Raw genomic sequence first — 57,671 nt, forward strand, 5'->3', positions numbered from 1 at the left:
TTTAAAATTAAGATATTAATACAATTTAACATATATATAAAATACATTTTAAGATTATACCAGTTTTCCAACGCCATCTTTACCGATGGTGTTTTTTTATGTGTGATATTTAAAAAATGAGATTGATTTCTTGCGGGAATCATCCGATAAAATACAGCCGTAGTATCGTTGGGTAAAAGAGAAAAATGATGAAAGATTTTCAGGCAGATACATATATTGTCGATGAAAATATTGCAGACACGATGTCGTGGTTATTACAGCATCAGGATTGTTTTGATGAATTACATTTTGATGTACAACAGCAAGAACTGACTGTGACGCATGTCGCAGGTGTTGATCAGATTCGTGTAGGCATGTATTTAACTGCCAAATATGGCATTTTAGTGACTTCCTGAGAAGTGAAAAAAAGGTGATTTATATGTATAAATCACCTTTTTTAATTAGTTTTGGATTTTAAGCTGATTCAGCCATTGCATCGACTGAAAGTTCAGCCGCAGTAAGTTTTGGTTTTTCCGCAACTAAACCTAGTTTACTGAACAAGACCTTGTCACGACCTTCGCCTGCATTTGGTGTGGTCAGTAGTTTGTCACCAGAGAACAGTGAGTTTGCACCTGCCATAAATGCCATTGCTTGGTCAGTGTCAGACAGTGATTCACGACCTGCTGATAGACGAATGTAACTTTTTGGCATGATAATGCGTGCAACTGCAATGGTACGAATCCATTCAGTCACTTCAAGTTTTTCCACTTCTTCAAGTGGTGTGCCTTCAATTGGGACAAGCATGTTGATTGGCACAGATTCAGGGTGAATTGGCAGGGTTGCTAATTCATGCAGCAAACCAATACGGTCTTGTTTTTGTTCGCCTAGACCAACGATACCACCACTACATACTTTTAAACCTGCATTACGTACGTGGTCTAAGGTGTTGAGACGGTCATCAAAGGTACGTGTACTGATGATGTTGCTATAATATTCGCGAGATGTGTCTAGGTTGTGGTTATAGTAGTCTAAACCTGCATCTCTTAAGCGTTCAGCTTGTGACTGGTTGAGCATACCTAAAGTCATACATGTTTCCATGCCAAGCGCTTTAACTTCTTTAACCATTTCTAACACATAAGGCATGTCACGTTCATGCGGGTTACGCCATGCTGCGCCCATACAAAAACGTGAAGAACCTGATTCTTTAGCTTCTTTGGCTTCAGCAATCACTTTATCAACAGCAATACGTTTTTCGGCTTCTAATTTAGAATCATAATGTGCAGACTGAGAGCAGTATTTACAGTCTTCAGGGCATTTCCCTGTTTTTATTGAAAGTAAAGTGCTGACTTGAATAGTATTGGCAGAAAAATTCTCGCGGTGAACACGCTGAGCTTCAAACACCAAGTCTAGAAAAGGTTGTTCATATAGCTTTTGGATTTCTTCACGAGTCCAATCGTTTCTCACGTGCATAATCGCCCTGTTGTGCATCAAGTTAATAGCATGATATTAACTCGTTCATATAAAAACAACAGGGCAAAACTTTCCAAAATTTGTTAAAAAATTTGATTGCTTATCTTTTGTGAATTTAAAGCCATTGATTGCAAGATCATTGCAAAAACCTCGAATTTACCTGTTGGATTTTTTATTTTGATGAAAAATGATTCAATCTGAAATGAAGAAGTTTATCCATCTTATATTTTGTTATTTAAGAAAATGCGTTGAAGTGGCTTTTTTAAGCTGTTGCTGAATTGCCCAGTCGATATGTACATTGACAATTTCATCATGCAGGGTTTTACCTTGTTCTAGGACTTTAATAATTTCAGAATGATAAGGTGCATTACCTAAACCAATCGCCACATTGCGTTTAAAACTTTGGAATCCTGTCCGCCGAATAGGGCTGCCTTCTGTACATTGTAAAAATGTGGTTTCATCCCATGCCCAAAGGTCAAGTAAGGATGCCTGATCAAGCCCATGCCGTGGGTGAAAGTCCTCAATTGGAGTGATTTTGGCAAAACTGTTCCACGGGCAAATGAGTTGGCAGTCATCGCAACCAAAAATACGATTGCCAATGCCTTCACGAAATTCTTCAGGAATAATCCCTTTATACTCAATGGTTAAATAAGCGATACAACGGCGCGCATCAAGCATATATGGCTCAACAATCGCTTGCGTTGGGCAAATGTCGATGCAGGCTGAACATGAACCGCAATGCGCCGTTGTTGGTGGGTCGGCAGGTAAGTCGAGCGATGTAAATAATTCACCCAACACAAAAAAAGACCCTGATTTTTTTTGAATGAGGAGTGTATGTTTTCCTGTCCAGCCCATACCTGCACTTTCATGAATAGCTTTTTCAAAAATAGGGGCCGAGTCGGCAAAAGGTCGGGCTTCAAAGTCACCGACACGATCACGGATTTTTTGTGTCAAGGTTTTGAGTCGCCCACGCATGACTTTATGATAGTCGCGTCCACGTGCATAGCGAGCAATAATTGCACTGTTAGGAGCGAATGGTACATAGCGAGGTTTTGGGGTTTCAACCAAATAATTCATGCGTACACAAATAATGCTTTGCGTACCAGGTACCAATAAGGTCGGGTCGGCGCGTTTATCTAAATTGTCGTTTAAATAGTGCATATCCCCATGATAACCACGCTCCAGATACTCTAAAAACCGTGGCATTTCTTTGTCTTGGCGAGTGGGTTTAGCAATCACACAGTCAGCAAAGCCAAGTGCTAAAGCTTCAGCTTTAATCCATGCTTTTAATTCTTGTGGATCAAATTGTTGAAGTGGTATGGTGGATGACATAACAACAAGGGGAATAAACATGCAGCAGCAAGTGTACCATAGCCGTGAAATTCAAGCATGGGAGCAACGTTGGTTTGCTCAGAATAATAGCGCATTGGGCTTGATGGAACAGGTTGCATGGCAGAGTCATTTGCACTTGCTGGGGTATTTTGCACAGCAGTCCAAGATGATAAAACGTATCGCAGTCTGGTGCGGTACAGGCAATAATGCAGGAGATGGTTATTTTATTGCCGCTTACTTGGCGGAGCAGGGATATCAGGTCGATATTTATGCGGCTGAACGTGGAGACTCTCCAGCATTGCAACAGGCATTTTTGTATGCACAAGATAAAGTTGAAAACTTATATACACATTTTAATGTCGCAGATCATTATGATGCACATATCGATGCTTTGTTTGGTATTGGATTAAATCGTGAGCTGAATCAGGACTGGCAGCAGGTTATTCAGCGGTTTAATCATCATGCCGGGCTAAAAGTCAGTGTAGATATTCCGAGTGGTTTGCATGCCAATACAGGGCAGCCTTTACCTTGTGCCATTAAAGCCGATCTGACCTTGACGGCTTTAGGTTATAAAATTGGATTGTTTACGGGGCAGGGCAAAGAATTTTCAGGGCAGGTAGAATTACTCTCCCTGATTCCACCCGATTCACAGTTAAATGCTTTAGCGCAGTTATCACCAACAATCATTGATTTACCTCCGCGACAGGCTTTTGGGCATAAAGGCAGTTATGGGCATGCTTTAGTGATTGGCGGGCATGCAGATATGGGCGGCGCAGTCATTATGGCAGCTGAAGCTGCTTTTGCAGTAGGTGCAGGCAAGGTCACTGTGGTTTGTCATCACCGACATCATTCAGCCATACTGGCACGTACTCCAAATGTAATGGTGCGAGATATTGAAGCTTTTGCTGCTGAGAAAATTAATGAAATTTTACAAGCAGTTGATGCCGTTTGTTTTGGTATGGGGCTTGGGCGAGATGATTGGTCAAGGCAGATATTTCAGGCATGGTTTAAACCTTTGCGACAACATACGCATTTAGAAGTGGTTTTGGATGCAGATGCTTTATGGTTCTTGGCCGAACAGCCGATGCAACTGTCTGAACAGATGTATCTGACCCCACATTCTGGTGAGGCTGCGCGTTTGTTGGGTTGTAGCAGTGCAGAGGTCGAACAAGATCGGGTGGCTGCAATTCAAGCATTGGCTGCCAAATTTTCAGGGCAATGGTTACTCAAAGGTTCAGGAAGTTTGGTGTTGGAAAAACAGCAGCTTTGGGTGTGTACTGCGGGCAATGCAGGTATGGGTACAGGCGGGATGGGTGATACGTTAGCAGGCATGATAGCAGGGTTAAAAGCACAGTTGCATGAGCAGGTTGCTTTACATCAAGTGGTGACTTTGCATGCGCAGGCGGGAGATCTACTTGCAAAACAGGGCATGCGAGGGATTCAGGCATCTCACATGCCACAAGCCGTATATCAAGTTGTTAATGCTGCCCAATAGGCTTAACGGCGGCGAGAGCTATAACGACTACGTCCACGAGCCATACCGCCTAAAGCATTCAGTACTGCAAGTTTGCTCATGCTACCTGAAGCATGGGCATGGCAAATCGCTGCGGCAAGTGCATCGGCAGCATCCGCTTGAGGTTTGATTTCGAGTTTTAAAAGCTTCATGACCATCATTTGCACTTGTTCTTTGTCCGCAGCGCCATAACCAACCACAGACTGTTTGATTTGGCGGGCAGTATATTCTGCGACTTGCAAATCAAGATTGACGAGAGCAGCGATCGCTGCGCCACGTGCTTGTCCAAGTTTGAGTGCCGAGTCAGGGTTTTGTGCCATAAACACTTGTTCAACAGCAGCTTCGGTTGGGCCATGAAATTTTACAATACGTTCAACCCCTGCAAAAATTCTTTTTAGGCGTTCGGGCATTTCTTGAGTTTCTGTGCGAATCGTCCCTGCATCGACAAATTTTAGCTGACTACCCTGATGCTCGATAATTCCATAACCAGTCAGGCGAGAACCAGGGTCGATACCAATAATTAATGACATTCTATTCACTGTGTTATACAAACATTTTTTATTATAGGGTTTCAGGATTATTTATGCAGTTGAATCTGTTGAAAACCGTAGTAATTTGTAGTTCTATGATATTCAGGATTTAGATAAGTAACAAAATAATACTGATTATTATGAGTAAATGTTACATCATATAAAAATGAAATATCAAAAGGTTTGGGAAATGAAACAAATACTTTTAGGTTTAGGCGTGCTATTCACTTTGTCTTTATCTGCCTGCGCTGTATATACACCAGCGGGAAGTGTTGTGGTTGATCCTGGTCATGCTTCCTATGGCGGTTATGATGACGGAGATAGAGGTGGTTTCTGTCCTCCAGGACAAGCGAAAAAAGGTCGTTGCTAGATTAAGAGACAAGCTTTTACTTGAATTCCCCCAAATGGGTGGATAAGTATTAGAACAAGAATAGAGAGCAATTCATGACTTTTGACTGGATTGCTCTTTATTCTTGTGCAAATTTTAAAAGACCATATTTTGTATGCTTTTGGGCAAAAATAAATAATTCTAAATCGATAGGGCTTTAAAAATAAAAGAATGCCCATATTGTTAAAGGATAGCTTGAAAAAAGCAGTATATCTGATTTATTTTGAAAGGATTAACTTAAATTTCATGAACTTAATACTAGCTGTGCTAATTGGTGCAATACTTGAAATTGCGGTATGGATTGGTGTGGCACATTTCATTAGTGGATGGTATGTGTTTTTCTGGTTCATCATTGCATTTGTCATAGGTTTTAAGTTGTTGCGCTCAAGTGCAGCTACCATTATGCCGCAATTACAGCAATTACAAATGACAGGGCAGCTTGCGACAGACCCTGTTGTGACACGTAAAATTGCCGTTGCGGTTGCAGGCATCTTGTTGATGATTCCTGGATTAATCACTGATGTGATTGCTGTTTTGGTATTATTACCTCCTGTGCAAAAACTGTTGGTCAATGCTCTAATGTCAGCAATGGCAAAACGTCAACAAGCCATGATGAACAAGATGATGGGAGGAATGATGGGTGGTGAACAGAACGCTCAAAATCCTTTTGCAGATTTAATGCGTCAAATGCAAGGCATGCAAAATCACCAAGGTGGTCAGTATGATTCAAGTGTTATTGATGGTGAAGCGCGTGAAGTGAGCCCAGATCGTCAAAAAATTGAAATGAAAGATGTAAAGAAAAACTAAAATATTGTGTGATTGAGCAAAAAACCGAATCTTGAGGATTCGGTTTTTTATTGTTCAGATTTTGTCTCTGATTCAGTCGTTTGAGTCTTGTTTGGGGTAGCAGGTGCTTGATCAGTTGCCGTATAGCGATGCGGTTGCAGGGTGGTTTGTTGATTTTCCGAATTTTGATATTTACGCTGGCGATTGGCGCGTTCACGAAAGCCGCCTTTGAGAATAAGTTTTTCCATAAGCTAGAGTTGTTTGGATTGCGATAAAGACACTATTTTAAACTGAGAATACATCGAACTCTATAGATAATAGCTTTGAATAATTTACGCGAATAAATTCATAAAAATACCTTGAAGCAAGTTTATTCTGTGACTATGATCAAAAAATGGCTTGAACATAATCGCTTCATCTGAATTAAAGGGGGGAGGTAATGTATCAATATCGCTGTGCCTGTTGTAATCAGGTTGTTCGCGCAACGGATAACACCTGTCCAAATTGTGGCTCTCACAATATTCGCAGCCCTTTTGGCTTCTGGTTCTTTTGTTGTGTTGCTGGAGTGGTGATTGCGCTGGGAGTTACACTAGGCAAACTTTATTTTAATAGTCATCCCGTTGAGCCTGAGTCAAAGACGATTACAGATTTGTTAAATTCAGAGAAAAAACAATAAATTAAAGCGGGCATAAAAATAGCCCGCCGAGAGCGAGCTATTTTTGAGCTGAACTGTATTTACATTTACGCTTACAGACCAGCAGCTTGACGAAGTGCTTCAGCCTTGTCAGTTTTTTCCCATGTAAATGCAGTATCAGAGCCTTGGCGACCAAAGTGACCATATGCTGCTGTTTGCTTGTACATTGGCTGGATCAAGTTCAACATGCGAGTAATACCGTATGGACGTAAATCGAAGTGTTCACGAACCAAAGCAATAATTACTTCGTCATCTACTTTTGCAGTATTAAATGTGTTGATTGAGATCGAAGTTGGTTCTGCAACACCAATCGCATAACTCACTTGAATTTCACATTTGTCAGCCAAACCTGCCGCAACAATATTTTTTGCAACATAACGACCTGCATATGCAGCAGAACGGTCAACTTTAGATGGATCTTTACCAGAGAAAGCACCGCCACCATGACGTGCCATACCGCCGTAGGTATCGACAATAATCTTACGACCTGTCAAACCACAGTCACCTACAGGGCCACCAATCACAAACATACCTGTTGGGTTGATGTGGAATTTGGTGCCTGCATGGAACATTTCAGCAGGAATGATTTTTTTCACGATTTCTTCAATGACAGCTTCTTTTAAGTTCGCTTGTGAAATCTCAGGATCGTGTTGAGTTGAAAGAACCACTGCATCAAGGCGAACAGGTTTGCCATTTTCATAAGCAAATGTTACTTGGCTTTTCGCATCTGGGCGTAACCAAGGTAAGACACCTGAGCGGCGTAATTCTGCTTGGCGTTCCATTAAACGGTGAGCATATGAAATAGGCGCTGGCATTAACACGTCAGTTTCACGGCTTGCATAACCGAACATTAAGCCTTGGTCGCCTGCACCTTGATCTTCAGGTTTTTGGCGGTCAACACCTTGTGCAATTTCAGGAGACTGCTTACCAATCATGTTAATAACAGCACATGTTGAGCCATCAAAACCAAGATCTGAATGATGGTAACCGATACCATTCACTGTTTTACGCACAATCGCTTCAACATCGACATTGGCAGTGGTTGTGATTTCACCCGCAAGTACAACCGCACCCGTTTTTACTAATGTTTCACAAGCCACCCGTGCATATGGGTCTTCTCTTAAAATTGCATCCAAAATAGCATCACTGATTTGATCGGCCATTTTATCTGGATGACCTTCGCTTACAGATTCCGAAGTAAAAACAGCGTACTCGCGCATGAAAGTCCTATCACAGTAAATTTAAAGACGCAATATGTTACCTCGACTAGCACGATACGACTAGAGAAACCTGAATAAATTGAATAAATTTCTTGCAAAAGAGGTTTCTTTTTACTGATATTCAGCATTCGCAAAACTGATAAGTTATTTGAAATATTTAAGAAATTGTGATTCTAGAATAAAAACAGATTGTTATAGTTGCTAAGTGAATAAGCTGGATTTTTGGCAGATTGTATGTAATCTGAGTGAATTGCTAAAGAATTTCATGGGATTTGTTGAATTCATCAGCAATAGGCTTTACCCACCTCCATTTTTTTAAGACAATAGTCGGGTCTTGAATATTTAATTCACTTATTTCTCTTTAAACATTCAATTTTTGGATTCTGACCTATGACAACCCCTTTAAACGAACGTCGTATTGCAAATGCAATTCGTGTACTTGCGATGGATGCAGTGCAACAAGCTAATTCAGGGCATCCTGGTGCGCCAATGGGGATGGCAGATATCGCCGATGTGGTTTGGCGTGAATTTTTACAACATAACCCGACCAACCCACAATGGGCAAACCGTGACCGCTTTGTATTGTCAAATGGTCATGGCTCTATGTTGCATTATGCTTTGCTTCATTTAACAGGCTATGACCTTTCAATTGAAGATTTGAAACAATTTCGTCAGTTACATTCTAAAACTCCAGGTCATCCAGAATATGGTTATGCGCCAGGCGTTGAAACGACCACAGGTCCTTTAGGTCAAGGGATTGCAAATGCGGTTGGTTTTGCCTTAGCTGAAAAAACCTTGGCTGCTCAATTTAACAAAGATGATTTAACCGTTGTTGATCACTTCACTTACTGTTTCTTGGGTGATGGCTGCTTAATGGAAGGTATTTCACACGAAGTATGTTCTTTGGCAGGTACACTGCAACTTGGTAAATTGATTGCGTATTACGATGACAACGGCATTTCAATTGATGGTGAAGTGGAAGGCTGGTTTAGTGATGACACAGAACAGCGTTTCAAAGCGTATGGCTGGCAAGTTCTACGTGTAGATGGTCATGATGCTGCTGCAATCCGTCAGGCAACTGTTGAAGCGAAAGCTGAAACCAATAAACCAACGCTGATTATCTGTAAAACTATTATTGGTTTAGGTTCACCAAATAAACAAGGCAAAGAAGATTGCCACGGTGCTCCGCTCGGTAATGATGAAATTGCATTAACTCGTCAAGCTTTAGGCTGGACTGAAGCTGCGTTTGAAATTCCTGCTGATATTTATGCAGCATGGGATGCTAAAGCGAAGGGTGCTCAAGCAGAAGCGGCTTGGAATACTGTATTTGCAGCATACCAAGCAAAATACCCAACTGAAGCAGCAGAATTACTTCGTCGTATTGAAGGTGATTTGCCTGCTGAATTTGTAGCTCAAGCGGATGCCTTCATTGCTCAAACCAATGAAAAAGCAGAAACCATTGCAACACGTAAAGCAAGCCAAAATACTTTACAAGCCTTTGGCCCATTATTACCTGAGCTTCTAGGTGGTTCTGCGGACTTGGCAGGTTCTAACCTGACACTTTGGAAAGGTTGCCAAGGCGTGCAAGACAATGCTGCGGGTAACTACGTGCATTATGGTGTACGCGAGTTCGGTATGACTGCAATTGCCAATGGTGTTGCATTGCATGGCGGTTTCATTCCTTACGTAGCGACATTCCTGATGTTTATGGAATATGCACGTAATGCTGTGCGTATGTCTGCACTCATGAAGCAACGTGTAATTCATGTGTATACACATGACTCTATTGGTCTTGGTGAAGATGGCCCAACACACCAGCCAATCGAACAAATTGCTTCTTTACGTGGTACACCAAACCTAAATACATGGCGTCCTGCAGATACGATTGAAACTGCGATTGCTTGGAAATCTGCTTTGGTTCGTAAAGATGGCCCAACAGCGTTGATCCTTTCTCGTCAAAACTTGCCATTCCAAAGCCGTACTGCTGAGCAAATTGCAAATGCAGCGAAAGGTGGTTACGTTCTTGCTCAAGAAAAAGGTGAGTTAAAAGCAATCATCATTGCAACAGGTTCAGAAGTTGCTTTGGCAATGGAGGCTTATGCACAACTTGAAGGTGTGCGTGTGGTGTCTATGCCATGTGCTGAAGAATTCATGAAGCAAGATGCTGCTTATCGTGAAGCTGTACTTCCTGCTGCCGTGCGCGCACGTGTTGCGGTTGAAGCTGCACATGTCGACTACTGGTGGAAGTTTGTTGGTTTAGACGGCAAAGTGATTGGTATGACGACTTATGGCGAGTCTGCACCTGCTAAAGATTTGTTTAAATTCTTCGGAATTACAACCGATGCTGTTGTGGCTGCTGTGAATGAATTGACTGCATAATCTATCGTATATCTGAAAGAAGCCCTGAATCATTCAGGGCTTTTTTTGTTTGGTTAAAAACGCCAACTCAAATCAAAACAACTCATGCTAAAATAGCTGCCCCATACTCAACTCGCCTTGGTAAATCGCTGTTTTGCAGCATGTGACCACAATGAAAATTTTCCCTTCTTCTGAATATAAGCAAATTATTCGATATTCACTGTATTGGTTGGTTGCATCGACAGTAATCGGGCTAATTTCGGGTTTGGCATCTACGCTCATTTTTACCTGTTTTGATTTGGCAACCCAAGTTCGGACAGCGTATCCTTGGTTAATTTTTTTCTTACCTTTTGTCGGTTTGGGAATTGGTTTTTTATTTTATCGCTATGGCACGCCCATTGAACGGGGTACGCATTTACTGATTGATGAAATTCATGAGCCTCGCTCTTTTATTCCCAAACGTATGAGCCCACTGATTTTCTTTACTGCGATTTTAACCCAGTTTTTTGGTGGTTCTGCAGGGCGGGAAGCACCTGCGGTTCAGCTTTCAGGAGCATTGACTGATCATATTGCCCAATTGCTTAGAGTATCTAAAGATAACCGCAAGATTTTTCTGATTTCCAGTATTGGTTCTGGGTTTTCGGCCATTTTTGGTTTGCCATTGGCAGGTGCGATTTATGGTCTGGAGATTACGGCATTAGGCAGTTTGCGTTATTCTGCGGTATTTCCTTGTTTTGTTTCTTCTATTGTTGCGGCAAGTGTACCTGAGTTTTTTCACATCTTGCATCCGCATCGTTTTTATAAAATTGCCAGCTTTCCTGAGTTTAATTTATCTGTCATTTTAAGCTTAATTGTTGCAGGTTTGATCTTTGGCTTGGTGACACGTTTCTTTATCGTAGCGATTCATACCGTCGGTGATTTATTTGCCAAGTATGTCACTTTTATGCCATTTCGTCCGATGCTTGGCGGTATCATCATTATGTTGCTGACTTTGTTGGCAGGTCATCAGCATTATAATGGGTTAGGTATTCCAACAATTATTGCATCATTTCAAATGCCATTGCCGATGACTGATTTTATTAACAAAACAGTCTTTACTGCGATTACTTTGGGTTCAGGTTTTAAAGGTGGAGAAATTACGCCATTATTTTTTGTGGGAACAACATTGGGTAATGGTTTGAGTCAATTTTTACCTTTGCCACTGTCTTTGTTGGCAGGCTTGGGCTTGGTGAGTTTGTTCTCTGGTGCGAGTAAAGCGCCGTTGACCTCGATTGTCTTGGCGATAGAATTATTTGGAACCTCTATCTCTATTTATGCGGTCATTACCTGTTTATTAGCTTATTTGTTTTCAGGGAATTGTGGTTTATATCGTATTCATAAACCTGATTATTCTGAATATAAATAGAGCTAGGCTTAGCATTGTACAAAGCATAAAAAAGTGCCTAAGCGAACTTAGACACTTGATATTATTGTTTTTTATTATTATGCAGCAAGTTCTTCACGAACCTGTTTTGCCATGTCCACAAGCTGTTTTAATGCAGCACGAGTTTCTTCCCAGTTACGTGTTTTTAGGCCGCAGTCTGGATTGACCCATAGACGTTCAGCAGGAATGGTTTGTAATGCGCCATTAATGACTGTACGCATGTTGTCAGCGCTTGGTGTGCGAGGGCTGTGAATGTCGTATACACCCGGTCCAATCGCGTTTGGATAACCTTGCTGATGGAACATTTCAAGTAACTGCAAGCCAGAGCGTGAAGTTTCAATGGTAATAACATCGGCATCCATTTCAGTGATTTGAGGTAAGCAGTCTTTAAAGTCTGAATAACACATATGAGTATGAATCTGTGTACCCACATTGGCGCTGCTTGAGCAGTGTTTAAATGATTTAACTGCCCAATCCCAATATGCAGCTTGGTCTGCTTTACGAAGTGGTAAACCTTCACGGAATGCAGCTTCGTCGATCTGGATAATTTCAATCCCCGCATTTTGCAGGTCTGCAACCTCTAGACGAATTGCTTCGGCCAACTGTAAGCAGACTTCACGACGTGTACGGTGTGCTGGTGGGAAAGACCAATTCAAAATCGTGACAGGGCCAGTGAGCATGCCTTTGACGATTTTATTCGTCAATGAATTGGCGTATTCGATCCATTTTACAGTCATTGCATTTGGACGAGTGATATCACCCACGATGATAGGCGGACGTACACAGCGGCTACCATACGATTGAACCCAACCAAACTTAGATAACCAGAAACCGTCTAACAAACCTGCAAAATATTCAACCATGTCGGTACGTTCAGCTTCGCCGTGGACAAGTACGTCAAGATCAAGTTGTTCCTGCTGCTCAATCGCATAGGCGATTTCTTTTTTCATGGCTGCTTCATAGTCGGCATTGGACAAATTGCCCTTGTTCCATGCGGCACGCGCTGCACGAATCTCTTGAGTCTGCGGGAATGAACCAATGGTTGTAGTTGGAATCAACGGTAACTTGAATTTCTCTTGCTGAACTTTGAAACGTACTGCAAAAGGTTCTGGGCGAGATTGACCAACTAACTCAAATGCGGATTGAGCTGTTTTGTTGAGTTTTTCATTGGCATAAATGTTGCCAGTCGCCAAAGCCACCAGTTCATCGAGTTTTTGACGTGCAAATGCCAATTTACCCTCAATTGCAGCAGGTACTTGTTCAGAGTTTAAATCGACAGGAACGTGTAGTAATGAACAACCCGTTGACAACCATAGACGATCACCAAGCGCTTTCTTTGCAGTTTCAACCACTTCATTCAGTGCAGGTAGGTCACTTGCCCAAACGCTACGACCATTGATCAAACCCAAAGACAGGATTTTGTGGGTTGGCAGTTGGTCAATTACTTTCTTCCAGAAAAATTCGCCTACTTTTTCACGGGTAATGTCGATGTGCAAGCCTGCAACAGGAAGATTGACTGCCAGATTCAGGTTCGTACCTAAAGTTTCAAAGTACGTGGTGACAATCAGTTTTAAGCCGTCGCGACGTTGTAACAGGTTATATACGCGCTCAAATGCGGCTTGCCATTCAGATGCCAAGTCCAGAACTAAAATCGGTTCATCAATTTGAACATGCTCTACGCCACGCGCTTTTAGTTCGTCAAACAGTTGTGCATAAACAGGAATTAAAGCATCTACAAATTGTAAAGTTGCTTTGTCTGCGGCAATGTCTTTGTGCTCTGAACCACAACCACATACATGAGTTTCTTTTATTTTTTGCTGATCATCTACGATACGAGACAAATACAGGAAGGTGAGCAGGCCAGGAACAACCACTTTTAATGGTGTGTTGAATGCTTTTGCACGGTCAATTTGAGCAAACAAGTCAGAAAAGTCAGCTGTAAATGTTTGGTTGACTGTAAATTCAGGCACCAAGTAGTGGTAATTAGTGTCAAACCATTTGGTCATTTCCAGTGCTGCAACGTCTGTACAAGCAGGTGCACGCCCACGCGCCAAATAAAACTGTTGATCGACTGGATTGAGTTTGGCTGCTTCATCAAAACGTGGCGGGATTATACCTAAGCGTACAGCATGGGTTAAAATACTGTCATAAAATACAAAGTCACCCACAGTCAATAAAGATAAGCCCGCATCGACTTGCGCTTGCCAGTTACTTGCTTCAATGGCTTGCGCTTTACTTAAAAATTCAGCTTGGGTACTTTCACCTTTCCAATACGCTTCTTCGGCAAATTTAAGTTCGCGTTTTGCCCCAATGCGAGGGTAGCCTAAAATATGAGTTTGAATGGTCATGGAAGATTACCTAAAACTAAATATTAGTAGAATTCATTTGATGAAATAATAGTGGAATAGAATTCATGTTGAGGCAAACTAATTAATTTCATGTTATAGTGAATTAAATTCAATTTAAGATTGCTGTATGTTAGAAATTCGACATTTAAAAACTTTAATTGCTTTAAGAGAGCATGGCTCACTGGTCGCTGCTGCCAATGATCTGTGCCTGACACCTTCTGCGATTTCGCATCAGTTGAAAGAGTTAGATTTATGGTATGGCGTAGAAGTGGTTAATCGCCGTAGCCGCCCTGTACAATTTTCCAATGTCGGACAGCGTTTATTAAAACTTGCTGATGATATTTTGCCGCAAATTCAGATTACCCAAAGTGACATTACCCGTATCGTGCATGGGCAAACGGGGCGGATTATTTTTTCTTCGGAGTGCCATAGTTGTTTTGACTGGCTCATGCCACTGCTCAATCAGTATCGTCAGCAATATCCTGATGTTGACTTGGACTTTGCTTCAGCGTTTGAATCAAATCCGCATGAATTACTACAAAGCGGGGAGTTTGATTTGCTGATTACCGCAGATCCAATCGCGCTTAAAGGCATTGAATACTTTCCAATTTTTGAATACGAATCCCGTCTGGTTTTGTCAAATACCCATCCTCTGGTAAGAGCGGATCGTATTACCGTGCAAGAGCTGGCAGAAGAAACCCTGATTACTTATCCAGTCGATAAACACCGCTTAGATATCATGTCGCACCTGTTTATTCCTGCCAACATTCAGCCTAAAAACATTCGTACGACCGATCTCACCCAAATGTTGATTCAACTGGTGGCAAGTGGACGGGGGATTGCTGCATTGCCAGATTGGGTGGTGAATGAATACGAGCAAAAAGGCTGGGTGACCAGTCGTCGTTTAGACTGCGTTTCTCCACAAGGTTTACGCCGTACTTTATATGCGGGGTTTCGTACCGAAGAGAAAGAGAAAAATTATTTTGAAGGATTTTTAAAACAGTTAGATAAATTTTCTCAAAAAAGAACGAGTTATTATTCTTCTTAAAAAAAGATGCATTCTGATGGATTCACTTTATGCTCTCTTTGGAGAGCATAAAATTTAAATGATTTCACGAGTGGTTAATCAGTAGAGACAACATACCCGCTGCAATCAATGGACCTACAGGGACACCACGCAGTAAAGCCACCCCAGCCACAGTTCCGATGAGTAAGCCTGCAACAACATCGGGTTGATTACTCATGAGTTTAACGCCACGACCACCGAGCCAGGCGACCAATAAACCAATCACAATAGCTAAAATAGATTTATAACTCATAAATGATTTTAAAATCATTTCTCCTGGAATCTTGCCACTGGCGATCGGTGTCAGTACACCAATGGTTAAAATGGTGATGCCTAGGCTGAGTGCATGGGTCTGTAAGAATGGAAAATATTGATCAAGCGGGGAGATGCGAACCACGATCAGTATGGCACTGGCAATGGTCACTGAAGAATTGTGACTCAGAATACCGCAAGCAAGAAGCACAATTAACGCAATTAAGTTTAAATCCAAAGATGAGGTCATGTGCAATTCTCAGTTGTTCTAATCACCGAGTATTCTAACTGAAACAGTCGGAATTTCATAAATCGAGATTATTTCCTAAAAACTGCGTAAAATACCCCAAGTTAAAAATATCGAGATCATCTAGTGCTGTTGGAAAAAATTTTGCAATCTCAAGGCTTTGGTTCACGTAAAAAATGCCAGAACCTGATTCAGCGAGGTCTGGTTAAAGTCAATGGCGAGCTTTGTGATCAACTCAAAATCCAATTTGATCCGCAAAACTTAGAGTTGCAAGTTGGAGAGCAAGTATGCCGTTATCGTGAACAGGTCTATATTGCGTTAAATAAACCACAAGGTTATGAATGTTCACATCAAGCACAATATCATTTTAGCGTTTTCGAGCTATTTCCCGAATATTTGCGCGAACGTGGTATTCAGACGGTCGGGCGATTGGATCAGGACACGACGGGTTTAATTTTGCTGACGGATGATGGTAAATTTTTACAGGCATTAACGCATCCTAAAAGACATGTCGATAAAGAATATTGGCTGGCCACTGCCGATCCGATTACGCCAGAACAAATACAGGCTTTGGAACAAGGCGTTGAACTACGCAATGAAAAAGGAATTTTTCAAGCCACACAGCTTCAACAAACATCTGAGTATGAATTGCGTATGACTATTCATCAGGGGGTTTATCATCAGGTTAAGCGTATGTTGGCTGCAGTTGGCAATAAAGTCATTGAATTACATCGCCATCGGGTAGGGCAATTTGCATTGCCAGAAGAACTTAAACATGGTGAATGGATTTATCTCACGCCTGAACAGGTTGAGTTAGCAACAGTGCGTACAAAAGATTAGATTACTTTAAAAAACAGTGAAAGGTCTGAAATTCCTGATCTTTCACAAAACCCATTTTTTCGTAGAGCTTATGGGAGATGATATTGGTTTTTTGGGTTTCAAGTGTAATGCGCAGAGCATTTTCATAGCGGGCAAAGTGAATCGCGGTATCAATCAGTTGTTGTGCAGAGCCTTGGCGCCGATAGCTGGGGGTGACATAAACATCATCTAAAATGTAGTAGGTTGAACAGGTTACAGAAGAAAAACCTAAATAGAGCAAAATAAACCCGGTAAAAACATTATCTTTGATATGAATAAAAATAACACTTTCTTTATTATCAAAGCGTTGTTTTAGAAAATTGAGTGATTCTTCAATATGAGAAGATGCACCATAAAATTGTCTATATTCATCAAATAGCACCGCGAGTTGTGGTAGATCTTCAGCAGTTGCACGTCTTACAATCATTGCATACTCCATTGCTGTGTTTGATTTATTATTTCTGAGAATAGCAAAAAAAAACTCAAAGAATGATGCGTATTGTAGAAAAATGTAATGCCATTAACTCTGTGAATTTTCGTTTAAGATGGCATCAAGCTCATCAAAAATATCTTGATGATCAGCTTCCTCTGACTCAACAACTGACGGTGATGCAGAAAGCTGATATTTTTTTAGTTTGAGGAGTTGATCCAAATCAATATTTTGATTTTCTATAGAAAAAGGAATCGATCTGGTCAGAACAACCTGTTTAAAAAATAAACGAACAGCCTGTGCAGGCGTAATCCCCAATTGCTTAAATACTGCAAAAGCCTGTTTTTTTTCTTGTGAGTCTAAACGTACTTGATAGACTTCTGTTTTTCTCATGGCTAAAACCAGAATAAAAATAAGTATTGATCCATTTTAATCAAATCATAACGAAATTCAATGCATATGTTATGGTTGTGTCATTACAAAAATAAGTCATTTTGTGATGTAAATCTCAATTCTTGCTTGATAATTGGATCATAAAAGTGAAGTGCTTTAGCAAGAAGCTGAAGTGGCTGAGAAAAATCATCGTCTGCTTTATGCGCAACAACAGGATAAAATGGGTCATTGCGAATTGGAATTTGCAATGCATTTAAGTGCACTCGTAACTGATGTTGCTTCCCTGTTTTTGGGTAGAGACGATATTTCGCCCAAGTTTGATTGTGTTCTAAAAGTTCAATATCGGTTTCACTATTGACTGTGCCTTCAACAATTTGCATGGTGTAGAAAGGTTGACCCTTTTCCATACGATACTGAGTTGTGATGGGAAATCTGAGGTCAGCACGGTAGGGGGCAATCGCATGATAGATTTTTTCGATTTGTCGTGTTGCAAACAGTTGTTGATATACACCGCGTGTTTCAGGTCGCTTGGAAAATAATACAATTCCTGCTGTTTCACGGTCTAATCGATGAATTGGAGTGAGTTCGGCATTGTCAGTTTGTTGCTTTAGACGGACTAAAAGTGTCTGTTGTACATACTTTCCTGTAGGGGTCATGGTCAGAAAATGCGGCTTATCCACGACCAGTAAGTCATCATTTTCAAAGACAATCTGGTGTTCAAACGGAACAACGATTTCATTTTCTAAAAAACGATAATAATAAATATGCTGATTACTTTGGTAAGGTGTCTGCTGAGTGATTTTTTCACCTGACAAATCAAAAACTAAACCATCATCAAAGCGTTGTTGCCATTCTGTTGCTTGAATATGCGGAAAATGTGCACAGAGAAAAGCAAAAATTGTATCATGTTCAGTCTGTGGAATTAAAAATACTTTACTGGCAGTAACACCATGCATCATCGGTGGAGTGAAATCAGATTTATTCATGGCACAGCAACTGACATAACAGGTGGTAGGTTTTCATAGGGGGCAATGCTATCATATGCACAGCATTATTGACTATTTTCAGTGTTATGAGTAATACCTTGCAACTTTCTTTAACCTCTGAACAGGATACACAACGACTTGCACAAGCGGTCGCTGTCCATTTTTCACAAGGCGTGATTTATCTAATGGGTGATTTGGGGGCAGGCAAGACGACACTGACGCGTTATTTATTACAAAAACTTGGACACAAAGGCGCAGTCAAAAGCCCGACTTATACGCTTGTCGAGCCTTATCAGATTGCTGAACGTGCGATATTTCATTTTGATTTGTACCGTCTTAATGATCCGTATGAATTGGAATTGATGGGAATTCGTGACTATCTGGAAACACCAAATGCGTTATTTATTTTTGAGTGGCCAAGTAAAGGTGGTGATGAGATTCCAGATGCCGATCTGAGTATCGAAATTTTAAAAAATGAAGACGATGAATTGCAGCGTAGCGTAATTTTAACTGCCCAAGATCCACAAGTATTGTTACAGATTCAGGATGCTTTCAATGTCGTTGGATGATGCCATGCGGCGGATTCATACCCTTAATCCTGCGCTTGCTAACCAGATTGCCGCAGGAGAGGTTATTGAACGCCCTGCATCTGTGGTTAAAGAACTGCTGGAAAATGCCATTGATGCCCAAGCAACAGAATTGATTATTCGGGTGGCACAGGGTGGCAGCACGCTGATAGAAATCATGGACAACGGTTCAGGGATTCACCCTGAAGATTTGTCACTTGCAGTGATGCGCCATGCCACCAGTAAAATTCAGACTGCTGATGATTTGCACGCGATTGTGAGTTTGGGTTTTCGTGGCGAAGCATTGGCATCGATTGCTGCGGTGTCGCGTTTAAGTTTGACCAGTAGCCAAGATCAGTCAGGAATTGGTTATCAGATTGAAATTAACGGCACTGCATTTGATGCACAAGAAGTCAAACCTGTTGCCAGTAATCAAGGTACACAGATTCGTGTGCAAGATTTATTTTTTAATGTTCCGGCACGCCGTAAATTTCTAAAAAAACCAAGTACCGAATTTGGACATATTGAAGAAGTTGTACGCCGTTTGGCACTCACGCATTTTGATATTCGTTTTGTACTTGAACACAATGATCAGATTCGTTTGAATTTACCGATTGCTGATAGTGGTGAATTGCGTTTCCAGCGTGTGCAACAGCTTTTAGGTCGCTCTTTTACTGAAAATGCGTACTGGATTGATGCTGAAAGTATTTCGATGCGTTTGAGCGGCTGGTTAGGGCACCCATCTGATGCGCGAGCGCAGGCAGATTTACAATATGTTTATGTGAATGGCCGGATTGTTAAAGATAAAACCATTTCCCATGCACTGCGTATGGCATACGATGGTATTTTGCATGGACATCAACATGCAGCATATTTACTATTTCTAGAAGTTGAACCTGAAAATGTTGATGTAAATGTACATCCAACCAAACACGAAATTCGTTTTTTAAATCAACGTGAAGTACATGAATTTGTACGACATTATGCTAAAGATACTTTGTCTCAGTTTCAAACGGCAAGTGCAGATTTAGCGCAGGCGATGAGTCCGACTACAGAATTGGCTCAGCCGAAAATTCAGGAACAATTTGTTCTGCATCAATACGCAGAGTATGCCGCTAAACAGCCACAAATTGAAATACCTCAGCCATCGACTGAGTTGATGACCGAGTTTGATCAAGCAAAAGTCGAACCTGTGCAGTATCAACGCTCAACGATGGCGAATTATCAGCTAAGCCCACAGGCCAATAATGCGTTAAAAACCTATTTAACGCCGCTGCGTCAAACTGAAGAAGCTTTAACTTCTCCATCAAATCCACAGGATGAATATCCTTTAGGTATTGCGATTGCTCAGCTACATGGTATTTACATCTTAGCGCAAAATACCCAAGGCTTGATTATTGTCGATATGCATGCTGCACATGAACGAATTTTGTTGCAACAGATGAAACAAGCATGGGATAAACCTGAGTTTTGGACATCACAACAGCTTTTAATTCCTAAAGTCATTTCCATTAGCCGTATGCAAGCCATGCGAATTGATGAACTTAAGCCACAGCTACAGCGTTTGGGTTTGGAATTAGATCAGTACGGAGATGAGCAGGCGATTGTGCGTGGTGTACCCGCCATTTTGCAGAAAGCTGATTTCACACAATTAATTCCCGAATTACTCAACGATTTAGATCCAAATGATGAAGTGCAGGGTTTGCTGCAAAAGCGAGATCAACTATTGGCAGGCATGGCATGTCATGGTGCCGTACGTGCCCATCGCCAATTGAGCCTGTCGGAAATGAATGCGCTGCTGCGTCAGATGGAACACACCGAATTTGCTAGCCAGTGCAATCATGGACGTCCGACATGGCGTGCATTTCCACTGGCACAACTAGATAAATTATTTGCTCGAGGAGAATAGAGTTACATGCCAAATACATTGCCCGTCATCAATTTAATGGGCCCAACTGCAAGTGGTAAAACTGCTTTGGCATGTGAGCTCTATGAGCAAGGGAATTTTGAGCTGATTTCTGTCGATTCTGCTCTGGTTTATCAGGATATGGACATTGGTACAGCCAAGCCAAGCAAAGAAGAGCAGGAAAAATACCCGCATCATTTAATTGACATTATTACACCGTTACAAGTGTATTCAGCAGCAGAGTTCGTAGATGATGCTACTCGCCTGATTGATCAAATTCATGCGAAAGGTAAGATTCCGATTTTGGTTGGTGGTACGATGTTGTACTTTAAAGCTTTGCTTGAAGGATTATCTGATCAACTTCCAAGTGCAGATCAGCAAATTCGAGACCAGATCATGGCTCAAGCAGAACAATTAGGCTGGGAAGATGTCTATGAAGAATTATGCCGAGTTGATCCTGTAGCAGGAATGAAGTTTAAGGTGAGTGATAAACAGCGCATTATTCGTGCTCTAGAAGTTTTTCGCTTAACTGGTATTCCAATTACTGAGTTGCAAGCCCAGCAGCCTAAAAATGTAGCATACCGTTACATATTTCATAATTATGCTTTGCTACCAGATCGGTTAGAATTACATCAGAGAATTGAGCAAAGACTCAATGATATGTGGGAAATTGGATTTTTAAATGAGGTTGAATCGTTGATTGGTAAATACGATTTAAATCCAGATATTCCCTCGATGCGTTGTGTTGGATACAGACAGGCTCTCAATTTCTTGATAAATAGTGACAAAAGTCACAATAATCAGCATATAATGCGTGAGCAGGCTTTATTTGCTACAAGACAATTGGCTAAGCGTCAATATACTTGGTTACGTTCATTAAGAGAAAATCACAAATTCACCACTTTTTTAACGTTAAAGCAGGCTCAAGAAGACTTGCGTATCTGTTACAGATAAAGCAAAATTTGCAAACTATCTTTTTTATAAATTTAAAAAATTAAAGATAGTTTTTGCGCTGATTACATTTTTATTTTTTTTGGAGTAACGACATGTCTAAAGGTCAAACTTTACAAGATCCCTTTTTGAATTCGCTTCGCAAAGAGCGTATTCCAGTTTCTATCTTTTTAGTAAACGGTATTAAATTACAAGGTCATATCGAATCTTTTGACCAATATGTTGTTTTATTAAAAAACACAGTAAGCCAAATGGTTTATAAACATGCAATTTCAACAGTAGTCCCAGCACGTAACCCTCGTCCAGCAGGCGCGCCTGTAAGCGGTGGTCAAGGTGGTTTTGGCGGTGGTCAACAAGGTAGTGGCTTCGGCGGTCAAGGCGGTTTTGGTGGCGGTCAAGGCGGTGGCTTTGGTGGTCAAGGCTTCGGTGGTCAAGGCGGTTTTGGTGGTCAAGGCACTGGCTTTGGTGGTCAAGGTGGTTTTGGTGGTCAAGGCGGTTTCGGTAGTCAAGGCGGCTTTGGTGGTCAAGGCGGTTTCGGCGGTCAAGCTTCTGGTTTTGACAATGATACCAAATTTGATGACACACCAGACGAAGATACAAATAACCGTTAATTTATAACGGTTCATATCATAAAAAAACCAGCTTTAGGCTGGTTTTTTTATTTTCTGCATTGAATAAAAAACCGACATTGCGTCGGTTTTTTAAGCTTAATTATTTAATTTTTTATTCAAACTCGGGTCTTTAATATCAACATAGGCATTTGCACGAATTTCACGCAACCAACCGTCTAATTCTGTATTAAATTGTTGTTCGCCTAGATATTGGCGTGCTAAACGCTCTTGATATTCTTTAGTCATATCTTGTTGACGAGTATCCAGTACTTGCAAAATATGCCAGCCATACTGAGTTTGGAATGGTTCACTCAATTGACCTATAGGAGTAGATTTCATTTTTTCTTCAAACTCTGGCACCATCATGCCCAAATTAACCCAGCCTAAATCACCACCGTTAGCAGCAGAACCAGGGTCGTTTGAATAGACAGACGCAAGTGTTTTGAAATCTTCACCTACTTTTAAGCGCTTATAAATACTATCAATTTTTTGTTTTGCTTGATCAAGGCTGATCACTTCAGAGGTTTGAATCAGAATATGACGCACATGGTATTGTGTTACGATGGCTTTTTGATCGCTTGCTTTACGATCTAATAATTTTAAGATGTGAACACCATCTTGAGCAGGAATAAGTTCACTGGTTTGCCCAATTTGCAGATTGGTGACACGTGCAGCAAGTTCAGCTGGAATATCTGACAAGTTGCGATAACCCATATCAGCACCAACAACTTTAATTTCAGCTGTAGAGTCTTTTTTGCTAATTGCTTGAATATCATTGTTTTGGCTTAGGTCTTGTTTAACCTGATCAGCAGCAGCACGCAAATTTAACATATCATTTTTGTTATTTGTTGCTGAAATGCGAAGATGTAAAATATGTGCTTGACTACCAATTGCAGCCTGACCTTGAGGTGTTTTTAAGAAATTCGCTACATCCTGATCACTGATTTTAATGCGTGACATCACCTGTTGCTGACGTAGCTGGTTAATTGCAAGCTCTTGACCTATGCGAGTACGTACCATTTCATAAGTACCTGGCGCCTGGGCATCAAGCCGCTTTTGAAAAGCGTCTAAGCTATTAATACCATTTTGCTCGGCATATTTAAGAACAGCTGCATTGAGTGTTGTTTCATTTGGTTTAACACCATAACGCTTTACTAGCTCTAGTTGTGCTTGACGTAGAATAATTTGCTCTAAAGCTTGTTGCTGTAAAACTTGTTGGGGTGGGAGTGCTTGTTTTTGTGTCTGTAATTGACGAGCAAGTTCGGCTGTCATTTGATCTAAGTCACTACGTAAAATCGCACTATTATCAACAATAGCTACAACTTCGTCGCTTGTCGCTGCAAACGCTGGAACTGAGCTAGAAATCAGAAGAGCGAGCGCTGTTGCTTTAAAAAGACGGGTCAGTTGTTGTTTCTTCATTGAGATTGTGTCCAAGATTGATTAGATTTGTTAAAGCCGACAACACGTTGTTCAAGTAAAGATGCCAGTTTGTTGTTGAAGGCTCCGAGTCCTTTTAATGTAAATTCTGCCATAATTGCATTTTTACGTTTTACACCAGGTTGGGTGACATCATCAAGATCGTTGTAATATGAACGACCATAGACTGAAACTGCCCAACAGCACGATTCGTAATTGACACCTAATAAAAATTCACGAGCTAGACTGTGGTCAATGTCATACTGAACGTGCCCTATAATACGCCAGTTATCTTTGACCGGTTGTATGAGAGATGCAACAACTTGATTATATGTAAGCTGAGCATTATTGACTTCTTTACGCTTGTAATAGCCTAAGTTATAAATCGTGCCTTGCGCAGATGTGTAGTAAGTTTGGAACTTCGCTTGGGCAATTGAGCTATCATCCCAAGCCACAGTAGACGCGATTGTAAAATGATTTGTAATTTGACTGGATAATGAGAGAACAGGGTCTGATTGTTTACTGGTCTGAACAAGATCACCATTATTTAAAGTAACTTTACGATCTGAAAAATAAAAACTTTTACCTACGGCAGCTTTTAAGCGTTCTAAGCCTTGCTGATCAAATAAACTATAGCTTAGACCTAAAGACATAAAATTATTGTCGTCTAGGCGATCATTACCATAAAAACGGTATGGACTAAATAGCTGGTCATAGCTGACTGATGCTGTTGTTGTATCGAAGTTAGGATAACTAGTTTGATTTTTATATGGCGCGTAAGCATAGAACAAACGTGGTGTTAAAGTTTGTAGAAATTTACCTTCTTTTTCAAAATTTAAACCTGTGTCCAACGTAAATTGTGGAACAACCGCGGTTTTAGTTTGAGAGCTACTCGTATTTGGATTGTAAAAATAATTCAGACTACGTACTGATGCCTCAGGAATCACAAATGCCCACGGTGTGCGGTAATTGTAGCGAACAGCAGCTGAGTTATATAGACGTGTCCCACTTTCTGCTAATCCATTACCACCACTAAGGTCTTTTTGAAAATAAGCACTGTCATTATGGTACTCAAATTGCCAACCTTGAGGATTTTGTGTGGTGTAGTTCAATAAGAACTGTGGCAGACGGGCATATGGTCTGTTTGCATCAGAAAGGGTTTTATCGAGAGTCTGGTAAGTTTCGACTTTAAGGCTTGCATCTAGGCCAGGAACTGCATTGGCAAAGTTAAGCTGAGCTACGCGTCTTTGGTTCAAGTCAGTAGAAATGTTTGGATCATTTTTTATATCGTAGATATAGTCAATATCTGATAAATAATTGTACTCGAAGTTTGTCGAAAAATATTCGTTAATAGTCCAGTCATGAGTGATTCGTAGAGACTTACGGTCTTTATCACTATAGTCTGGGTCGTTTGGCAGATAGCCACCAGTAATTGAGCCTTCACCAAAATTCGCAGTTTTATAGTTGAATTCGCCTTCAAGCATCGCGCCATGTGTTCCCAAATAGCGAGGTGTTAGCGTCATGTCATAGTTGGGTGCAAGGTTCAAATAAACAGGCAAAGAAATCAGGAAGCCTTCACCACTTGACCAGCCAAAGCTTGGTGTCAATAACCCTGTTGTTCTTCTGTCATCGATCGGGAAGTTATAATAAGGTAAATACATCACAGGAACATTTTTAACATACAAAGTGGTGTCGTGCGTTGAACCACGTCCTGTTTCCTGATTCAGTTCAATTTTCTTGGCTTTAATATGCCAGTCAGGTGCTTTGCCTGGCGCACATGCTGTATAGCTGGCGTTTTCTAAAATGAGCGTAGAGGCTGATTTACGTTCGATATTTTGTGCATGACCGTGTGCATGTGTTTGTTCGGCAATAAAATAACTGTCATTCAAATTGCCTGTCTGTTCTTTTAAGTTGTAATCGACTTTATTGCTTTGTGAAATCAAACCACTTTGTGCAAGCTGAACATTACCCTGTGCATGTGCAATCGTTTGGTCTTTATCAATGGTGATGTGTTCAGCACGTACTTGGCGACCTTCTTGGTCTAGAATGACATTTCCTTTGAGTTCAGAGTCGCCATTCGGATTATAAAAGCCATAATCAGCAGTGACATAGGTCGTGGTATTGTTTGGATCTGGTGCTTTGGTGGTGGGTTGAACTGGCGTTACCCAAATACCTTGACAGTAAGGTGAAAATTTTGGATCGGGGACACGCTGTTGAGCTTCAGGGCTGTCTTTGCTGACATAATATTGTTCAAAAAAGTTTTGTCCTGGATAGCTTTCATTTAACTGTTGCTTGAGCTGTTGATTGTCCACAGAAGATACGGCATCCGAAGATGCAGCATAGCTTGATTGTATTGAGCTGCCACACAAAAGTGTCAAAATTGCAGTCGCTAGGGGATTAAATCTAAACTGTTGCTTCATGTGTCTCTTTAACCAAGTATGCTTTTTTGCAATTAATTATTGTCGCATCATAGAGAAAAAGTCTATAAGTGGCTACACTTAGGACTTCAAAAATTCAGCCTGTATTAGATTATTTTGCAAATGAATACTCAACGTGAACAATTGATACAAACATGGTTAATCACTGTCCTTCGTTCGGATCGATTTGAAATCAGTTATTTAGCAGGCGATGCGAGCTTCCGTCGTTATGCACGCGTTACCCTAGATCATAAATCATTTATGTTGATGGATGCACCACCTGAAAAAGAAGATTGTGTTCCTTTTGTACGTATTGATGAATTTTTAGATCAGCATCAGGTTCGTGTTCCACATATTGTTGCAAAAGATTTAGATGCTGGCTTTTTATTGCTTGAAGATTTTGGTGATGTCTTACTGTCGAATTTGTTGAATGCAGACACGGTAGATCAATACTATCTGCAAAGCTTTAAACAACTCATTCAGTTGCAAGCGATTGATGGCACGCAAGAGTTGCCAGCTTATTCTCATCAGAAGTTGATGACAGAAATGCGCTTGCTTACAGACTGGATGTTTCCTGCATTAGATATTCAATTGAACGATGCCGAACACGCTTTAGTTGAAAATACGTTTGATCTTCTGGCGAATTCAGCTTTGGCTCAGCCACAAGTGATCGTGCATCGCGACTTTCATAGCCGTAATTTAATGCAGTTAGATGGTGAAACTGATTTGGGCGTGATTGATTTTCAGGATGCCGTGATTGGTGCGGATACTTACGATCTGATTTCGATTACCCGAGATGCTTATGTGCAATGGCAGCCTGAGCGCGTATATCAATGGTTTGAGCAATTTTATGCTTTGTTGCCTGAAACCGCGAAGCAAAACCGTAGTTTTGAGCAATTTAAACGCGATGCAGATTTTATGGCGCTACAACGGCACATTAAAATTTTAGGGATCTTTGTACGCTTGTTTGAACGTGATGGTAAGTCAGGCTACTTAAAAGATTTGCCGCGTGTGATGTGGTATGTGCTGACAGAAAGCAAGGCTTATCCTGAGCTGGCTGAATTTCTTGCCTTTATGCAACAGCGAGTTATGCCACGTTTTACTGAAAAATATGGTCAATATCAGGAAGTCGCTGCATGAAAGCCATGATTTTAGCAGCAGGTCTGGGTAACCGAATGCGTCCATTGACCTTACATACACCAAAACCTTTGCTTGCAGTTGCCGATAAGCCTCTGATTGTTTGGCATATTGAGAAATTACAAAAAATTGGTGTAACTGACATCGTAATCAATACTGCGTGGCTTGCTGAAAAGCTTATTGCAGCTTTAGGGACAGGCGAGCAGTTTGGTGTCAAGATTCATTGGTCAAATGAAGGTGAAGGTTTGGAAACGGCGGGTGGAATTATTCACGCTTTACCGCTACTGGGTGATCAGCCATTTATTTTAGTGAATGGCGATGTCTGGACAAACTATGATTTTGCGCCCTTGTTGCAAGTTGAATTGGGTCAAAATCTGGCACATCTAATGTTAGTTGAAAATCCTGTACAGCATCCGCAAGGAGATTTTGTTCTACATGAGCAAAAAGCGTATACTTTTGAGCAAAATCAGCAGGGTGAAGCCCTGACTTATAGTGGTATTGCTGTGATTTCGCCTGAAATGTTTGCAGGTTTGGCAGAAGGGAAACGTCCTCTAGCGCCTTTATTAAAGGATGCTATGTTACAAGGGCGAATCTCGGCACAAAAACTACCCGCAGCATGGGTTGATGTCGGTACGCCTGAACGTTTATCTGATCTAGATCGACAAATCCGTCAGAGACAATATGCTTAAATGGGTATTCACTAAGCATTCTGCTCTATGCTTGAGCAGATAAATCAGTATACTTCACCTAATTTTAACGGACGAGTTTGGTTATGCATCTTTTTTTTCAGGAATTAAAACAAGGCAGTAAGGCATTAGGGCTTGACCTGAATGAAAATGCTTTGAATCTATTATTGAAATATCAAGATGCGCTAGTGCTTTGGAATAAGGCCTATAACCTGACTGCAATTCGTGATCCGAAAGAAATGCTGGTGAAACATTTGCTGGATAGCTTGAGCATTTTACCTTCTTTGCCCGCAGGACGTTTACTGGATATTGGCACAGGTGGTGGTATGCCGGGTATGATTATTGCGCTATGTCAGCCTGAACGTGAGTGTGTTTTGCTTGATTCAAATGGCAAAAAAATCCGCTTCTTAAAACAGTTCATTGCAGATTTGAAATTGCCTAATGTCACCGCAGTGCAAACCCGTGTGGAAGATGAAGACAGTATTCGTGAGCTTGGACAGTTTGATGTTATTACCAGTCGAGCTTTTGCATCATTGACTGATTTTGTTGCCGCATCTAAGCCATATATGCATACCGGTAGTTACATTTGTGCGATGAAAGGTTTAATTCCAAATGAGGAAATAGCTGAATTTTCCAAGGAATTTAACCATCAAGTGATTGAATTAAAAGTGCCGCGTTTAGATGAGCAACGTCATTTAATCATTTTGCAGAAAAATTAAGGATTGGGGTTTTATTGAACATGGCTCAAATTATTGCAATTGCAAACCAAAAAGGTGGGGTCGGTAAAACAACAACCGCAGTAAATCTGGCAGCTTCTCTCGCTGTATTGAAAAAGCGTGTTTTGCTGGTGGATATGGATCCACAAGGAAATGCCACCATGGGTTCAGGTGTGCAAAAAAATGATTTGTTGTATACCGTGACTGATGTTTTGCTGGGTGAAGTCCCTATTGAGACAGCAATTAGTAAAACAGAAGTGGGCTATAAATTGCTGGGTGCAAACCGTGATCTCTCAGGGGTTGAGCTTGCGATTGCAGAACAGAAGAAACGTGAGTTTATTTTGCGTGATGCGTTGCAACAAGTTGAACAGTCTTTTGACTTTATTATTGTTGACTGTGCGCCGAGTTTAAGCCTGATTACTGTGAACGCTTTGGCGGCTGTACAGGGTGTGTTGATTCCAATGCAGTGTGAATATTATGCTTTGGAAGGCTTGGCTGATTTGACTCAAACTATTGATCGTATCCAGCAAGTATTAAACCCACAGCTACAGGTTGTTGGTGTATTGCGTACCATGTATGATCCGCGTAATGCGTTAACTCGGGATGTTTCTGCTGAACTTGAACAGTATTTTGGTTCAAAACTCTATGAAACCGTTATTCCACGTAACATACGCTTAGCTGAAGCACCAGCACATGGGCTTCCTGTAATTTTCTTTGAAAAAAGCTCCAAGGGCGCAGTTGCCTATTTGAAAATGGCAACCGAATTAGTTAAAAAAACTAAAGTAGTGAAAAAAGGACAATCAGCATGAGCGTAAGAAAACGCGGATTAGCAAAAGGGCGCGGTTTAGATGCTTTGCTCGGTTCGATTCAAAAAGAAAAACTGAAAATTGAACAACAAGCACATGATCATGGGCAATTTAAAAATATTGATGTCAATTTATTAAAACGTGGTGAATACCAGCCACGTCGTTTTATGAATGAAGAAGCATTGCAAGAGCTGGCAGCTTCAATCGAAAAACATGGCGTGATGCAGCCCATTGTTATTCGCCCAGTAGATGATGAACGCTATCCGTATGAAATTATTGCAGGTGAGCGTCGTTGGCGTGCGGCACAATTAGCAGGTTTAACTGAAATTCCTGCGATTGTCCGTGAAATGAATGATCAGGTTGCGATTGCTTTGGCGTTGATTGAAAACATTCAACGTCAGGACTTGAACCCGATTGATCAAGCAATGGCACTCCAACGATTTCATGAAGAATTTGGTTTAAGTCATCAGGAAATTGCTGATACCGTGGGTAAAGCACGAACCACGATCAGTAATTTACTACGATTGCTGACATTGGCTGAACCTGTAAAAGAATTGATGCAAACGGGTATTTTAGACATGGGTCATGCCCGTGCGATTTTAACATTGAAAGCAAAAGATCAAGAACGTATTGCTGATATTGTGATTGAAAAAAGCTTATCGGTACGTCAAACCGAACAATTGGTGCGTGAATTTAATACACCAAAAAATGAAAAAGTGAAGCCGGCACCATCTCCTGACCTTGAGCAATTGACTCAGAAATTATCTGAGCGGTTTAACGCAAATGTACAGATTGATCATAATCAGCAAGGTAAAGGTAAGCTCGTGATTCATTATCATTCATTAGATGAGCTAGATGGTATTTTGAATATTTGTTTGACAACTAATTAAGATTTCTGGGGTAGATATGTGGGAACTCTTTAAAGCGGGTGGTTGGCTTATGTTGCCACTTTTACTATGCTCTGTTTTTACAGTTGCCATTAGTATTGAGCGTTTTATTCGTTTACGCAATGCTTCTGTGATTCCAAAAGACCTAACAGTTACCGCACAAACTGAAGTTCAGCACATTGCTCAATTGTTGCAGCAAAACTCTAAACTGACTGAGTCTGCACTGGGGCAAGTACTGTTTGCAGGTCTGAGTGCCAAGCATGAAACAGATCAGTTTGCACGTGCGCAGATGGAAGCAGCAGCTTCTCAGGAAATTCATTATTTAGAAAAAAATATTAATTTCCTTGGAACAATGAGTGCAGTTTCTCCTTTACTTGGGTTGCTTGGCACAGTGATTGGGATTATTGAATCATTCTTGGTGATCGATGTCGGCTCAAATGTCAGTCCAACCTTAATGATTCCTGGGATTTCCAAAGCCCTGATTGCGACTGCCATGGGGATGGTTGTGGCAATTCCTGCCTTGATTGCTTATCGTTATTTTCAGCGTTTGGTACAAGAATATGTTGCTGAACTAGAACAACAAGCAACTTTGTTTCATGCAAAATTATTTTATCAACGTCAAAAAACAGCGTATGACCACGATAGAGCAAAGGATGTTGCATGAAATTCAGAAGAGCTTCGCGCGTTGAAGAAATCCACATCAACTTAACACCGATGATTGACTGTTTGTTGTTTATCTTGGTGTTTTTGTTATTGTCGACAACATTTTATCAGCAAAGCCGTATTAATCTAACTTTACCTGATGCGCAGGGTGTGCCACCCAAACAATACGATCACAAGATTGAAGTCATGGTAGACTCTGGCGGGCATTATTCTGTGAATGGGCAGGCGCTTGCCAGCCAGGATACTGCTGATTTATCTACTGCAGTGAAACAGGCTGCTGATGGACGACGCGACTTAATGTTTGTGATCGCAGCAGACGCCAAAGCAACACATCAGGATGTTGTTCGTGTAATGGATGTTGCGGGACAACTTGGTTTCGTCAATATCAATATTAGTACCAAAGCACCTACTCGAGGTTATGAGTGAATCAAGACATTAAAGTTTATTTTCGTCTGCTGGCTTATCTAAAACCTTATGGTGGATATGCTTTACTGGTTTTAATTGGTTTTGCTTTGAGTGCAGGAACGGAAGTTTCGATTGCTAAACTGCTTGAATTTGTGATCAATGCAATTCAGACGCAAAATACACATCAAACCTCAATTTTTCCATTTTTAGTGGTTTTGCTGATTTTTGTGCGAGGTATCGGTTCTGTTCTGGGCGATTACTATTCGGCAGTGATTTCTAGACACCTGATTTTTCGTATTCGTCAGCAAGTTTTCGGTAAGTTATTGCGCTTGCCTCCAAACTACTATTTGAAGAATTCAAGTGGTCATATTACGTCTAAAATTCTGTATAACATTGAGCAGGTGACTGCTGCCTCATCTGAGTCTGTACAAATTTTGCTAAAAGAAGGTCTGACAACGATAGGTCTTTTGGGTTATCTGTTTTATCAAAACTGGAAGCTTTCTCTCGTTATTTTGGTGTTTGCGCCACTTATTGGTTTTGTAGTGCGTAAGGCAGCAAAACGTATGCGTAAACTTTCGACTCAAGTGCAAAATACCATGGGGGATGTTAACCATGTGGTGCAAGAGTCGATTTTGGGACAAGCGGTAGTAAAAGGTTTTTGTGCGCAAGAATTAGAAGAACAGCGTTTGTATGATCGCTCAAGTGATAACTTGAAACGTGGTTTAAAACTTCATATAGTTAATGTTTTGAACACACCGATTGTGCAATTGATCATGTCGATTGCGATGGCAATTATTATGTGGATTGCGCTGCGCCCAGAAATTTTAGGTGATACATCATCTGCGCAGTTTGTAGCATTTATTACCGCAGCAGGTATGCTCAGTAAACCAATTAAAAACCTAACCACAGTCAATGAAAAATTGCAGCGTGGTTTGGCGGCGGCGCATTCTGTATTTGATTTGCTGGATATGCAAGAAGAGGAAAATACAGGAACTCAGAAACCGCAGCTTAAAGGCAATCTTCGCTTTGAACAGGTTAATTTGGTTTATCCCGATGGTTCACATGCAATTCATGATTTTAGCCTGCAAATCAAGGCAGGGCAGACGGTTGCACTGGTGGGACGTTCAGGTGCAGGTAAAACCTCACTGGTGAATCTATTAGTCCGTTTCCAGCAGATCCAATCGGGTAACATCCTGTTGGATGATTTGAAAATTGAAGATATTGAATTAGATTGTTTGCGTAGCCAGATTGCGATGGTGAATCAGCAAGTGGTGTTGTTTGACCGTAGTGTGCGTGACAATATTGCTTATGGCCAGTTGCAAAATGCCAGCGATGAGCAAGTGATTGCAGCAGCTAAAGCTGCCTATGCACATGATTTTATCATGCAATTACCACAAGGCTACGATACAGTCTTGGGTGCACAAGGCTTGACTTTGTCAGGTGGTCAGCGTCAGCGTATCGCGATTGCCCGCGCCATTTTGAAAAATGCACCTATTTTAGTTCTTGATGAAGCGACCAGTGCGCTGGATAACGAGTCGGAATATTTTATTCAAAAAGCTTTTGAACAAGCCATGCAGGAACGTACCACAATTGTGATTGCCCATCGGTTATCGACGATTGAAAATGCAGATATTATTGTGGTGATGGATCAAGGTCGTATTCTGGAACAAGGTACACATACAGAACTTCTTGCGAAGCATGGTGCATATTTTCAGTTGCACCAGCGTAACTTCGAGGAGTAATTGATGGGTTTAGCACAGCGCATTCAGGAAGCTTGGAATAAGCAATCTCAATGGTTGGTGCTATTACGCCCATTATCCTGTTTATATGGCTGTGGTTTTCAGTTGAATAAACAATTGTATCTCTCGGGCTTAAAAAAAGTTTACCAAGCTCCTGTGCCTGTGATGGTGATTGGAAATATTACAGTGGGTGGCAGCGGAAAAACACCGCTACTCATTCAATTGGTTAAATATTTACAACAACATCAGGTACGAGTTGGGGTCATCAGTCGAGGTTATGGTGGTACTGGGCCTTTTCCAGCGTTGGTTCTGCCAGATTCTCCAGCCAATGTTGTGGGTGATGAGCCATGCCTGATCGTACAAAATACCCATGTGCCAATGGCAGTGGGCTCAAATCGTCAACAAGCAATAGAATTACTGTTAAAACACCATCAGCTTGATTTAATTATTAGTGATGATGGTCTACAACACTGGGCTTTGGCACGTCAGTTAGAATGGATTGTTTTAGACAATAATCGTGGATTGGGTAATCAAAAACTGTTACCAGAAGGTTTTTTACGTGAGCCAGTATCGCGTCTACAAAAGAGTACAGTGATTGAACATTCAGCTCAGCCAACTTCTAAAATGCATATGCATTTGCAAGTTGGAGAGCCTTATTTACTGAATACAAATTCAGATGATTTACCTGCATTTGATTTAAAGCAAAAATTTCATGTAGTGGTTGGTATTGGTTATCCAAAGCGTTTTTATGACAGTTTAAACAGTATCGGGGTGACGAATATTCAAGCACATGAATTTGCTGATCATTATGCGTATGAACTCAGTGATTTACAGTTTGAAGATGCTGCACCTATTATCACGACTGAAAAAGATGCTGTAAAAATAAAGAAATTGTTACAGCAACACGCGGCACAGTTACAGCGAGAAATTTGGGTATTACCTGTAGAGGCAGTATTGTCTACGGCATGTTATACCACGCTAGAACATCAATTACAGCAACTTAATATTCATATTACAAAGGTCTGATTATGAAGCATATTGTTATTCCTGCTCGTTACGCCAGTTCGCGTTTGCCAGGTAAGCCACTATTAGAAATTCATGGTCGCCCAATGATTTTGCGTGTCGTAGATCAGGCAAAAAAAGTACAAGGTTTTGATGACCTGTGTGTCGCGACCGATGACGAACGAATTGTAGAAGTTTGTCGTGCTGAAGGTGTTGATGTTGTCATTACATCTGCAGATCATCCATCAGGTACTGATCGCTTAAGTGAAGTCGCAAAAATTAAAGGCTGGGATGCTCAAGACATTATTGTCAATGTACAGGGTGATGAACCTTTGCTTCCTGCACAATTGGTACAGCAGGTTGCTCAATTACTGGTTGATCAGCCACAATGCTCAATGTCGACACTGTGTGAGCCAATTCATACATTAGATGAGTTTCGTCGTGACAGCATTGTCAAGGTGGTCATGTCCAAATATCACGAAGCACTGTATTTTAGTCGTGCAACGATTCCTTATGATCGTGATGCGGCTAAACATCAGTCAGAGCATTTACATAATGCAGCTTACCGTCATTTGGGCTTATATGCTTATCGCGTTGCATTATTACAAGAATATGTTACATGGGAAATGGGTCAGCTTGAGCGCTTAGAAAGCCTCGAACAATTGCGTGTGTTGGAAAATGGCCGACGTATTGCGATTGCAGTTGCTCAAGCGAATCTACCACCAGGTGTAGATACTCAGGAAGACTTAGACCGTTTAAATGCCTTGGACGTTTCTGTATTTCAATGATTCAGGATATTGATACCCGACCAGAGTCTGCCAATAGCATGATTTATCCGTGGCAGCAACCTGTCTGGAAGATGCTGACTCAGCGCTTTCCAGATATCGGGCATGGTTTATTGTTCTATGGTAAGCAGGGCTGTGGTAAGCATGCTTTTGTCGAGCATTTTGTTGCCTGGTTATTGTGTTTAAATAAGCAGACTCACGGGGCTTGTGGGCAATGTGGTAGTTGTCAGTGGCTAAAGTCAGATACTCATCCAAATTATGTATCGATTAGCACAGATGAAGATAATAAAAAGGCCAATGCCCAAATCAAGATTGAAAAAATTCGAGAACTACTTCCTTTTGTACAGCAAACGGTAGATGGCTGGCGAGTGATCGTTATTCAACCTGCGGAAGCATTAAATATTGCATCTGCGAATGCCTTGCTTAAAACACTCGAAGAGCCTGGTGAGCGAGTTGTGATCATTTTGGTTGCCGAGCATTTTTTGAAATTACCCGCAACGATCCGTAGTCGATTACAACGTTATGCGCTAGATCGCATTGAACTCGATCAGGCAACAGATTACTTGCAGCAACAATTGACAAGCTTAGATGTTCAGCAAATTCAACTGTACCTGAATTTAGCCAATGGTATGCCTTTAGAGGCAATGAGTCTGCTGGAACAGGCATGGATAAGTCGCCGCCAGGAATTTATGCAAGACTGGCTAAATTTGGTACAACAAAAGAGTTCACCAATCCGCTATGCAACAAAATGGGCAAAAGAATTCAATTTTACTGAATTGCAACATTTACTTGAATATTTGTTGTCCGATCTAATTTGTGTCAAACTGAAACAACCTGTAAAAAATATAGATTTAGATTTTACGCAATTGTGTGATTTTTATTCTCTGGAAGTGTTGTTTGACATTTATGCAGAGCTACAACAGAGTAAAATAAAGATTCAACAGAATGTGCAAACCAATCTGGTGATAGATCAAATGTTTGTACTTTTGATGAATGCTAACCGCAATCAATAGAAGAGGAAGAATAATGCTACAACCTCGTATGGGCGGAATTATCCAAGCCAATATTACTGATCGTGCTACGTTACAAGCGAGCTATATGCCATTTGTAAATGGTGGTGGTTTATTTATTTCTTCGCAGCAACCTGTACGACTTGGACAGGAAGTTTTTGTTTTGGCAACTTTGCCAGATCAAAGCCAGAAAATTCCTCTAACAGGTAAAGTCATTTGGATTAACTACAAACAGTCAGTTGCCAAACCTCAGGGATTTGCGATTCAACTTACAAATGATAAAGGTGCTTACTATAAGGCTGAAGCAGAAAAGCTGCTTGCAGGAAGTTTGTCACTCAATCACCTTAGTTATACGATTTAAAACTGGAGTTCTAGTGTTTACCGATACTCATTGCCATCTCACTATGTTGGATTTAAGTCCATATGCAGGTGATCTGGATCAAGCTTTACAGGCAGCGCGCGATGCTGGCGTCACAAAATTCATGGGAATATCGGTAGCACTAGAAGATTATGTGGCTTTATCTGAGATTGCACACCGACATGCCGATGTTGGCTATAGTGTAGGCGTCCATCCTTGTGAAGATGTTGACGTGATGCAAAGAGCAACCGTAGAGCGTCTGGTTGAATTGGCACAAGATCCTAAGGTGTGGGCGCTTGGCGAAACAGGTCTGGATTATTACCATAGTACAGAGTATGTTGCAGAGCAAAAAGCCTGCTTTGCTCGACATATCGAAGCATCAAAACAGGTGAGAAAGCCTGCTGTTGTGCATACACGTTCTGCGAAGCAGGACACGATTGATATGATTCGTACTGAGCAATCGACGCATGGTATTTTACACTGCTTTACTGAAGATTTAGTCACAGCAAAAGCTGTTTTGGATTGTGGTTATTACATTTCATTTTCAGGGATTGTTTCGTTTAAAAATGCTCAAGAGTTGCGGGATGTTGCTAAACATGTCCCTTTAGATCGTTTATTGATTGAAACAGATAGTCCTTATTTGGCACCTATGCCATATCGTGGTAAAACCAATGAGCCTAAATATGTGCCGTTTGTTGCTCAAGCGCTTGCACAGGTTTATGGGTTGACTGTAGAAGAAATTGGTCAGATTACTAGCCAGAATTTTGAAAACCTTCTTAACTTAAAATAATGTAATTATTGGAAAATGCAGTAAATGAAGACGGATCGTCAAGCACAGTTTCGAGCAAGGGAACAATTAATATTTCAAGTTGCTGAACAATTATTATTAGAAAATGGCGAAGCAGGGATGACGCTAGATGCTCTGGCTGCGGAGTTGGATCTAGCAAAAGGTACACTTTATAAGCACTTTCAAAGTAAAGATGAACTTTACATGCTGCTGATTATTCGCAATGAACAGATGTTGCTGGAAATGTTGCAAGATACCAATAAGAATTTTGCTGAGCATCTGGCATTTTTTATGTTACATCATTTGCATTATTCCGAGCGTACCGTTTTATTTCATAGTGTTGAAGAAAAATTGTCTATGACTGGTACGCGTATACAACAGCTTTTTAGCCAGCTATATCAGATTCGTCGCCAGCGTTTGCGGATTATTATTGAGATTACTGAAGATTATTTGCAATCTATTCAAAGTCAGATGAGTGTGCGTGATTATCTGGCTGGCATTTGGTCGTTGACCCACGGTGCAGCGATGTTGCTCAATTCCAGTTTTTATCAGCGCTATTTGGGTTCGCGTGACAGTTTGCGTGTTGCCTATATTGAGCAAGCATTGGCACTGCCAAAATTGCATACCTCACAAACCCAAAACTGATTTGTGAGTAAAATGCAACTTGGCATGAAAATTATTCCGCAAAAATCGACTTTTGCTCTATAATCGAATGTCCTACTCAAGATTCATAGTTATTCATTAGCCTCATGTTAATTCGTAAGTTATTTAAGTTTGAGAATGCTCATATTGTAAGAAACTGTACCTCAGATCGTTGCAAACGCTCCATTCATGGTCATAGTTACAAGGTCGAGCTGTTGCTTAAAGCATCGAAGCTGGATCATGGGCAAATGGTCTATGACTTTGGTTTGCTTAAAGGCGTGATCAAAGAATTATTTGACAGTTTCGATCATGCGATCTGCTTCTGGAATCAGGACAGTGCTGAATATATCCAAGCTTGTCAAACTTTTAGTGCCCGCTGGATCAGCTTGCCTGTTTCACCGTCTGCTGAGCAGTTTTCTCGAATTTTTTTCTATTTGGCTCAACAGGTTCTAAAATCGACCCAAACGCAAAATGGGGAAGGTGATGTTGAAGTGTATTCGGTGATTGTGCATGAAACTGACACAGGATATGCGCAGAGTTTCTTGGAAGACATTGAAAATACACAAATGGGTGTACTGACCCTTGAAGAAATTGAATTTTCTGAGCAGGTTCAGGCAGAATGGTCAGATCCCGAAATGTATCGTAAATTAAAGCAGGGAGAACCATTTCTGAATCCTAAAGTTGAATTACAAGTGCAAATTTCTTGAATCTAAATGGGATATTGGTTTTTACATGTCATTAACGGAACAACAACAGCAAAAGTTAGATAAGGTACAATTGGAAGCTTCGTGGAAATATGCGCTGCAAGATTTTCTGCTCAGCTCCAAAATGGATGATTTACGCCAGTTTTTGATGGTGCAGAAGCAGGCTGATAAAACCATTTATCCACCAAATCAGCTTATTTTTAATGCACTGAATACGACACCTTTAGATCAGGTTAAAGTGGTTATCTTGGGACAAGACCCTTACCATGGCCCGAATCAGGCGCATGGTCTAAGCTTTTCTGTACAAAAAGGGGTTGCATTACCGCCATCTTTACGTAATATTTTCCATGAGCTTCACGCTGACCTTGGTATAAAAATACCCCGTCATGGCGATTTAAGCCAATGGGCAAAACAAGGCGTGCTATTGCTGAACAGTGTATTGACTGTGGAAGCAGGGCAACCAACATCGCATCAGCGTCAAGGGTGGGAAGAATTCACTGACCATGTGATAGATGTGCTAAATGAGCAACGCGAACATGTTGTTTTCATTCTTTGGGGTGCATACGCACAGCGTAAGGGACAACGAATTAATCGAGAAAAACACTTGGTACTCACAGCAGCCCATCCGTCACCACTCGCGGCAAATCGTGGTGGATTCTTTGGCTGTAAAGTGTTTTCTAAGACCAATAATTATCTGAAACTAAATGGCATTGAGCCAATAAACTGGCAGCTGGACGCATGACACAACCTTCTAATACTCAGCAGTATCACCCAGACCTTATTGTTGAACAAGCAGAAAATGGCTGGCGTATTGTACGTTTAAACCGACCAAAATCTCTACATGCTTTGGATTTATCCATAGTCAAAGCATTAAAAGATGTCTTTGAAGATTTTCATCAGGACGACACGGTTAAAGCAATCTGGCTGGACTCTACTACACCTAAAGCATTTTGTGCGGGTGGTGATGTTCGCAAGCTACGCCAGTTAGTACTTGAAAACGATGCAGATACAGCAACAGAGTTTTTTAAACAAGAATATGCTTTAGATCTGTTATTACATAACTATGCTAAACCAATCGTAGTATGGGGTGAAGGGTATGTAATGGGTGGAGGACTTGGTCTGTTTATGGCTGCGCCATTCCGTTTGGTTACGCCGTATTCCCGTCTGGCGATGCCTGAAATTAATATCGGTTTATATCCAGATGTGGGTGGTACTCGTTTCTTGGCAGACCGAGGCGCAGTTGGGTTGTTTACAGGTTTAACAGGCTCAATCATGACCTCTGCTGGTGCTTACGCAATTGGCTGGGCAACTCATATTTGTGATGCACAGCGCGATGTTGTTCTGAAAAAAGTGATTGATATTGATTGGGAACATTATCCTGCTGGGGACTTCCGTGCAATTGATGACACACTCAACAGCTTGCATCGACCAGTTGGTGCAGGACCTTTGCAAAACTCTCTTGATGTGTTGCATAGTGTTTGTCGCGGTGTTCATTTTGAATATGATTATGAAGCCATCATTGGTTTAAGTGATGCACGAAGTGACTGGTTGCGCCAAGCCAGTGAAAACTTACAAAAAGGTTCCCCTGTAACTGCAGCACTGACTTGGTTGTTATGGCAGTGGGGGCGTAATGTGCACTCATGGAATGAAGTATTTGATCTCGAAGTTCAGATTTCAAATTGGAAGATTCGCCATCCAGATTTCATTGAAGGTGTTCGTGCCCGTCTGGTTGATAAGGACTTGTCTCCAGAGTGGCAAAAGTATGACGAACTCAGCCTTAAAGGAATTTTGGGAGCATGTCCTCCAATCACAACGATTGAAAGTTGGAATGCGATTTTAAAACAATATCATGTCATTTAATCTATTAACTCCGCATCAGTTTTCTTCAGATGATGAAAAATGGATGCGGTTGGCACTAGAGCAGGCAAGTTTTGCAGAAATGCAGGGTGAAATTCCTGTCGGTGCTGTGATTGTCAGTCAAAATCAGGTCATTGGCGTAGGTTATAATGCGCCAATTACTTTGCAAGATCCTACAGCACATGCTGAAATTGTTGCATTGCGTGATGCTTGTGCCCGTATTCAAAATTACCGTCTTCCTGATGATGCTGTGCTTTATGTAACCTTAGAGCCCTGCACGATGTGTGTTGGTGCATTGATTCATGCCCGTATTCATAAAGTTATTTTTGCAACATATGAGCCTAAAGCGGGTTCTTTGTTGAGCGCACGTCAACTATTAAAAAATAATGGCTACTATAATCATATTTTTGAGTATCAAGATGGCTGTCTGCAGCAAGAAGCAAGTGCACTATTAAGTGCCTTTTTTAAAAAGCGTAGAGCTGAAAAAAAACAATAAAACGTATTATTTAGATTAAAAATATTTTTTATGTTCTAATTTTGATCATGTAATTCGTTGTTTTACTGATAATTTATATAAAATGACCTATATTTGTGCATTCATAAATTATATTGAGATGTGAATATCAATAATATTGGGAAAACAATAAATATTGATATGATCATAAAGGGAAAATATGAACTCAGGTCTTAGAAAAATTTGTGCATCTAGTATGGTTTGTGCATTATCTATGTCAGCTACATCTGCTTTTGCGGTGGATACATTAGCCAAAATTCAAAGAACAGGTACATTGGTTATTGGGCACCGTGTATCATCGCAGCCTATTTCTTATGTGGTCAATGGACACCCCGTAGGTTATGCAATTGATATTTGTAATGATGTTGCATCAGAAATTAAAAAAGAATTACACATGCCAAATTTACATGTGGTGTATAAAGCAGTTTCTCCAACTGAACGTATCCCAATGTTAAGATCTGGTCAAATTGACATGGAATGTGGAACATCAACCCATTCAGTGATTCGTGATCGTGAAGTTAAATTTTCAACGAACTATTATATGGCTGAAATTCGCATGGCTGTAAAAAGCACTTCACATGTGAGAGAGTTTGATGATTTAGATAATAAGACGGTAGTAACAACGGCAGGTGTGATTGCTGACAAATACCTAAATAGAACCGTTCATGGTCATGATTTAACGATCCATAAAATTTATGGTCGCGATCATGGAGAGTCATTTGCATTACTTGCCTCAGGCAAAGCAGATGCTTTTGTTGGTGCGGATTCAACACTTGCAGGTTTAATTGCAACTTCAGGGCATCCACGCGACTATAAAATTGTAGGTACAGCATTATCAGTTGATCCATATGCGATCATGTTGCCAAATAATGATGTGAAAATGAAAGCTATAGCAGATAAGGTGATTGTCGGATTGTGGCGTTCAGGAAAAATGGATCAACTCTATAAAAAATGGTTTTTATCTCCAATCCCACCTCGCAATATCGCTTTAAATATGGAATTAAATAAAGCGAATAAAGTTTTAAGAATGCGCCCAACAGACGCAGGAAATTAAACTATTCAATTCAAAGGTTTAGTCAGTACATTTCTGGCTAAACCTTGATGAGTGAAGGGTCAGTGTTTTTAGATTTTTTTGCGAATAAAAAATCAAAAAATAACCGCAAATCATGATAAAAACAGCCTGATAATAAAAAGCATGACGTTTCTTTTTAAAATAAGAAAAGATGATTGAATTTATTGCATGCAAAATGCAGACTAGCTAGCTTAGCTAAGCCTAAATATTAAATTTATATTTGGATGATTTATGAATATTCATGTAATTACGATTGATGGGCCAAGTGGTTCTGGTAAAGGAACTTTGGCAACCAAAATCGCGCAATACTATCATTATCACTTGTTGGATTCTGGGGCGCTATATCGGTTGCTTGGTTTGTCATTGGAAAAAAGAAAATTACTTGAAGTTTTGCAAGATAATTTAACTGAGTGTGTTGAGATTGCCCGTAATCTACAGATTGAATTTGTGGCAACAGAACAAGGTATTCGGGTTTTATTGGATCATGAAGACGTATCACAGGTTATTCGTACTGAAGAAGTGGGTGCATTTGCATCTCGAGTTGCAGTCGTTCCTGAATTACGTGATGCGCTGTTACAACGCCAGAGAGATTTTGCCCAGTTGCCTGGTTTAATCGCAGATGGCCGTGATATGGGAACAGTTGTATTTCCTGAGGCGCAAGCAAAAATTTATCTAACAGCATCTGCAGAGTCAAGAGCTGAGCGTCGCGTAAAACAGTTGCAGAGCATGGGTGAGGATGCTAAAATAGATGACATTTTAGCTAATATACAAGCACGCGATAAACGAGATATGGAGCGCAAAGTCGCTCCACTTAAGCCAGCTGTAGATGCTTTGGTGATTGATAGCTCATTGTTAACAATCGATGAAGTGTTTACGCAAATGGTCAATTATATCGATGTGCAGTTAGCCAAAGCATTTTAAAGCTTGACACATCACTTGATCAGATTTATGGATGATATGTCAGCGTAACTAAACCAGCCTTGACTGATCCAAGACTGTTGAATTTATCAGGTATAACATGACCGAATCTTTTGCAGCCCTCTTTGAAGAAAGCGAATTAAATCTAAACGTTGAAAAGGGTGCAGTCATCCAAGGTGTTGTAGTAAGCATCGATGACGACTGGGTAACTGTTGACACTGGCCTTAAATCTGAAGGCGTTGTTGACCGTGCAGAATTCTTAAATGACCAACGTGAACTTGAAGTTCAAGTTGGTGATACTGTTGATGTTGTTGTTGAAGCGCTTGACAACGGCATGGGTCAAACAGTTTTGTCACGTGAAAAAGCAAAACGTGCTGAAACTTGGACTAAACTTGAAAAAATCTTTGAAGATGGCGAAATCGTTACTGGTGTTATCTCTGGTAAAGTTAAAGGCGGTTTCACTGTTGACATCGGTCCAGTTCGTGCGTTCTTGCCAGGTTCTTTGGTAGACACTCGTCCTATCCGTGATACAACTCACCTTGAAGGTAAAGAGTTAGAGTTCAAAGTTATCAAACTTGATGCTAAACGTAACAACGTTGTTGTATCTCGTCGTGCTGTTATGGAAGCTGAATCTTCAGCTGACCGTGAAGCTCTTCTTGCTCAGCTTGAAGAAGGTCAAACAGTTACAGGTACAATTAAGAACCTTACTGATTACGGTGCATTCGTTGATCTTGGCGGTATTGATGGTCTTCTTCATATCACAGATATGGCTTGGAAACGCATCAAACATCCTTCAGAAGTGGTTGAAGTTGGTCAAGAAGTTACTGTTAAAGTACTTAAATTTGACCGCGAACGTAACCGTGTTTCACTAGGTCTTAAACAACTTGGTGAAGATCCATGGTTAGCGATCATGAGCCGTTACCCTAAAGGTTCTATCGTTAAAGCGCGCGTAACTAACCTTACTGACTACGGTTGTTTTGCTGAAATCGCTGAAGGCGTTGAAGGCTTAGTTCACGTTTCTGAAATGGACCACACTAACAAAAACATCCACCCATCTAAAGTTGTTCAGATCGGTGATGAAGTTGATGTAATGGTTCTTGAAGTAGACGAAGAACGTCGTCGTATCTCTCTTGGTATCAAACAAACTCGTGCTAACCCATGGGAAGAGTTTGCTAAGAACCATGATAAAGGCGAAAAAGTTTCAGGTACTATCAAGTCAATCACTGATTTCGGTATCTTCATCGGTTTACCTGGCGGTATCGATGGTCTAGTTCACTTGTCTGACATTTCTTGGAATGAACAAGGCGAAGAAGCAATCCGTCGTTACAAGAAAGGTGACACTGTTGAAGCGGTTATCCTATCTGTAGATGCTGAAGGCAACCGTATCAGCCTTGGTATCAAACAATTGAATAGCGATCCATTCAACGATTTCTTGGCTGCTAACGAACGCGGTGCGCTTGTTAAAGGTACTGTAACTGCAGTTGATGCTCGTGGTGCTACTGTTAAGTTAGCTGACGAAGTTGAAGCAACTCTTAAAGCATCTGAAATCAACCGTGATCGCGTTGAAGATGCGACTAAATTCTTAGAAGTTGGTCAAGAAGTTGAAGCTAAAATCATCAATGTTGACCGCAAATCTCGCTCTATCAACTTGTCTATTAAAGCAAAAGATGAAGCAGAAGAGAAAGAAGCTGTTGCTAACTTGCGTCAAGTAGCTGCGACTGGTCAAGACAATGGTCCTAAGACTATTGGTGATTTGATTAAAGCTCAAATGAAGTAATAACGTAAAAAGGTTGAAAATTAGTGTAACTAATTGATACTTTTTATTTAATTACTGTAAACGGTAGCGTAGTATTGGTATACTGCGCTACCGTTTTGTATTTAAACGGGTTATTATCAATTGACTGATAAATCGATATAAACCAATGAGGTCATAGATGACTACAGAAGCACTTAATAAATCTGATTTAATACAACGTATTTCTTTGAAAAATCCACATTTGGCTGAGCCTCTTGTTGAGGAAGCTGTCAAGATTATGATTGATCAAATGATTGAGGCGTTGTCATCGGACAATCGTATTGAAATCCGCGGTTTTGGGAGTTTTGCGCTACATCACCGTGAACCACGTGTAGGACGTAACCCTAAAACAGGTAAATCTGTTGAAGTGGCAGCAAAGGCCGTTCCTCATTTTAAACCGGGTAAAGCATTGCGTGATGCTGTCAATGAAGCTGGAAGTGAAAAATAACTAAAACAGCATGCTGATGTAGGAGGCCTTATGCGCTTTATCCTTATTCTTGTATTGATTATATTGTTTGGCTATTCATTGGCTTTGGTTTTACAAAATGGCACTGAGTTAAGTGTAGATCTGTTATTTACTCAGGTTCCTGCTATGCGTTCAGGCTTAATGTTATTATTAACGTTGGCTTTAGGTGTGGTGCTGGGGTTGTTGCTAGGCGTACAGGTTTTTCGTGTGTTTCAAAGTCGTTGGGAAATCCAGCGCTTACGTAAAGATATTGATCATTTACGTAAAGAGCAGATTCAAAGCGCACAACTGGCTGCTACAGAAGCAATTACTCACAGTAGGCAAGAAAAAACTGTTTTGGATATTAGCCCAGAAGATAAAAGCCCATTATAATGGGCTTTATTTTTGGTTGGAATTAATCTCTTGAGTATTATTGTTGCCTTAGATGCGAAAAGCCAAGCCCAAGCGTTGACCATTGCTGAACAGCTTGACCCTGAACTTTGCCGAGTGAAAGTAGGTAAGGAACTATTTACTCATGAAGGTCCTCAGATTGTAAAAGCTTTACATCATCTTGGATTTGAAGTCTTTTTGGATTTGAAATTTCATGACATTCCAAACACAACTGCACAGGCCGTGTGTGCCGCTGCAGATTTGGGTGTGTGGATGGTAAATGTCCATGCTTCTGGCGGTCGCAAAATGATGGAAACTTGTGTTGAGAGACTAAAAGCTGGAAATTATGCAACCCAATTGATCGCAGTTACCGTATTAACGTCTATGGGGCGTGAAGATTTACGTGATATTGGTTTAGATGTTGAGCCAGTTGATCAGGTTCGCCGTTTAGCAAAATTAACCTATGACTGTGGTTTAGATGGTGTTGTGTGTTCAGCACAAGAAGCTAAAATTTTGCGTCAGGATTTGGGGAGTGAATTTGCTCTCGTAACTCCAGGCATTCGCCCTGCAGGTTCAAATGCAGATGATCAAAAGCGTATCGTGACACCTGCACAGGCAATGCAGGATGGTTCTACACATCTAGTTATTGGTCGACCAATTACTCAAGCACAACACCCTCAGCAAGTGTTGCGAGATATTTTGGCAACCATATAATTTCCTTTAAATACTCGTTTAATGTTAAAAAAGGCGTGCAATTTTGCCGCCTTTTGCAATTTCAGGGTAAAAAAACTTGAAATCAGGCTTTGCTTTATAAAATAATACGGTTGGATTGTGCTGCAAATCATATGGATAAATATATAATTTATTCAGATTTTTATGGTGCAAGGGAATGAATGTTTAAAATGATTGTATTTATGATTAGGTTTATTGCCTAAGACATAAAAATCACAGCCAAATTCGCATAACGTTGTTTATTGACACGAAATATTGAAGCATATGTTTAATTCTAAATCTGAAAATCTGACTCATGCCGCGGCATTATCGCCTGTGGAACGTTATGCGAAAGCATTGTCTTCAGGGCAGTTTATGCCAGATGATGCGCAGGCTCAGGCAGTGCATGAGCTAGAACGAGTCTGGCAAGAGTTGCTAAACCGTTATAAAGCGTCAAAAAAAGCGTTCCGCCGCTTTCGCCGCCAAACCACACCACAAGGTGTGTACATGTGGGGTGGGGTGGGGCGCGGTAAAACTTGGTTGATGGATCAGTTTTTTGATTCAATTCCATTTCGACGTAAAACCCGAATGCATTTTCACCATTTTATGCAATATGTGCATAAGGAATTAAACAAACTTTCAGGGCAGCGTAACCCTTTGGATTTGGTTGCGGATCAGATTTATAAAGATGCGGTCATTATTTGTTTTGATGAATTTTTTGTATCGAATGTGACCGATGCGATGATTTTGAGTGATTTGTTCCAAAAGTTGTTCCAACGAGGGATCACTTTGGTTGCGACATCAAATATTGCACCAGATGGCTTATACAAAAATGGTATTCACCGAGATCGTTTTCTGCCAACCATTGAAATGGTCAAGGAAAACTGTGCTGTTTTAAACGTAGATGCAGGTGTGGATTATCGTTTACGGGTATTGAAGCAGGCAGAGTTGTTTAAGTATCCACTTACACCTGAAGCAGACCGATGGATTGATGAGCGTTTTCATGCACTGACTCAATCACAGCATATTGTCAAAAGTAATATTGAGATTAACCACCGCCAGATTGAAACACTTGGCCATAGTCAGGATGTATTGTGGTGCGAATTTAAAGAGTTGTGTTTAAAACCACGCAGCCCTGCTGATTTTATTGAAATTGCGAATATTTACAATACGGTACTGGTCAGCCATATTCCACATTTAACTGATCAGCTTAGTGATGCAACCCGACGCTTTATTTATTTGGTTGATGAGTTTTATGACCGTGGCGTCAAGTTATTGTTGACTTCACAAGACAGTATTATTGAAATTTATTCAGGTGAAAAGCTGGCATTTGAAATTGAGCGGACACGCTCGCGGTTGCTTGAAATGCAGTCGGATGATTATTTGAATTCTGAGCATCATCATATAGAGCAAACATTTGATAAAAAAGAAGAAATATAAAAATAAAAGCGCCGAAAAGGCGCTTTTATTTTCTTACATCTGGGTAAAATAAAAGCATAGACGCTATTGGCTAAAATTTGTTAGAGTCAATCTGGCTGCAATGATGACGAGTGGCACTTTAGTCTAATTACAGGTCCTTTAAAAATAATTTACATCCTTTTTTTTTGTATTTTATTTTTATATATCAATGATATGGTGGGATAGTGTTGGTTTTAAAATATTCACTATTTCGCAACTTAATAAAGCTATTCAGCCCAGTATAAATGTTTATACTGAATACTTCGGTAATAAAAAGTAGCACAATCAGGAAAGACAATGACTGCACGTATTCAAAAAGGCAAACTTGCAATTGCTAAGGAATTGTACGATTTTATTGAAAATGAAGCTCTACCTGGTTCAGGTTTAGACAGCGACAGCTACTGGAAAGGATTTGAACAAGTTGTTGTTGATCTTAGCCCTAAGAACAAAGCGCTTTTAGCCAAGCGTGATGAGCTTCAGGCTAAAATTGATGAATGGCATCGCAATAACACATTTAAATTAGAAGCTTACAAGGCTTTTCTGACTGAAATTGGCTACTTATTACCCGAAGTAGAAGATTTCCAAATTACAACTGAAAATGTGGACGAAGAAATTGCATTGATTGCAGGTCCACAATTGGTTGTTCCTGTGCGTAACGCACGTTATAGCCTAAACGCTGCCAATGCACGTTGGGGTTCATTGTATGATGCACTTTATGGTTTCGATGTCATTCCTGAAACTGATGGTGCAGAAAAAACCAAAGCTTATAACCCTGTTCGCGGCGAAAAAGTTGTAGCATTTGCTAAAAATTTCTTAAATGAAATTTTCCCTTTAGTTCAAGGTTCTCATGCAGATGTAGTGTCGTATACAGTTGAAAATAACCAATTGGTTGTTACACTCAAAGACGGCACAAAAACTACACTTGCAAAAACAGCATTGTTTGTTGGTTATAATGGTGATCCTGCTCAGCCGACAGAAATTGTACTGAAAGAAAATGGTTTGCATGCAATTGTGCAAATTGATGCCAATAGCCCAATTGGTAAAACAGATAGCGCTAGCGTGAAAGATATTGTGCTAGAAGCTGCTGTAACGACGATTCAGGATTTGGAAGATTCAGTTGCGGCTGTTGATGCTGAAGAAAAAGTGGAAGGCTATCGTAACTGGCTTGGTTTGATGAAAGGAACTTTAGAAGATTCTTTTGAAAAATCAGGCAAAACAGTTAAACGTGCTTTGAATCAAGATCGTAGCTATCACAATTTGGTGGGTGGTACGACTACCGTTCATGGTCGCTCACTGATGTTGTTGCGTAATGTTGGTCATCTAATGACAAACCCAGCAATTTTAGTCGATGGTGAAGAAATTTACGAAGGCATCATGGATGCTTTGGTAACTCCATTGTTGTCTAAGGTTGATATTTTGGGACAAAATACAGTTAAGAACTCTCGCAAAGGTTCAATGTATATTGTTAAACCAAAAATGCACGGTCCTGAAGAAGTTGCATTTGCAGTTGAATTATTCGAACGTGCAGAACAATTGATTGGCTTGCCAGCGAAGAGTTTGAAAGTCGGTATTATGGATGAAGAGCGTCGTACATCTGTAAACTTGAAAAACTGTATTGCAGCAGCAAAAGATCGTACCATTTTTATTAATACAGGCTTCATGGACCGTACCGGTGATGAAATCCATACCTTTATGGAAGCAGGTCCAATGGTGCGTAAGGTTGAAGTGAAAAACCAAAAATGGTTTGCAGCTTATGAAAACCGTAACGTGATGATTGGTCTACAATGTGGTCTACGTGGTAAAGCACAGATTGGTAAAGGCATGTGGCCAAAACCAGATTTGTTGCTTGATATGTATAAAACCAAAATTGAGCATCCCCAAGCAGGTGCTTCATGTGCATGGGTTCCATCTCCATCGGGTGCGGTGATTCATGCGATCCATTATCATCAATGCAATGTATCTGAGCGTCAGCAAGAACTCTTATCTGAATCAGCATTGCCTTTAGATGATTTGTTGACACCTCCTTTAGCTGCTGAAACTAACTGGACAGCTGAAGAAATCACTAAAGAACTTGAAAATAACTGTCAAGGGATCTTGGGTTACGTGGTACGTTGGGTTGACCTTGGTGTAGGTTGTTCTAAAGTTCCAGATATTAATGATGTTGGTCTGATGGAAGACCGCGCAACCTTACGTATTTCTTCACAGCACGTTGCGAACTGGTTGCGTCACGGTATCGTAACTCAGGCACAAGTTGAAGAAGTCTTGCATCGTATGGCAAAAGTGGTTGATGAGCAAAATGCCAATGACCCAGAATATACAGCGATGTCAGCAGATTTTGACAACAATATTGCGTTCAAAGCTGCTTCTGATCTGATTTTTAAAGGTGCAGAGCAACCAGCAGGTTATACAGAACCTCTATTGCATGCAGCACGTTTAAAATTGAAAGGTTACACAGGTGATTAATCATCTGAACTAAAAAAAGCCTCTTCGGAGGCTTTTTTTTATGTCTGTAAAATAGCGTTTAGATTGTCTCAATTAGAAAAAATATGATTTTTCATTGATAATAAGTCGAGACAGTCAAATTTGATTCGAATATGTGCGCGAATTTCAAGCCTCTAACACTCACTCAACTTCAGCAATTACAGCTACCTGCGATTGATTTTGAATATGCTGATGAAGTTTACCCAATGGGAAACTGTCCTTTACTGTTTCAGTCAGAGCGAGGGTTAGAATGGCGTAAAGTCATGTTTGGTTTAGTGCCAAAATGGGCGACAGATGTAACGGTTGCCAAGCATACTTATAATGCTCGGCAGGAAACGCTGCTGCAAAAACCAAGTTTTCAGGCATCAATCTTGAAATGCAAATTTGGTGTGATTCCTGTTACAGAGTTTTATGAAAGTAAATATATTGATGATAAACCGCAGCGTTGGGGTGTTAAACGGAAAGACGGGCAGGCTTTCTTTATCGCAGCTTTATATGAAATCGTGAAGATTGGAGAGCAAATTATTCGTTCTGCAACTATGCTGACGATGGATGCCCTAGATCACCCGATGATGAAAGACTTTCATGAGCCTGGAAATGTAAAACGTTCAGTGATTGTTGTTCCGCATCAGCATTTAAAAACATGGCTAAATTGGAAAAGCCCAGATATTACCAGTTTTGTTGAGGGTTTTCCTGTAGATGAATTTGAATGTTTGCATGTACCCAAACAAAAACTAATGAAACAAACACCTCAACTCAACATGTTTGAATAAAAAAAAGCACCTATTTTATAGGTGCTTTAGAACTGACAACTTGCCCAGAGGAATTAATGTCCACCAAGCAAGATTTGTGCAATTACGCCTGTTGCGATGGCAATAAGAACGTAGTCGCCATTAATGCGAACCCAACGATGACCACGTGGAGGCGCTGGTAAATCATGTGAACGCCAGTCACGAACCTGATATTCGTAACCACGGTATTGAGGGGGAACTCGTCCGCCTCTACGCCATTCTTGACCTGGTCGTGGCATATCATGGCGATATGCTTGATGGTTTTGCTGGTAGCGAGGAGTCCAGTGGTGATCATCGCGACGATCGTTTGACTGATGTTGTTGATAACCACCATCATGGCGATTTTGATCTTGGTGCATGTTTTGATACATGTTCTGATCTTGATGCATGTCACGACGATCATTGGGTTGGTTTTGTTGAGGGCCGCCACGGTAGTTATCATTTGGGTCTGCAAATGCTGCGCCTGCGGATAATGCGGTAGTCATTGCTAAAGTGATTGCCATTAATTTGGTTTTCACGAGATTTCTCCAGTTGACTGTGCTTGGCGCATATTATTTTATTTGTGTATTTATCATTAATAAAAAATAATACGTTATCAAGCTAAGTAAATTGAATCTGACATATTAAAATTCATCTTTATTTGTACAGATAAAAACTATACGCATAAATATATTGTCAGATCTTTAAACATAAATATTGGAGAGAATGTCTTCTAGCCAATATCTTACCTGTTGCTAACTTATCAATATATTACGTGTAAATAATGGAGATACGACAGTATTCTATTAAAGCTGAATAGATAAGCTGTAACCTTATGCTAATTTGCGAGTTATTTTAAAAAACATCAATACCATCTTTGTATGTGAGATGTTCTACCAGATAGTCGATAAAAACTCGAACTGCAGGCAGCATGCCACGTCGAGAAGGATAAACAGCATGTAAAATACCATGCGGTGCTTTCCATTCAGGCAGGACACGAACAAGTTCGCCTGTTTTAACATAGTCGGCGGCAATCGAGTCAGGTAATAAAGCAATACCACAATTTTGTCGAGCCAGCTGACACAGCATCATCAAGTCTGAGCCCATCACAATGGGATTAATTTTAATTTTAATCGGTTGATTTTGTTGATTATGTAATACCATAAACTGATCTGCATGTTCATCTACCATGCTCAGTACTTTATGCTCACTTAATTGTTCTGGGCTTTTCAAATCACCATACTGATTCAGATATGCTTGACTCGCGAAAAGATGTTGTTCATGTCGGTCAAATTTACGCACAATCAGTCCAGGGTCATCATCAATTTTTGCACGAACGCGTAAGGCGACATCAACGCCTTCATTAATGACATCGACACGACGATTGCTGACGATGAGTTGTAAACGAATTTCTGGGTAACGCTTCAGAAAGTCGGGAAGAATTTTGGTAAATTCATTCTGAGCAACTGAAACAGGTACGCTGACTTTGACAATACCGCGTGGTTCAACACTCAAATGGTCGATCAGATCATGTGCGGCTTGTGCGGCATTCATCATGACTTGAGCGTGACGGTAAATATTCATACCGATATCCGTCACCGCAAAATGACGTGAACTACGCTGAATCAGGCGAACACCTAAACGTTCCTCTAAATTATATACACGGCGACTTAATTTAGATTTGGGAATGTCTGTAGCACGTTCAGCTGCACTGAACCCGCCATGTTCAACCACCAAAGCAAAACAGTAAAAATCGTCTAAATCGCTGAGCATTAAAAAGCCGACCTGAGAGATAAAGTATTTAGAAAATATACGTTCTTATAAACAGATACAAGTTTTAAATGTTATGCAGCAAGATTTCCTGAACCTGCTGATACTCTTTTAAACGTAAAAAGTCCCGTTCGGTTGGATGGGTGATTCGGCTCAGATCCATATTGTCTGCAACATCGGCAAGTTTGACTTCTCGAGCAATGGGGTTTTTGACAGCACGCCATGCGGCTTCTATACGATTTTCACCTTCTTTTTTGGTGAGGGCACAAACGGCATCAATAACATCTTGATTAAAACCCAAGGAAATGAGATCGACAATTGTTGCATCGGTATCTTCTATGACATCATGCAGTACAGCAACAATTTGCTGTATTTCATTCTTCATTTTTAACATTAAACGCAGTGGGTGAAGAATATAAGGTTGACCTGCTTTATCGACCTGTCCTGCATGTTTGCGTGTTGCAAACGTAATGGCTTTTTCCAGAGTTGCCATGCTGAGTTCCTTGAAAGATGTTCGACTCTTTTTGCTAAAATTATAACCAATTTCAAAGTATACAATGCTATTTGGCATAAAATATTTTAAACTATACTATCTGAAAAAAATGATATTTTATGAATTACCAGCTTATTGAAATTCAGGGTGAGCAGACAAACCTTGCTTGTCCGTATTGTCAGCATGTTGTGCTGAATTGGGAAGAAGAACAGTATGTGCAGCCTTGCGAGCATACGGCATTTGTTGCGATGGATTTGGGGTTTGAATATATTGCAGACCAGTTTGAGCGTTGTTTGCCCCATTCGGTTGATGATATTCATACACACGAAATGAATGTATTTGAAGAAATCACTCATGCTCAGGTAGAGCAGTTGTTTATTTATAAAATGGAATTGGGAGTAGCCGATTTATATCGCTATGTTGGAATTACACTGTTTTAGCCATGTTTTTACAGCCCAACAGCCGCACATTTGCAAGCCTGGACGCAGATTATTCAGATTGGCATAAAGGACGAGATCAATTTTCTCTCTGGTATTTAGAGATAGACGATCCCGCCTGTAGCGAGTATTTGAAGCAAATACAGCAGCAATTTCAATCTTATCTATATATGCCTAACCGTCGACGGTGGCATATTACATTGTTTGTATGCGGGTTTTGGCAATCGCCATTTCATTTACAGCATTTACCTGATCATTTTCACGAACGCCAGCTCGAGCAACAGATTGAATTGTTGCAGCAATTACAGGTAAATACTTTTGAGCTTAAATTGGGGCGGGTACGCAGCTTCCAAAGTGCTTTATTTGTAGACGTAATTGATGAACAAAATATTTTATTACAGCTACGCCGCTGTTTTTGGCCTGTTGCAAAAGAAATTGATGCAATCATTTATTGTCCACACGTAACGCTAGGCTTGTATCGGGATGAATTTGCTGCCAATCCCATTTTAGAACAGATAGAGCAAATACCAGTTCAACCATGGACAGTTAAATTTCGATATTTGACTTTTGGTTCATATCAGGCACGCCAATTACAAGGTGAATTGTCCGCACATTATCATTTTCATTTAGGTTAATTTTATTTATGTTGCATTTCGTATTGGGAGGAGCGCGTTCAGGAAAAAGTCATTATGCTGAACAGCTTGCACTGGCAACACAAAAACCGCGAGTGTATATTGCTACGGCTCAGGCAGTTGATCAGGAAATGCAGGAGCGTATCCATCATCACCAGCAGCAACGGGATCAAAATTGGCAGTTGGTTGAAGAGCCGATATATTTGGCAGAGCGTTTGCAGGAATTGGATGCTGAACATCAGGTGATTTTAGTTGATTGTTTAACCGTTTGGATGAGTAATCTTCTCTGTGCACAAGATCCTGATTTACAGTCACGTGAATGCTTGAAATTATTGAAATTATTACCTAATTTAAAATCGGAAGTCATTCTGGTCAGCAATGAAACGGGACTCGGGGTTGTGCCGTTGGGGGAAATTACACGTCGCTTTGTCGATGAGTCTGGACGCTTACATCAGGCTTTGGGGCAGATCTGTCAACATGCGGTATTTTGCGTTGCTGGATTTCCGATACAATTGAAAGGAGAAGAAAAATGAGTTGGTGGTTACAGCCATGTCGTAATATCGATGGTGTATTTCAAGAAAAAGCATTGGAAAGACAGGCTCAACTGACAAAACCTGCTGGGGCATTGGGGGATTTGGAAGAGTTAGCAGTCACTTTGGCAGGTTTGCAGCGTACCGAGCATCCCAATATTGATCATGTCTGGATTAGCTTGTTTGCAGGGGATCATGGCGTGATGGAAGAAAATATTTCTGCTTATCCGCAAGCTGTCACCCGACAAATGCTTCAGAATTTTATATCGGGTGGCGCTTCAATTAGTGTCATTGCCAGACAGCATCAAGCACATTTACAGGTGATTGACTGTGGGACGGTCGGTGAGGCTTATGATTATTCAGGCGTGCAGCAACATCCAATTGCAGCAGGGACACAAAATTTTGTAAAAACGGTTGCCATGAGTGAAATCCAGTGCATTGCTGCGATGACAATTGGTAAAAATAGTGTCGATCAGGCGGTAGAACAGCATAGTAATTTGTTTATCGCAGGTGAGATGGGAATTGGCAATACGTGTTCAGCATCAGCACTGGCATGTTTGTTATTAAATGAACCTGCCGAAGTACTTACAGGGGTAGGGACTGGTATTGATCATGCAAAATTACAACATAAAAAACAGGTGATTGAGCAAGCGATTGAATTACATCAACCTGATGTACAGGCAGATCCAATTAAAATTTTAGCTGCAGTCGGTGGTTTTGAAATTGCTGCAATGGTTGGGGCGTATTTGCGCTGTGCACAAGTTGGTATTCCAATGCTGGTCGATGGTTTTATTAGCTCTGTGGCAGCTTTGATTGCAGTGCAGATTCAACCTAAAGTCCGTACATGGATGTTGTTTGGGCATCAGTCTGCGGAGTATGGGCATCGCCGTATTTTGAAAGAGTTACATGCACAGCCAATTTTGCAATTGAACTTGCGTCTGGGTGAGGGAAGTGGAGCAGGTGTTGCTCTAAGTGTCCTCAAAATGGCATGTATGCTGCATAATGAAATGGCAACCTTTCAACAAGCTGCGGTAACAGGTGAAAAGCAATAAAATGCTGCAATTGGATGTATTGCGGCATGGACAAACAATACAGGGACATACCTTGCGTGGGCATCTGGATGATGCCCTGACCGCCGAAGGCCACCAACAAATGCAGGATACGATAGCCTTATATTTACAACAGCATCCTGTTTGGGATGCAATAGTGGCATCACCCTTGCAGCGCTGCCTCAGTTTTGCTCAAGATATACAGCAGCAGTTTGGTTTGCCTATCGTCACGATGCCGCAGTTTAAAGAGTTGTATTTTGGGGATTGGGAAGGTCTGACTTTACAATATATTCATGAAACTCAGCCAGAACAGTTAGGACGATTCTGGCAAGACCCTTGTCAGTATGCGCCACCACAAGGGGAAAATTTACTGGATTTTCAGAACAGGTTACAGCAGGGCTGCCAAATGCTGCTTAATCAGGCACAGCAGCAAGATTGGCAAAAGGTATTGCTAGTTTGTCATGGCGGTGTGATTAAGTGGTTAAAATGCATGGCTCGACAACAACCACTTACTCAACTGCTGACTATGCCGGCTGAACTTGCCAGTATTCAAGCGATATATCTCAAGCAAAATGAACACTTGCAACTGTCAATTCAAGAGTAAATCCTATGATGCCATTTTGGATCGCATTGCAGTTTCTAACCATTTTTCCTATACAGTTGAAACAGTTACCTAGTCCGCGGCAAAATGCTTATTCACTCGCTTTTTATCCTGTGATTGGTTTGTTCCTCGGCGGATTCATCTTTGGCATGGCGTGGGGGCTTAATGCTGTTCATTTACCTGTTTTGCTTTCTGCCAGTCTGATTCTAACGGTTTGGGTCATTATAACGGGTGGATTGCATCTGGATGGTTTGGCCGATACGGCCGATGCTTGGGTGGGGGGATATGGTGATCGCGAACGCACTTTAAAGATCATGAAAGATCCACAGTGTGGTCCAATTGGCGTGTTGAGTCTGGTTTTGAGTTTATTGCTCAAATTTTCCAGCATTTATGTCATTTTACAAACCCAGCACCTGTATGGGCTGGTGATCATTCCTGTCTTAGGGCGCTTAACAGCCTTATTTTTATTTCTCACTTGTGACTATGTACGGGCACATGGACTGGGTTCATCCTTTTTGCAGGATTTACCTCGCAAGCTTTTATGGTTTATATCATTTATTTGTCTGCTCGCATGTAGCGTCTTGGGATGGGTAGGGCTTGTGGTGACAGCCGTGTTTTGTAGCTGTTTGGGGTATTTACGTCATGTATTTGTACGCCGTTTAGGTGGAATTACAGGTGATACCGTGGGGGCTAGTATTGAAATTTCTGAATGTGTGAGCTTACTTAGCCTTGCAATCCTGCTATCAATGCGACTTTTTTGACACAGAACAACTCACTTATATTTTTACAAAACGAATCACAATGCGAAGAATTTTAACAATTACAAAAGATTCTCATTTGAAGATTTGTGTTATAAAAAAATCACCAATTAGATCAGGATGAGGAATCGAGTTATGCGAACGATTCATATTCAAGTGAAAGATCAATTTGATGTGTACCATATGGCAAAAGCTGTATTGAAAGAATTGGCAGATAGAGAGGACTCTGAACAGTATTCTTTAGAGCAAAAAGTTGATTTTATTGAGATTTATGGAGAACGGATTTTACCATCAACCGAATTGCTTTTTCAAAGTGAAGCTAATTGTAAAATCTATAAAGTTATTGAAAATTAACTAGTTGAACGTGTATGGTTCAGGTAGATAGTAAATGCTATTTATCTGAACCTTTGATTATTTTCCCTATATTTTTTCATTTTGTATGAACAGGGTGATCTAATTTTGTGTGTTTCATCACAGTATTTTTAAACGATGCGAAAGAATATTAAAATTGAATTTACCTGTC

General features: G+C 40.7%; 62 protein-coding genes. 47 read left to right on the forward strand and 15 right to left on the reverse strand.

What is annotated here, in order from left to right:
* Window positions 1-185: 185 nt before the first annotated feature.
* Window positions 186-395: a hypothetical protein gene (locus P255_RS05295; RefSeq protein WP_035365036.1), complete on the forward strand. Its 210-nt coding sequence runs from the start codon at window positions 186-188 to the stop codon at window positions 393-395.
* A gap of 58 nt (window positions 396-453) precedes the next feature.
* Here the strand turns inward: P255_RS05295 and bioB are convergent, their stop codons facing one another.
* Both bioB and queG read right to left on the reverse strand, forming a co-directional pair.
* Complete coding sequence (gene bioB, locus P255_RS05300) at window positions 454-1,449, reverse strand: biotin synthase BioB (RefSeq protein ID WP_004901209.1); 996 nt, start codon at window positions 1,447-1,449, stop codon at window positions 454-456.
* 231 nt (window positions 1,450-1,680) lie between these two features.
* Window positions 1,681-2,781 (reverse strand): tRNA epoxyqueuosine(34) reductase QueG, encoded by a 1,101-nt coding sequence (queG, locus tag P255_RS05305; protein ID WP_004901212.1) that lies wholly within the window; start codon window positions 2,779-2,781, stop codon window positions 1,681-1,683.
* A 19-nt stretch (window positions 2,782-2,800) separates the two neighbouring features.
* Here queG and P255_RS05310 point away from each other — a divergent pair, with 19 nt between their 5' ends.
* Window positions 2,801-4,276, forward strand: a complete 1,476-nt coding sequence (locus tag P255_RS05310) for a bifunctional ADP-dependent NAD(P)H-hydrate dehydratase/NAD(P)H-hydrate epimerase (protein WP_004901214.1) — start codon at window positions 2,801-2,803, stop codon at window positions 4,274-4,276.
* A 2-nt stretch (window positions 4,277-4,278) separates the two neighbouring features.
* Here the strand turns inward: P255_RS05310 and ruvC are convergent, their stop codons facing one another.
* Window positions 4,279-4,824, reverse strand: coding sequence for a crossover junction endodeoxyribonuclease RuvC (gene ruvC, locus P255_RS05315; RefSeq protein ID WP_004901216.1), 546 nt, complete (start codon window positions 4,822-4,824; stop codon window positions 4,279-4,281).
* Between the two features lie 190 nt (window positions 4,825-5,014).
* Here ruvC and P255_RS05320 point away from each other — a divergent pair, with 190 nt between their 5' ends.
* Window positions 5,015-5,194, forward strand: a complete 180-nt coding sequence (locus tag P255_RS05320) for a hypothetical protein (protein ID WP_004901218.1) — start codon at window positions 5,015-5,017, stop codon at window positions 5,192-5,194.
* Window positions 5,195-5,458: 264 nt separating this feature from the next.
* On the forward strand, window positions 5,459-6,019 hold the full coding sequence (locus P255_RS05325) for an FxsA family protein (RefSeq protein ID WP_004901220.1): 561 nt from the start codon (window positions 5,459-5,461) through the stop codon (window positions 6,017-6,019).
* A gap of 47 nt (window positions 6,020-6,066) precedes the next feature.
* On the opposite strand, the gene P255_RS05330 is transcribed toward P255_RS05325, so the two are convergent.
* Window positions 6,067-6,246 (reverse strand): hypothetical protein, encoded by a 180-nt coding sequence (locus P255_RS05330; protein ID WP_004901222.1) that lies wholly within the window; start codon window positions 6,244-6,246, stop codon window positions 6,067-6,069.
* A gap of 191 nt (window positions 6,247-6,437) precedes the next feature.
* On the opposite strand from P255_RS05330, the gene P255_RS15205 reads away from it, so the two are divergent.
* Window positions 6,438-6,674, forward strand: coding sequence for a hypothetical protein (locus tag P255_RS15205; RefSeq protein WP_004901223.1), 237 nt, complete (start codon window positions 6,438-6,440; stop codon window positions 6,672-6,674).
* 71 nt (window positions 6,675-6,745) lie between these two features.
* Here P255_RS15205 and metK read toward each other — a convergent pair whose 3' ends face one another.
* Entirely contained in the window at window positions 6,746-7,912 is a 1,167-nt protein-coding gene (metK, locus tag P255_RS05335; protein ID WP_004901225.1) for a methionine adenosyltransferase, read from the reverse strand.
* A 390-nt stretch (window positions 7,913-8,302) separates the two neighbouring features.
* Here metK and tkt point away from each other — a divergent pair, with 390 nt between their 5' ends.
* Window positions 8,303-10,291 (forward strand): transketolase, encoded by a 1,989-nt coding sequence (gene tkt, locus P255_RS05340; protein ID WP_004901227.1) that lies wholly within the window; start codon window positions 8,303-8,305, stop codon window positions 10,289-10,291.
* A gap of 151 nt (window positions 10,292-10,442) precedes the next feature.
* Window positions 10,443-11,675 (forward strand): chloride channel protein, encoded by a 1,233-nt coding sequence (locus tag P255_RS05345; RefSeq protein WP_004901230.1) that lies wholly within the window; start codon window positions 10,443-10,445, stop codon window positions 11,673-11,675.
* Window positions 11,676-11,752: 77 nt separating this feature from the next.
* Here P255_RS05345 and metE read toward each other — a convergent pair whose 3' ends face one another.
* Window positions 11,753-14,041: a 5-methyltetrahydropteroyltriglutamate--homocysteine S-methyltransferase gene (gene metE / locus P255_RS05350; RefSeq protein ID WP_004901232.1), complete on the reverse strand. Its 2,289-nt coding sequence runs from the start codon at window positions 14,039-14,041 to the stop codon at window positions 11,753-11,755.
* 127 nt (window positions 14,042-14,168) lie between these two features.
* On the opposite strand from metE, the gene P255_RS05355 reads away from it, so the two are divergent.
* A complete protein-coding gene (locus P255_RS05355) occupies window positions 14,169-15,089 on the forward strand; it encodes a LysR family transcriptional regulator (protein WP_004901234.1) in 921 nt (306 codons plus the stop codon).
* A gap of 64 nt (window positions 15,090-15,153) precedes the next feature.
* Here P255_RS05355 and P255_RS05360 read toward each other — a convergent pair whose 3' ends face one another.
* Window positions 15,154-15,609, reverse strand: coding sequence for a DUF441 domain-containing protein (locus P255_RS05360; protein ID WP_004901236.1), 456 nt, complete (start codon window positions 15,607-15,609; stop codon window positions 15,154-15,156).
* Between the two features lie 123 nt (window positions 15,610-15,732).
* On the opposite strand from P255_RS05360, the gene P255_RS05365 reads away from it, so the two are divergent.
* A complete protein-coding gene (locus tag P255_RS05365) occupies window positions 15,733-16,446 on the forward strand; it encodes a pseudouridine synthase (protein WP_004901237.1) in 714 nt (237 codons plus the stop codon).
* Window position 16,447: 1 nt separating this feature from the next.
* On the opposite strand, the gene P255_RS05370 is transcribed toward P255_RS05365, so the two are convergent.
* The 3 genes from P255_RS05370 to P255_RS05380 all read right to left on the reverse strand — a co-directional run bounded on the left by P255_RS05370 (window position 16,448) and on the right by P255_RS05380 (window position 18,273).
* Window positions 16,448-16,891, reverse strand: coding sequence for a GNAT family N-acetyltransferase (locus P255_RS05370; protein WP_004901239.1), 444 nt, complete (start codon window positions 16,889-16,891; stop codon window positions 16,448-16,450).
* Between the two features lie 93 nt (window positions 16,892-16,984).
* Entirely contained in the window at window positions 16,985-17,287 is a 303-nt protein-coding gene (locus tag P255_RS05375; RefSeq protein WP_004901241.1) for a type II toxin-antitoxin system RelB/DinJ family antitoxin, read from the reverse strand.
* 83 nt (window positions 17,288-17,370) lie between these two features.
* The gene (locus tag P255_RS05380; RefSeq protein ID WP_004901242.1) at window positions 17,371-18,273 is read right to left on the reverse strand and encodes a pseudouridine synthase; all 903 of its coding nucleotides are present in this window, start codon (window positions 18,271-18,273) and stop codon (window positions 17,371-17,373) included.
* Between the two features lie 86 nt (window positions 18,274-18,359).
* Here P255_RS05380 and tsaE point away from each other — a divergent pair, with 86 nt between their 5' ends.
* The 4 genes from tsaE (at window position 18,360) to hfq (ending at window position 22,307) form a co-directional block, all read left to right on the forward strand.
* Window positions 18,360-18,842 (forward strand): tRNA (adenosine(37)-N6)-threonylcarbamoyltransferase complex ATPase subunit type 1 TsaE, encoded by a 483-nt coding sequence (gene tsaE / locus P255_RS05385; RefSeq protein ID WP_004901243.1) that lies wholly within the window; start codon window positions 18,360-18,362, stop codon window positions 18,840-18,842.
* Window positions 18,829-20,748, forward strand: a complete 1,920-nt coding sequence (mutL, locus tag P255_RS05390; RefSeq protein ID WP_004901244.1) for a DNA mismatch repair endonuclease MutL — start codon at window positions 18,829-18,831, stop codon at window positions 20,746-20,748. Before tsaE ends, mutL begins: the two co-directional genes overlap by 14 nt.
* 6 nt (window positions 20,749-20,754) lie before the next feature.
* Window positions 20,755-21,699 carry a tRNA (adenosine(37)-N6)-dimethylallyltransferase MiaA gene (gene miaA / locus P255_RS05395; protein ID WP_004901247.1) on the forward strand — a complete coding sequence of 315 codons (945 nt, stop codon included), beginning with the start codon at window positions 20,755-20,757 and terminating at the stop codon, window positions 21,697-21,699.
* Window positions 21,700-21,791: 92 nt separating this feature from the next.
* Entirely contained in the window at window positions 21,792-22,307 is a 516-nt protein-coding gene (gene hfq / locus P255_RS05400; protein ID WP_004901250.1) for an RNA chaperone Hfq, read from the forward strand.
* 96 nt (window positions 22,308-22,403) lie between these two features.
* Here hfq and P255_RS05405 read toward each other — a convergent pair whose 3' ends face one another.
* Both P255_RS05405 and P255_RS05410 read right to left on the reverse strand, forming a co-directional pair.
* Complete coding sequence (locus tag P255_RS05405; protein WP_004901251.1) at window positions 22,404-23,726, reverse strand: peptidylprolyl isomerase; 1,323 nt, start codon at window positions 23,724-23,726, stop codon at window positions 22,404-22,406.
* A complete protein-coding gene (locus P255_RS05410; RefSeq protein WP_004901253.1) occupies window positions 23,723-26,143 on the reverse strand; it encodes an LPS-assembly protein LptD in 2,421 nt (806 codons plus the stop codon). The genes P255_RS05405 and P255_RS05410 overlap by 4 nt, the downstream gene beginning before the upstream one ends.
* Before the next feature lie 120 nt (window positions 26,144-26,263).
* Between P255_RS05410 and P255_RS05415 the strand changes: the two genes are divergently transcribed.
* The 27 genes from P255_RS05415 to P255_RS05545 all read left to right on the forward strand — a co-directional run bounded on the left by P255_RS05415 (window position 26,264) and on the right by P255_RS05545 (window position 50,881).
* On the forward strand, window positions 26,264-27,280 hold the full coding sequence (locus P255_RS05415) for an aminoglycoside phosphotransferase family protein (protein WP_004901254.1): 1,017 nt from the start codon (window positions 26,264-26,266) through the stop codon (window positions 27,278-27,280).
* Window positions 27,277-27,966 (forward strand): N-acetylmuramate alpha-1-phosphate uridylyltransferase MurU, encoded by a 690-nt coding sequence (gene murU / locus P255_RS05420; RefSeq protein WP_004901256.1) that lies wholly within the window; start codon window positions 27,277-27,279, stop codon window positions 27,964-27,966. The genes P255_RS05415 and murU overlap by 4 nt, the downstream gene beginning before the upstream one ends.
* 83 nt (window positions 27,967-28,049) lie before the next feature.
* Window positions 28,050-28,682, forward strand: coding sequence for a 16S rRNA (guanine(527)-N(7))-methyltransferase RsmG (gene rsmG, locus P255_RS05425; RefSeq protein ID WP_004901258.1), 633 nt, complete (start codon window positions 28,050-28,052; stop codon window positions 28,680-28,682).
* 20 nt (window positions 28,683-28,702) lie between these two features.
* Window positions 28,703-29,488, forward strand: coding sequence for a ParA family protein (locus P255_RS05430; RefSeq protein WP_004901261.1), 786 nt, complete (start codon window positions 28,703-28,705; stop codon window positions 29,486-29,488).
* Window positions 29,485-30,375, forward strand: a complete 891-nt coding sequence (locus tag P255_RS05435) for a ParB/RepB/Spo0J family partition protein (protein WP_004901263.1) — start codon at window positions 29,485-29,487, stop codon at window positions 30,373-30,375. The genes P255_RS05430 and P255_RS05435 overlap by 4 nt, the downstream gene beginning before the upstream one ends.
* 16 nt (window positions 30,376-30,391) lie before the next feature.
* Complete coding sequence (locus tag P255_RS05440) at window positions 30,392-31,036, forward strand: MotA/TolQ/ExbB proton channel family protein (protein ID WP_004901266.1); 645 nt, start codon at window positions 30,392-30,394, stop codon at window positions 31,034-31,036.
* Window positions 31,033-31,461: an ExbD/TolR family protein gene (locus P255_RS05445; RefSeq protein ID WP_004901268.1), complete on the forward strand. Its 429-nt coding sequence runs from the start codon at window positions 31,033-31,035 to the stop codon at window positions 31,459-31,461. Before P255_RS05440 ends, P255_RS05445 begins: the two co-directional genes overlap by 4 nt.
* Window positions 31,458-33,182 carry a lipid A export permease/ATP-binding protein MsbA gene (gene msbA / locus P255_RS05450; protein ID WP_004901272.1) on the forward strand — a complete coding sequence of 575 codons (1,725 nt, stop codon included), beginning with the start codon at window positions 31,458-31,460 and terminating at the stop codon, window positions 33,180-33,182. Before P255_RS05445 ends, msbA begins: the two co-directional genes overlap by 4 nt.
* Window positions 33,183-33,185: 3 nt before the next feature.
* Complete coding sequence (gene lpxK / locus P255_RS05455; RefSeq protein WP_004901275.1) at window positions 33,186-34,205, forward strand: tetraacyldisaccharide 4'-kinase; 1,020 nt, start codon at window positions 33,186-33,188, stop codon at window positions 34,203-34,205.
* 2 nt (window positions 34,206-34,207) lie between these two features.
* On the forward strand, window positions 34,208-34,969 hold the full coding sequence (kdsB, locus tag P255_RS05460) for a 3-deoxy-manno-octulosonate cytidylyltransferase (protein ID WP_004901277.1): 762 nt from the start codon (window positions 34,208-34,210) through the stop codon (window positions 34,967-34,969).
* On the forward strand, window positions 34,966-35,979 hold the full coding sequence (locus P255_RS05465) for a DNA polymerase III delta subunit-related protein (RefSeq protein ID WP_004901279.1): 1,014 nt from the start codon (window positions 34,966-34,968) through the stop codon (window positions 35,977-35,979). Before kdsB ends, P255_RS05465 begins: the two co-directional genes overlap by 4 nt.
* 13 nt (window positions 35,980-35,992) lie before the next feature.
* Window positions 35,993-36,337 carry a PilZ domain-containing protein gene (locus P255_RS05470; protein WP_004901282.1) on the forward strand — a complete coding sequence of 115 codons (345 nt, stop codon included), beginning with the start codon at window positions 35,993-35,995 and terminating at the stop codon, window positions 36,335-36,337.
* Between the two features lie 13 nt (window positions 36,338-36,350).
* Entirely contained in the window at window positions 36,351-37,124 is a 774-nt protein-coding gene (locus tag P255_RS05475; RefSeq protein WP_004901285.1) for a TatD family hydrolase, read from the forward strand.
* A gap of 24 nt (window positions 37,125-37,148) precedes the next feature.
* Window positions 37,149-37,766: a TetR/AcrR family transcriptional regulator gene (locus tag P255_RS05480; protein WP_004901288.1), complete on the forward strand. Its 618-nt coding sequence runs from the start codon at window positions 37,149-37,151 to the stop codon at window positions 37,764-37,766.
* A gap of 104 nt (window positions 37,767-37,870) precedes the next feature.
* Window positions 37,871-38,470, forward strand: a complete 600-nt coding sequence (locus P255_RS05485; RefSeq protein ID WP_004901290.1) for a 6-pyruvoyl trahydropterin synthase family protein — start codon at window positions 37,871-37,873, stop codon at window positions 38,468-38,470.
* Window positions 38,471-38,495: 25 nt separating this feature from the next.
* Entirely contained in the window at window positions 38,496-39,209 is a 714-nt protein-coding gene (gene ung / locus P255_RS05490) for a uracil-DNA glycosylase (protein ID WP_004901293.1), read from the forward strand.
* Window positions 39,206-40,327 (forward strand): enoyl-CoA hydratase/isomerase family protein, encoded by a 1,122-nt coding sequence (locus P255_RS05495; RefSeq protein ID WP_004901298.1) that lies wholly within the window; start codon window positions 39,206-39,208, stop codon window positions 40,325-40,327. Before ung ends, P255_RS05495 begins: the two co-directional genes overlap by 4 nt.
* A complete protein-coding gene (gene tadA / locus P255_RS05500; protein WP_004901300.1) occupies window positions 40,317-40,820 on the forward strand; it encodes a tRNA adenosine(34) deaminase TadA in 504 nt (167 codons plus the stop codon). Before P255_RS05495 ends, tadA begins: the two co-directional genes overlap by 11 nt.
* 178 nt (window positions 40,821-40,998) lie before the next feature.
* Window positions 40,999-41,892 (forward strand): amino acid ABC transporter substrate-binding protein, encoded by an 894-nt coding sequence (locus P255_RS05505; RefSeq protein ID WP_004901303.1) that lies wholly within the window; start codon window positions 40,999-41,001, stop codon window positions 41,890-41,892.
* 249 nt (window positions 41,893-42,141) lie between these two features.
* The gene (gene cmk / locus P255_RS05510) at window positions 42,142-42,831 is read left to right on the forward strand and encodes a (d)CMP kinase (RefSeq protein ID WP_004901306.1); all 690 of its coding nucleotides are present in this window, start codon (window positions 42,142-42,144) and stop codon (window positions 42,829-42,831) included.
* A 97-nt stretch (window positions 42,832-42,928) separates the two neighbouring features.
* A complete protein-coding gene (rpsA, locus tag P255_RS05515) occupies window positions 42,929-44,605 on the forward strand; it encodes a 30S ribosomal protein S1 (RefSeq protein WP_004901308.1) in 1,677 nt (558 codons plus the stop codon).
* A 157-nt stretch (window positions 44,606-44,762) separates the two neighbouring features.
* Window positions 44,763-45,071: an integration host factor subunit beta gene (locus tag P255_RS05520; protein ID WP_004752586.1), complete on the forward strand. Its 309-nt coding sequence runs from the start codon at window positions 44,763-44,765 to the stop codon at window positions 45,069-45,071.
* A 30-nt stretch (window positions 45,072-45,101) separates the two neighbouring features.
* The gene (locus P255_RS05525) at window positions 45,102-45,461 is read left to right on the forward strand and encodes a lipopolysaccharide assembly protein LapA domain-containing protein (RefSeq protein ID WP_004752584.1); all 360 of its coding nucleotides are present in this window, start codon (window positions 45,102-45,104) and stop codon (window positions 45,459-45,461) included.
* 30 nt (window positions 45,462-45,491) lie between these two features.
* Complete coding sequence (pyrF, locus tag P255_RS05530) at window positions 45,492-46,172, forward strand: orotidine-5'-phosphate decarboxylase (protein ID WP_004901310.1); 681 nt, start codon at window positions 45,492-45,494, stop codon at window positions 46,170-46,172.
* Between the two features lie 282 nt (window positions 46,173-46,454).
* The gene (gene zapE, locus P255_RS05535) at window positions 46,455-47,609 is read left to right on the forward strand and encodes a cell division protein ZapE (RefSeq protein WP_004901311.1); all 1,155 of its coding nucleotides are present in this window, start codon (window positions 46,455-46,457) and stop codon (window positions 47,607-47,609) included.
* Window positions 47,610-47,924: 315 nt separating this feature from the next.
* Window positions 47,925-50,090 carry a malate synthase G gene (locus P255_RS05540; protein WP_004901314.1) on the forward strand — a complete coding sequence of 722 codons (2,166 nt, stop codon included), beginning with the start codon at window positions 47,925-47,927 and terminating at the stop codon, window positions 50,088-50,090.
* 131 nt (window positions 50,091-50,221) lie between these two features.
* Window positions 50,222-50,881 carry an SOS response-associated peptidase family protein gene (locus P255_RS05545; protein ID WP_004901317.1) on the forward strand — a complete coding sequence of 220 codons (660 nt, stop codon included), beginning with the start codon at window positions 50,222-50,224 and terminating at the stop codon, window positions 50,879-50,881.
* A 53-nt stretch (window positions 50,882-50,934) separates the two neighbouring features.
* Here the strand turns inward: P255_RS05545 and P255_RS05550 are convergent, their stop codons facing one another.
* From P255_RS05550 to P255_RS05560, 3 genes are all read right to left on the reverse strand, one after another.
* Window positions 50,935-51,417, reverse strand: a complete 483-nt coding sequence (locus tag P255_RS05550) for an RcnB family protein (RefSeq protein WP_004901320.1) — start codon at window positions 51,415-51,417, stop codon at window positions 50,935-50,937.
* Between the two features lie 316 nt (window positions 51,418-51,733).
* A complete protein-coding gene (locus P255_RS05555; protein WP_004901324.1) occupies window positions 51,734-52,651 on the reverse strand; it encodes a LysR family transcriptional regulator in 918 nt (305 codons plus the stop codon).
* A 64-nt stretch (window positions 52,652-52,715) separates the two neighbouring features.
* Window positions 52,716-53,141, reverse strand: coding sequence for an HD domain-containing protein (locus tag P255_RS05560; RefSeq protein WP_004901327.1), 426 nt, complete (start codon window positions 53,139-53,141; stop codon window positions 52,716-52,718).
* Between the two features lie 119 nt (window positions 53,142-53,260).
* Here P255_RS05560 and P255_RS05565 point away from each other — a divergent pair, with 119 nt between their 5' ends.
* From P255_RS05565 to P255_RS05595, 7 genes are all read left to right on the forward strand, one after another.
* Window positions 53,261-53,581 carry a hypothetical protein gene (locus P255_RS05565; protein WP_004901330.1) on the forward strand — a complete coding sequence of 107 codons (321 nt, stop codon included), beginning with the start codon at window positions 53,261-53,263 and terminating at the stop codon, window positions 53,579-53,581.
* 2 nt (window positions 53,582-53,583) lie between these two features.
* Window positions 53,584-54,213: a 2'-5' RNA ligase family protein gene (locus P255_RS05570; protein ID WP_004901333.1), complete on the forward strand. Its 630-nt coding sequence runs from the start codon at window positions 53,584-53,586 to the stop codon at window positions 54,211-54,213.
* Window positions 54,214-54,221: 8 nt separating this feature from the next.
* Window positions 54,222-54,743, forward strand: coding sequence for a bifunctional adenosylcobinamide kinase/adenosylcobinamide-phosphate guanylyltransferase (gene cobU / locus P255_RS05575; protein ID WP_004901336.1), 522 nt, complete (start codon window positions 54,222-54,224; stop codon window positions 54,741-54,743).
* A complete protein-coding gene (gene cobT / locus P255_RS05580; protein WP_004901338.1) occupies window positions 54,740-55,792 on the forward strand; it encodes a nicotinate-nucleotide--dimethylbenzimidazole phosphoribosyltransferase in 1,053 nt (350 codons plus the stop codon). The genes cobU and cobT overlap by 4 nt, the downstream gene beginning before the upstream one ends.
* Window position 55,793: 1 nt before the next feature.
* Window positions 55,794-56,393, forward strand: coding sequence for a histidine phosphatase family protein (locus P255_RS05585; protein WP_004901340.1), 600 nt, complete (start codon window positions 55,794-55,796; stop codon window positions 56,391-56,393).
* A 5-nt stretch (window positions 56,394-56,398) separates the two neighbouring features.
* A complete protein-coding gene (locus P255_RS05590; protein ID WP_004901343.1) occupies window positions 56,399-57,151 on the forward strand; it encodes an adenosylcobinamide-GDP ribazoletransferase in 753 nt (250 codons plus the stop codon).
* A 132-nt stretch (window positions 57,152-57,283) separates the two neighbouring features.
* Window positions 57,284-57,502, forward strand: coding sequence for a hypothetical protein (locus P255_RS05595; RefSeq protein WP_004901346.1), 219 nt, complete (start codon window positions 57,284-57,286; stop codon window positions 57,500-57,502).
* Window positions 57,503-57,671: the final 169 nt, after the last annotated feature.

The sequence above is a fragment of the Acinetobacter brisouii CIP 110357 genome (assembly GCF_000488275.1).
GTDB lineage: Bacteria > Pseudomonadota > Gammaproteobacteria > Pseudomonadales > Moraxellaceae > Acinetobacter > Acinetobacter brisouii.

Coding starts and splice junctions, on each gene's coding strand:
- P255_RS05295 (WP_035365036.1), top strand. CDS start 186: ATGATGAAAGATTTTCAGGCAGATACATATATTGTCGATGAAAATATT.
- bioB (WP_004901209.1), bottom strand. CDS start 1,449: ATGCACGTGAGAAACGATTGGACTCGTGAAGAAATCCAAAAGCTATAT.
- queG (WP_004901212.1), bottom strand. CDS start 2,781: ATGTCATCCACCATACCACTTCAACAATTTGATCCACAAGAATTAAAA.
- P255_RS05310 (WP_004901214.1), top strand. CDS start 2,801: ATGCAGCAGCAAGTGTACCATAGCCGTGAAATTCAAGCATGGGAGCAA.
- ruvC (WP_004901216.1), bottom strand. CDS start 4,824: ATGTCATTAATTATTGGTATCGACCCTGGTTCTCGCCTGACTGGTTAT.
- P255_RS05320 (WP_004901218.1), top strand. CDS start 5,015: ATGAAACAAATACTTTTAGGTTTAGGCGTGCTATTCACTTTGTCTTTA.
- P255_RS05325 (WP_004901220.1), top strand. CDS start 5,459: ATGAACTTAATACTAGCTGTGCTAATTGGTGCAATACTTGAAATTGCG.
- P255_RS05330 (WP_004901222.1), bottom strand. CDS start 6,246: ATGGAAAAACTTATTCTCAAAGGCGGCTTTCGTGAACGCGCCAATCGC.
- P255_RS15205 (WP_004901223.1), top strand. CDS start 6,438: ATGTATCAATATCGCTGTGCCTGTTGTAATCAGGTTGTTCGCGCAACG.
- metK (WP_004901225.1), bottom strand. CDS start 7,912: ATGCGCGAGTACGCTGTTTTTACTTCGGAATCTGTAAGCGAAGGTCAT.
- tkt (WP_004901227.1), top strand. CDS start 8,303: ATGACAACCCCTTTAAACGAACGTCGTATTGCAAATGCAATTCGTGTA.
- P255_RS05345 (WP_004901230.1), top strand. CDS start 10,443: ATGAAAATTTTCCCTTCTTCTGAATATAAGCAAATTATTCGATATTCA.
- metE (WP_004901232.1), bottom strand. CDS start 14,041: ATGACCATTCAAACTCATATTTTAGGCTACCCTCGCATTGGGGCAAAA.
- P255_RS05355 (WP_004901234.1), top strand. CDS start 14,169: ATGTTAGAAATTCGACATTTAAAAACTTTAATTGCTTTAAGAGAGCAT.
- P255_RS05360 (WP_004901236.1), bottom strand. CDS start 15,609: ATGACCTCATCTTTGGATTTAAACTTAATTGCGTTAATTGTGCTTCTT.
- P255_RS05370 (WP_004901239.1), bottom strand. CDS start 16,891: ATGATTGTAAGACGTGCAACTGCTGAAGATCTACCACAACTCGCGGTG.
- P255_RS05375 (WP_004901241.1), bottom strand. CDS start 17,287: ATGAGAAAAACAGAAGTCTATCAAGTACGTTTAGACTCACAAGAAAAA.
- P255_RS05380 (WP_004901242.1), bottom strand. CDS start 18,273: ATGAATAAATCTGATTTCACTCCACCGATGATGCATGGTGTTACTGCC.
- tsaE (WP_004901243.1), top strand. CDS start 18,360: ATGAGTAATACCTTGCAACTTTCTTTAACCTCTGAACAGGATACACAA.
- mutL (WP_004901244.1), top strand. CDS start 18,829: ATGTCGTTGGATGATGCCATGCGGCGGATTCATACCCTTAATCCTGCG.
- miaA (WP_004901247.1), top strand. CDS start 20,755: ATGCCAAATACATTGCCCGTCATCAATTTAATGGGCCCAACTGCAAGT.
- hfq (WP_004901250.1), top strand. CDS start 21,792: ATGTCTAAAGGTCAAACTTTACAAGATCCCTTTTTGAATTCGCTTCGC.
- P255_RS05405 (WP_004901251.1), bottom strand. CDS start 23,726: ATGAAGAAACAACAACTGACCCGTCTTTTTAAAGCAACAGCGCTCGCT.
- P255_RS05410 (WP_004901253.1), bottom strand. CDS start 26,143: ATGAAGCAACAGTTTAGATTTAATCCCCTAGCGACTGCAATTTTGACA.
- P255_RS05415 (WP_004901254.1), top strand. CDS start 26,264: ATGAATACTCAACGTGAACAATTGATACAAACATGGTTAATCACTGTC.
- murU (WP_004901256.1), top strand. CDS start 27,277: ATGAAAGCCATGATTTTAGCAGCAGGTCTGGGTAACCGAATGCGTCCA.
- rsmG (WP_004901258.1), top strand. CDS start 28,050: ATGCATCTTTTTTTTCAGGAATTAAAACAAGGCAGTAAGGCATTAGGG.
- P255_RS05430 (WP_004901261.1), top strand. CDS start 28,703: ATGGCTCAAATTATTGCAATTGCAAACCAAAAAGGTGGGGTCGGTAAA.
- P255_RS05435 (WP_004901263.1), top strand. CDS start 29,485: ATGAGCGTAAGAAAACGCGGATTAGCAAAAGGGCGCGGTTTAGATGCT.
- P255_RS05440 (WP_004901266.1), top strand. CDS start 30,392: ATGTGGGAACTCTTTAAAGCGGGTGGTTGGCTTATGTTGCCACTTTTA.
- P255_RS05445 (WP_004901268.1), top strand. CDS start 31,033: ATGAAATTCAGAAGAGCTTCGCGCGTTGAAGAAATCCACATCAACTTA.
- lpxK (WP_004901275.1), top strand. CDS start 33,186: ATGGGTTTAGCACAGCGCATTCAGGAAGCTTGGAATAAGCAATCTCAA.
- kdsB (WP_004901277.1), top strand. CDS start 34,208: ATGAAGCATATTGTTATTCCTGCTCGTTACGCCAGTTCGCGTTTGCCA.
- P255_RS05465 (WP_004901279.1), top strand. CDS start 34,966: ATGATTCAGGATATTGATACCCGACCAGAGTCTGCCAATAGCATGATT.
- P255_RS05470 (WP_004901282.1), top strand. CDS start 35,993: ATGCTACAACCTCGTATGGGCGGAATTATCCAAGCCAATATTACTGAT.
- P255_RS05480 (WP_004901288.1), top strand. CDS start 37,149: ATGAAGACGGATCGTCAAGCACAGTTTCGAGCAAGGGAACAATTAATA.
- P255_RS05485 (WP_004901290.1), top strand. CDS start 37,871: ATGTTAATTCGTAAGTTATTTAAGTTTGAGAATGCTCATATTGTAAGA.
- ung (WP_004901293.1), top strand. CDS start 38,496: ATGTCATTAACGGAACAACAACAGCAAAAGTTAGATAAGGTACAATTG.
- P255_RS05495 (WP_004901298.1), top strand. CDS start 39,206: ATGACACAACCTTCTAATACTCAGCAGTATCACCCAGACCTTATTGTT.
- tadA (WP_004901300.1), top strand. CDS start 40,317: ATGTCATTTAATCTATTAACTCCGCATCAGTTTTCTTCAGATGATGAA.
- P255_RS05505 (WP_004901303.1), top strand. CDS start 40,999: ATGAACTCAGGTCTTAGAAAAATTTGTGCATCTAGTATGGTTTGTGCA.
- cmk (WP_004901306.1), top strand. CDS start 42,142: ATGAATATTCATGTAATTACGATTGATGGGCCAAGTGGTTCTGGTAAA.
- rpsA (WP_004901308.1), top strand. CDS start 42,929: ATGACCGAATCTTTTGCAGCCCTCTTTGAAGAAAGCGAATTAAATCTA.
- P255_RS05520 (WP_004752586.1), top strand. CDS start 44,763: ATGACTACAGAAGCACTTAATAAATCTGATTTAATACAACGTATTTCT.
- P255_RS05525 (WP_004752584.1), top strand. CDS start 45,102: ATGCGCTTTATCCTTATTCTTGTATTGATTATATTGTTTGGCTATTCA.
- zapE (WP_004901311.1), top strand. CDS start 46,455: ATGTTTAATTCTAAATCTGAAAATCTGACTCATGCCGCGGCATTATCG.
- P255_RS05540 (WP_004901314.1), top strand. CDS start 47,925: ATGACTGCACGTATTCAAAAAGGCAAACTTGCAATTGCTAAGGAATTG.
- P255_RS05545 (WP_004901317.1), top strand. CDS start 50,222: ATGTGCGCGAATTTCAAGCCTCTAACACTCACTCAACTTCAGCAATTA.
- P255_RS05555 (WP_004901324.1), bottom strand. CDS start 52,651: ATGCTCAGCGATTTAGACGATTTTTACTGTTTTGCTTTGGTGGTTGAA.
- P255_RS05560 (WP_004901327.1), bottom strand. CDS start 53,141: ATGGCAACTCTGGAAAAAGCCATTACGTTTGCAACACGCAAACATGCA.
- P255_RS05565 (WP_004901330.1), top strand. CDS start 53,261: ATGAATTACCAGCTTATTGAAATTCAGGGTGAGCAGACAAACCTTGCT.
- P255_RS05570 (WP_004901333.1), top strand. CDS start 53,584: ATGTTTTTACAGCCCAACAGCCGCACATTTGCAAGCCTGGACGCAGAT.
- cobU (WP_004901336.1), top strand. CDS start 54,222: ATGTTGCATTTCGTATTGGGAGGAGCGCGTTCAGGAAAAAGTCATTAT.
- cobT (WP_004901338.1), top strand. CDS start 54,740: ATGAGTTGGTGGTTACAGCCATGTCGTAATATCGATGGTGTATTTCAA.
- P255_RS05585 (WP_004901340.1), top strand. CDS start 55,794: ATGCTGCAATTGGATGTATTGCGGCATGGACAAACAATACAGGGACAT.
- P255_RS05590 (WP_004901343.1), top strand. CDS start 56,399: ATGATGCCATTTTGGATCGCATTGCAGTTTCTAACCATTTTTCCTATA.
- P255_RS05595 (WP_004901346.1), top strand. CDS start 57,284: ATGCGAACGATTCATATTCAAGTGAAAGATCAATTTGATGTGTACCAT.